We start from the raw sequence: 57671 nt of genomic DNA, 5'->3' as shown, positions 1-57671 counted from the left end.
TATCCCGAGCCCGCCTATGTGCTCGGCCAGACCTTCTCCGATTTCATCCAGGACAAGCAATTCAAAGGCCCCTGGGGCATTCCCGACCGTGTCGGCGGCACCACCGATGTGGAAAACGCAGCGCACGGTTTCGTCACCTTCAAAACCGGCCAGGTGCTCAGTCTCCAGGTTTCCTGGGCCGAAATGGTGAAGCGCGAGGAAGTCTCCGTGACCTTCCAGGGCACCAAGGCCGGCGGCAAAGTGGAGCGCCTCTTCGGCATCGACGGCCTCGACAACACCGCCATCGACACCTGCGAACTCTACGTCCAGGAAAACGGCAACAGCGTGAACCGCAGCATCGTCACCCCTGCCTGTGAAGACATGGGCCGCATCGGCTCAGCAGCGAATTTCATCGACGCCATCTCCGGCAAAGCCGCCCCGCTAAACACACCCGAGCAAGCCCTCCGCTTGATGCAGGTCATCGACGCCATCTACGCTTCCGCGAAGACTGGCAAGCCTGTGTCGATTTGAATCAGGTCTGATTAACAAAACGGGGAGAACGGGCAGGTGCCAGTTCTCCCCGTTAATTTTGAATCGTCCAGCAGCCTGTCGAACTTCGTCAGGGCACGAAGAGGATGTTAAAAGCAGCTCATGGCGGCGCATCATGCCGCCTGATTCATACCCAACAAAAACTACCCGGAGGCAAGTCTGACCACCACCATCGGAGCGAGGAATTCATTCCGCAGCGTGTCGCTTGCATGAGGTGGGTGATGATCGCCAAACCTAGCCCGCCAACAGTTGATGCTGGGCGGGCCTGGGATGTGACATCGGGGCGTGCGGTGCTGCGGAATAAATTCCGCGCTCCGTCATACCTTCTCAAACACCGGCTTCCCTCCCTTCATCACGGCGGTGATGTGGTCGCCGTCTTTGAAGCCGCCTTCGAGGACGGCGAGGGACAGCGGATCGAGGAGGTGCTTTTGGATGGCGCGTTTGAGGGGTCTCGCGCCGAAGACGGGGTCAAAGCCGGCGTCGGCGAGGTAGCGGGTGGTGTCGTCGGTGACGGTGAGGTGGATGTTTTGCTTGGCGAGGCGGTCGATGACGCGCTGGAGCTGGATCTTGACGATCTGGTCGAGCTGCGCGGCGTCGAGGCGGTCGAAGATGACGATTTCGTCGATGCGGTTGAGGAACTCGGGGCGGAAGAACTGCTTCAGGCTGTCGCGCACCAAGGCGTCGCGCTGCTCGGGATTGCTGACATCCTGAATGGCGCTACTGCCGATGTTGCTGGTCATGATGAGGACCGTGTTCTTGAAATCGACCGTGCGGCCCTGGCCGTCGGTGATGCGTCCGTCGTCGAGCACCTGGAGCAGCGTGTTGAAGACATCCGGGTGCGCTTTTTCGACCTCGTCGAACAGGACGACGCTGTAAGGCCGACGCCGCACGGCTTCGCTGAGCTGGCCGCCTTCTTCATAGCCGACGTAGCCGGGAGGCGCTCCGATGAGGCGGCTGACGCTGTGCTTCTCCATGTACTCGCTCATGTCGATGCGCGTCATGGCGCTGTCGTCGTCGAACAGAAACTCGGCGAGCGCTTTGCAAAGCTCCGTCTTGCCGACACCGGTGGGGCCGAGGAAGAGGAAGCTGCCAATGGGGCGATTTTCATCCTGAATGCCTGCACGCGCTCGACGCACGGCATTGCTGACGGCGGTGATGGCGTCCTTCTGGCCGATGACGCGTTTGCCGAGGCGTTCCTCCATCTTCACGAGCTTCGAGCGCTCGCCTTCTTGCAAGCGTGAGACAGGAATGCCGGTCCAGTTCGCCACGACACGGGCGATGTCTTCCTCGGTGACTTCTTCGCGCAACAAAGTGTGTGCGGCGCGAGGTTCTTTGTTCTCGGTGGACGACGCGGCGAGTTTCTTTTCGAGATCAGGGATGAGGCCGTATTGAATCTCACCCGCACGACCGAAATCACCACGGCGCTGCGCCTGCTCCTGCTCGGTGCGGAGGCGTTCGAGTTCCTCCTTCATCTTGCGACCAACCTGCACGGATTCCTTTTCCTTCATCCACTGGGCTTTCAGTGCCGAGGAGCTTTCTTTAAGATCGGCGATCTCTTTGTCGAGCTTTTCGATGCGGGCTTTGGAAGCGGCGTCCTTCTCTTTCTTCAAAGCCTGCCGCTCCATCTCGCCCATCATCACCTGGCGCTCGATCACGTCGATTTCGGTCGGCATGGAGTCGAGTTCGATTTTGATGCGGCTGGCGGCTTCATCGACGAGGTCGATGGCTTTGTCCGGCAGGAAGCGGTCGGTGATGTAGCGATTGCTCAGCGTGGCGGCGGCAATGATGGCGTTGTCTTGAATGCGCACGCCGTGGTGGACTTCGTAGCGTTCTTTGAGGCCACGCAAAATGGCGATGGTGTCCTCTACGCTCGGTTCACCGACCTTCACCGGCTGGAAGCGACGCTCCAGCGCGGGGTCTTTTTCGATATGCTTGCGATACTCATCCAGCGTGGTCGCGCCGATGCAGCGCAGCTCCCCGCGAGCGAGCTGCGGCTTCAAAAGATTGCCTGCATCCATCGCGCCCTCGCCTTTGCCAGCGCCGACGATGGTGTGCAGTTCGTCGATGAAGAGAATGATCTCGCCCTCGCTCGAAGTGACCTCTTTGAGGAAGGCTTTGAGGCGTTCTTCAAACTCACCACGGAACTTCGCCCCGGCCATCATGCCGCCGAGGTCCATGCTGATGAGCTTTTTGCCCTTCAGCGAATCCGGCACGTCGCCCGCGACGATGCGTCGTGCGAGACCTTCCGCGATGGCCGTCTTGCCCACGCCGGGTTCACCGATAAGCACGGGGTTGTTCTTCGTGCGACGGCTGAGCACCTGCATGACGCGGCGGATCTCCTCATCACGACCGATCACGGGGTCGATCTTGCCCTGCTTTGCGCGGGCAGTGAGATCGGTGCCGTATTTCTCCAGCGTCTGGTATTTGCCCTCCGGGTCCTGATCGACCACTCGCTGACTGCCACGCACCGCAGTGAGGCCTTTGGAAACGGTGTCATAGGTCAGACCGGCCTGCTTGAGCACATCGGAAAGCTCCGTCTTTGTTTTGAAGAGCGCCAGGATGATGTGTTCGACGCTCAGGAAGTCGTCCTTGAGCTTCTTCTGCTCGTCCTCGGCCTTCGTCATGAGTTCGCGCAACTCACTGGAGAGATGCAGGCCACTGGTGCCGCCGCTGACCTTGGGTTGACGCTCCAGCAAACTTGAAACTTGAGACTTCAAACTTGAAGCCGCTGCCGGATTAACGGCTGCCTTTTCAAACAACGGCACAGCGATAGCCCCTTCCTGCTCAAGCAGGGCGAGGAGAAGATGAGCAGGCTTCAATTCCTGATGCCCATGCCGCGTGGCGATGGATTGCGAGGCATTGAAGGCTTCCTGAAGCTTAACGGTGAATTTTTCGGGGGACATGATGGGTGGTGGTTGTTTGTCCAATCTCTACGCTTTCACTATGCCAGCACGGCATAGTGTCGCGCCACGCCTTACTTGGTAAGGGCTTGGCGCGCATTGCCACCGAGATCTTAAGTCATTCTCAAGGCGCATATTGGCACGAAAGAGGCGGTCAATTGTGCCTGATCGTCTCACGCTGGCGCATTCAGTCCAGAATGTCGCGACTCACTCGATAGGACTCCTTGTCCAAACCAGCCTTCATCGCCGCATAGTGGCTCGTCACTCGACTGCGGGTGAGATTGCCGAAGTAGCGCATCATCCGCGTTAGCTTGTCCACTTCGGCGGAGGTCATGGCGGCATCGGTGATCTTTGTTTGGGCAAAGCCGAGGGCGCAGGACCACACGAACAACTCCGAGCCGATGTCCACCAAGTGACCGAGCAAGACTTGCCGCTTTTCCAACGCGGGACCGTTCAGCGCCATCTCAAGGAAAAGAGTCCGCGCGAGCTTCCGGCTTTGATTGGCGATGGTGCTCAGGTCTTCGCGCAAAGCGGGGTGGAGTTTGTCAGTGGCATCGCCCGCGCCCACGGGTAGCCATTTCATCGGATACCATTTCGCATAAGCCATCCCAGCAGTCAGCACGGCCTTCGCGCGCTGTTTGAGTGGCAGTGTGCTGTTCACGACATCGGCACCGATCTTCAAATGTGGCTCCAGGGCCTCACGGGCAATGAAAAGGCGCATGATTTCGCTGCTGCCTTCAAAGATGGTGTTGATGCGGCAGTCGCGCATCAGGCGCTCCACGGGCTCGGGAGCTTCACCTCGGGCTTTGAGTGAGTCGGCAGTCTCGTAGCCGCGTCCGCCACGGATTTGCATGGTGTCGTTCACGATCTCCCAGGCTCGCTCACTGCCCCAGAGTTTGGCGATGGCGGCTTCGAGGCGCACGTCGGCGTGCTTGTCCTTGTCCACGAGCGACGAGACGTAACGAACCACGGCTTCCATGGCGAAAGCGTCCGCACTCATGCGGGTGAGCTTGTCAGCAATGGCTGCGTGTTTGCCGATGGGTTGCCCCCACTGCACTCGATGCGATGCCCAGCGCGTGGAGATGTCCACGCAACGTTTTGCGAGGCCCGTGCAAGCGGCAGGAAGAGTGATGCGGCCCGTGTTCAGCGTGGTCAACGCCACCTTGAGCCCCTTCCCTTCTCCACCGAGGATGTTCTCGCGCGGCACTCGCACGTTTTCAAAACGCACGACGCCATTGTAGAGCGCCCGCAGTCCCATGAAGCGGCAGCGGCAGATGATCTCCACGCCGGGTGATTTGGCCTCCACGATGAAGGCTGTGGTGGCGTGAGGTTTGTCCTTCGTTGGCGTGTGCGCCATGACGACGATGAGCCCGGCTTTGAGACTGTTCGTACACCAGACTTTCTCGCCATTGATGATGAAATGATCCTCACCATCCGGCACGGCGATGGTCGTCATCTTCGCGGGGTCGCTGCCGACATCGGACTCGGTGAGGGCAAACGCGCTGATCTCGCCTTTGGCACAGCGCGGTAGGAACTTCATCTTCTGCTCCTCGGTGCCAAAAAGGATCAGCGGCTGAGGCACGCCGATGGATTGATGCGCGGAAAGCAGCGCCGCGAGATTGCCGCATTCGCCGCCCAGAAGCATGGCTGCGCGGGAATAGTTTGTCTGCGAAAGACCGAGGCCGCCATACTTCACTGGGATCTTGATCCCAAAGGCTCCGATGTCTGCCAGTGCCTTCAAAAGCACGTCAGGGATTTCGCCTGTGCGGTCGATGGCATCTGGATCAGCGTGAGCATCCAGCACGGCACGCAGTCGAGCGAGGAAGGCATCACCTTGATCCTTGTCCACGTCTGACTGCTTGGGAAAAGGCACATGGCTGGCGAAGTCTGGCTCACCAAAAAAGAGCCCGGCGGCGAGTCCGCTGTTGTGGCGTTCATCACGAGCCGCCTCCGCCATTTCGAGAGCGGCTTTTTGACCGGCGGACATCTTCGACATGTCGATCATCGACACAGGTTTTTCAGGCAGTGTGGTCGTGTTCATGGTGGTGGGTGTGGATGGTTTAACTCAAGACGGGACTTAGCAGCGGGCGGAAAACTGGGAAGCCAGTGCCCAAGGTCATCGCCAGCTCGATGTCAGCATCACTACGGGCGATGCCTTCCTCCGAAACGCGGCGAGCTTCTTCAGCGAGCAGGCCACCGAGACGTTCGCGGACTCGCTCCATCAGATGATGATCGGCTTCGGTCCATGAGGTCGGGTTGTGTTTGGGTTGCGGATATGGATAAAAGCCTTCGCCCGACTTTTTGCCGAGCTTCCCAGCGTCGATGAGTTGTTGGATCATCTGCGTTCTGACAAAGCGTGCCGGGAAAGTCGCATCAAGTGTCTTGCCGACATGCGCGGCGACATCGAGCCCGATCTCATCGAGCAGACGCATGGGGCCCATGGGCATGCCGTAGTTGAGCATGGCTTCGTCGATGAGATCCGCAGGCACGCCGCTTTCATGCAGATGCACGGCCTCCATGAGGTAGGGGACTAGAATGCGGTTCACGATGAAGCCGGGGCTATCGTTCACGACGATGGGCACCTTCCCGAGCTTCTGCACAAAGCTCACTGTCGTGGCGATGACATCGTCGGTGGTGTGTTTGGTCGTGATGATTTCCACCAGCGGCATGCGATGCACGGGATTGAAGAAATGCAGGCCGATCACGCGCTCAGGATGCGGCACGGTGGCAGCGAGTTCGGTCACGGATAGGGCGGACGTATTCGTGGCGAGAATCGTGTCGGCACTGGAACGTGCAGCGAGGTCGGCAAAGATCTTTTTCTTCACCGCCATGTCCTCGGTGGCGGCTTCGATGACGAACTGCTGATGTGTCAACGGCACGCGAACCTGCTCAGCGGTGAGGCGATCCATGGTGTCACGCATCTCACGTTTGGTGACTGCACGGCGTTTAAGTCCTTCGCTCAGCAGATCACGGATGCGTCCGAGACCTCTCGCGAGAGATTCAGTGCTGATGTCCTGCATGAGTACCTTGTTTCCGCGCGAGGCGATCCAATGCGCGATGCCCGAGCCCATGACTCCTGCGCCGATGACTGTCACATCATGCACGGGCAGCGCGACGCCTGCGGACCAGGGCTTCTTCGAGGCTTCTTCTTTGCGGAATAAGAAGTCGATTAACCGCTCCGTCTCCGGTGTGACGGCGAGATCGAGGATGGCGTGCTTTTCGAGTTCCATCGCCTTTGCCATGGAGGTGAAAGGAGCCCGTGTGGCGACTTCAATGGCGCGGAGAGGTGCGGGATATAGGCCGCGTGTTTTGGCCTGAAGCGCTGCTTTGGCACGATGGGCGATGAAGGGTGCCATCAGCCGATCAAGCATTCGTGCCCGAGCAGGATTGGCGACTTCCATGTTGATGGCTCGCTCCAAGTGTTCACGCGGCATCACTGCCGAAACGAGGCCGACTCGTTTGGCTTCGGATGGTTTCAGCAGCTTGCCCGTGATGATGAGGTCGAGAGCTTTGGGAAGTCCGAGCAGCTTTGGCAGACGCGTCGAACCGCCCCAGGCGGGGATGAGGCCGATCTGAGTTTCGGGTAAGCCAAGGCGTGTGTGCTCGCTGTCACTGGCGATGCGGAGATCGCAGGCGAGGGCGAGTTCGAGTCCACCACCAACACAGGCTCCGTGAATGAGCGCGACCTTCGGCATCGGCAGAGCAGCGAGACGATTGAAAGTGGACTGGCCGAGGTCGATCAGGTGTTCGAGTTTCCTCGTCGAGCCACTGCGCAGGGATTTCAAATCAGCGCCCGCAATGAAGACGCGTTCCTTCGCACTGCGGATGATGAGCGCGCGAACTCCGGCATGATGCGCGACATGGTCGAGACAGCGGTTGAACTCGCGCAACGTGGTGTCATTCCAGACATTCGCCGAGCTGCCCGCCATGTCGAAGGTGATCCAGGCGCGGTGCTCGGCATCCACTTCGACACGGAAGTGTTTTAGCGGTGACTCATCGTGGGATGCGGGATGGATCACGAGTGTTTCGAGGAGATGTGTTTTCATGGTGGTAGGTATTCAAATCAGACACGTTCGAGAATGGCGGCACCGCCCTGGCCTCCGCCGATGCAGAGGCTGACGAGCGCGCGTTTGGCTTTGGTTTCGCGAAGCTGATCGAGGGCGGTGAGCACGAGTCGCGCACCGGTGGCACCGACGGGATGCCCTAGGGCGATGGACCCGCCGCGAGGATTGAGCTTGGCCTCAGGGAGGTCGCCAAGAGGCTGCTCCAATCCTGCACGACGGGCGCTGGCAGGGTTTTTCAGACACTGCCGCACGGCCAGCACTTGTGCGGCAAAGGCTTCGTTGATCTCGATGACGTCCAGGTCATCGAGCGTGTGTCCGGTGCAATGCAAAACGGCATCCATGGCACGCACGGGACCGAGTCCCATGCGGCGCGGATCGCAGCCGGTGTAAGCGTAGTCGGTCATCATGCCGAGCGGTTCCCAGCCATGACGTTTCACGGCCTCCTCACTCGCCACGAGCAGGGCCACGGCACCATCGGTGAGCTGGCTGGAGTTGCCTGCGGTGACGCTGCCATGCTCGCGGGCAAACATGGGTTTGAGCTTGGCTAGCTTTTCGAGACTTGAGTCCGGCCTCATGCCGTTGTCGGCTAGCTCTGGAGTGACTTCGCGGCCCATGACGTAGATGGGTGAGACTTCTTTTTGCAGCAAAGCGGAAGCAGCGACGGCTTTGCGATGGCTGTTATTGGCAAATTCATCCTGATCTTCGCGACTGATGCCGAACTCACGAGCAAGGAGCTCAGCCGTCTCGCCCATGTTCATTTCCACGACAGGATCGGTGAGACCGAGCTTGATGCCAATAAGCGGGGCGAAGTCGGCAGGACGGAAGGTGGCGACCGCGCCGAGCTTTTGCGTGAAGCCTTTAGCCTTGTTCATCATGGCAAATTTCTCCACAGCACCTCGATTGAAGTAGAGCGGCATGTTGCTCATGCTTTCCGTGCCGCCGACGATGAAGACCTCGCCCTGGCCCGCGCATATTTTGGCATGAGCGGTGGTGATGGCTTCGAGACCGGAGGCGCAGTTGCGATGCACGGTCATGGCAGGTCTTGACTCAGGCAAACCAGCACGCAGCGCGATGACGCGGGCGATGTTTTGAGCGTTCGCAGGCTGGCCGACACAGCCGAAGATGGTTTCATCGACCGCGTGCGGATCAATGCCGCTACGCGCGAGCAAGGCAGAGACTGCGGCTTTTCCGAGATCGACAGCATCGAGTGATGCGAGCGATGAACCGGCACGAGTGAAAGGTGTGCGGGTGGCGGCGATGATGAAGAGAGGTTTCATGGCGTGGTGTTCTCAGTTCGCGGTTCTCAGTTCTCTGCTTGATGAAGCCTTCGGACGTGAGTCGAGGACTTTGGCTTCTTTGAGCAATCTGCCGACTCCGAGGCGTTCGCGGAGGTCAGGCATGTCATGGAAGAGAATTTCGTTCGGGCGGATCTCGGTGACTTCGGCGAAGCGGCGTTCGAGCCGATGTTCGAGGTCTTCGGCATTCACGCCAGGCTCAGGTGAGACGTGAAGGAGGATCTCATCGAGATCGAGCGGGTCGTCGTCGTGCTTGCGCAGCTCGACTTGCCAGGCGGCGACGCCTTTCATGTCGTCGAGCAGGTGTTCGAGGATGTTGAAGTTCACCAGCGTGCCTTTGATTTTATCAAACTGCATCTCACGCACTTCGCTGACGCGGCTGATGGGGCCGAGAAGGCGTGGACATTGGCGTCCGCAATGCGGGCAACGTGTCCAGGTGAGGCCGCCTTCGGCAATGTCGCCCGTGCGGTAGCGCAGGACGACGGTGCCGCGAGCATCGAGCGGTGTGAAGACGATCTCACCCGAATGGCCTTCGGGCACGGGCTCGCCTGTGCGAGGATCGACGATCTCGATGAAGGCAAGTTCGGGGCTGAGGTGGAAGCCGCTGGCGCTGACGCCGAGATGCGTGGGGCACTCGGGAAAGGCCATCTTGGCTTCCGTGAAGCCGTAGGTGCTGATGATGCTGACATCATCGGCACCGAGATCGTGAGCCAGCATCGTGAGCCGTGCCCTCATACCTTCGGCGACTTTTTCGCCACCGAGCACGATGCGGTGGAGCTGTGGCCAGTGTTTGCCGTTCTCCACAGCCTCGCGCAGCATGTGATAGAGGAAGGTGGGCATGCCGATGACGACCTCGGGCCGCACTTTGTCGATGAGGGCGATGTTTCCCTCCGTGCCCATGACCTTGCCGCCACCGCTGCTGACCATGAAGGTGCCGAAGCCAAGGCCCGCGTGATGAGCCTGCCAGAAGGCTAGGTGCGGCGCATACGGGAAGGTGTTCACATGCCGCCACTCACGCTGCGAGGCTCCGACCTCCATCAGGCGGCGGCCCGTGCTGTCGAGATTCGCGAGGTCGTGCTTCGTGAAGGCGAAGGGCACGGGATCAGATGAGCGGCCCGTGGTGCTCGTCATCATCACGGGGCGAAATTCCTTCTCGATCGCTTCTTTGGCAAAGGCGCTGCCGTGGAAGACAGCGTTCCAAATCACGCCCCACTCGCGCTTGAGCACCGCTTCGTTCGGGATGAGCACGAAGTCGCGCTGCTGCTCGCGCGGCACGGTGAGGTTGCTCTTGCTCGTGAAGGGCACTTTGCTCCAGTCATCGAAGCTGTGGAGGTCTTCGGGATGGATGTCGTGCTCGGCAAAGAGCCGACGATAGTGTGCACTGAAGGGGATGACGCGCTCTTTGAGGTAGGTGTGGAGGCGGTGGAGTTGCCAGTCGTGCCAGACTTCAGGCGGCGAGGCATCCCACTTCGGAGGAGAGGTGAGCGATTTCATGGCTTGAGTTGGTTGGGGTGGGTGAAAGGAGTGAGCGGATGGCTGGCAAGGCCGCTTCGGCAGCGCGTCGGCCCGTTTCGATGTAGCGGGCGTGGTTCTCGAAGTCGGCCCACGAACTGCCGCAGTGGAAGGGATGGATGAGCACCTCGGCATCGCGTGCTTCTTTTTCCACAAGTCCGACCTGGGCGCACATGAGCGAGCGGCGGAAGGTGTCGAGCACATTGCCATCAGCCAGGAGGTTCACAGGGCGGAGCAGCCTGGACATGAAGCTGGATTTCTTGATCAGTGGGGTAAAGGTCGTGTTCTGGCAGCGGTCCAGATCATGGTAAGTTGGCAGCACATTCACCGCGATGATGGCGTCGAGATCGAATCGCTCACGTAGCAATGTGACGGGCAAAGGATCAACAGCACCACCATCCGTGTATCGCCTGCCATTGAGAAGAACCGGCGAGCAGATGCCAGGAATGGCCGCGCTGGCATGAACGGCTGGCGCGACGGGGCCGGAATCGAAGACGTGGGCCTGGAGTGCATCGAGGTCAGTCGCCACGACGATGAGCGGCCGCTTCATTTGCTCGAACGTTTGTTCGCCGAGGCTGCGCTCCAGATGTCGGCGGATCTTGTTTCCCCGGATAAGCCCTGCTGTGGGAGGGATGTTGAAATCGAGCAAGGCCTTCAGGGCTTTGCGGTTCGGGATCTCTCTCGCGAGCTGCTCCAAGTCCGTGCCATTCAGCCCGGTGGCATAGACCGCGCCGACATAGGCACCCATGCTCGTGCCCGCGATGGCAGTGATGGGGATGTGGTTTTCCTCCAGCACCTGAATGACGCCGACATGCGCCAGCCCGCGAGCACCACCTGCGGATAGAACGAGCCCGATCTTGGGAACCCGGGTAACTGCGCCAGTGCCGCCATACTCCTGACCGTCATTCGCGGCGCGCAGAATCCCTGTCCCTTGATTTGGAGTGGGATGGGTGTGTCTCATAGTGACCTCCTTGCGTGCTTGGATGCACACGCCGGGGGGCTTTGTTCAAAGACACTGTCGTTTCAGTTGCTTCGTTTTCGGCATTACTGCCGAACTACGAACTAACCCCCAAGCTTCGGGCGTTTGCCGAATTTGCCTAGTTTGTTGGGCTTGCCGCCCATGCCGGGGAACATGCCTTTGGGCATTTGGGGCATTTTTCCGCCGCCCATCATGCCGGCGAGGCCGCCCATGCCGCCTCCGCCCATCATGCCACCGGCGAGGGCGGACATCATGCCTTTGTTGCCCATGAGCTTCTTCATCATCTCGTACTGCTGCACGAGCTGGTTGATCTCCATGACGGGGCGTCCGCTGCCTCCGGCGATGCGTTTGCGACGGCTGCCGTTGAGGATGTCGGGCTTGGCGCGCTCCTTCGGGGTCATGGAGAGGATGATGGCCTCGGTGTGCTTGAGTTTTTTGTCGTCCACGCCGGGCATGTTTTTCAGCGCGCCCATGCCGGGAAGCATGCCGAGGATGCCTTCCAGCGGTCCGAGCTTCTTCATGAACTTGAGCTGCCCGAGGAAGTCGTTGAAGTCGAATTTGTTCTCCTCAAAGCGGCGCATCATGCCCATCGCTTCCTTTTCATCGATCTCCTGGGAGGCTTTCTCCACGAGGGAAACGACATCGCCCATGCCGAGGATGCGCTGGGCCATGCGGTCGGGGTGGAAGACTTCGAGGGCGTCCACCTTTTCACCGGTGCCGAGGAACTTCACGGGGCAGCCGGTGACTTGGCGCATGGAAAGCAGAGCACCACCGCGTGCGTCGCCGTCCAGCTTCGTCATGATGAGGCCGCTGATGGTGACGGTCTCGTGGAACTTCGTGGCGACACTGACGGCCTGCTGACCGGTGGCAGCATCGGCGACGAGGAGGGTCTCACTCGGCTTCACGAGATCGCGGACTTGGCGGAGTTCCTTGAGGAGATCTTCATCCACTTCCTGGCGACCGGCGGTGTCGAAGATGGCGACTCCGCCGCCTTGTTCTTCCAGCCATTTGAGCGCGGCCTTCGTAGCCTTGACGGGATCGGTTTCGCCGACGGGCGGCACGCAAACGGGCACGCCGAGCTGCTGGCCGAGCACTTGGAGTTGGGTGATGGCAGCGGGGCGGTAAAGGTCGAGCGCAATGAGCAGCGGGCGCTTGCCCTGCTTCTTCAGCCAGGAGGCGAGCTTGGCGGAGGTGGTGGTTTTACCGGCACCATTCAGGCCGACCATGAGGATGCGCTGCGGCGGGGAGAGATCGAGCTCGGTGGCATCGCTGCCGAGGATCTTGGCCAGCTCATCCTGAAAGATCTTCACGATCATCTGCCCCGGGCTCACAGTGCGGAGGACTTCCTCGCCCTTGGCGCGCTCGGTTACGGAGGCGATGAGATCTTTGGTGACGGTGAAATCCACATCGGCTTCCAGCAGGGCCATGCGAATGTCCTTCATCGCATCGGCGATGTTGGATTCGCTGATCTTGCCGAGTCCGCGCAGTTTGCGGAAGGCGTCTTCGATCTTGTCGGTGAGGAGGGAGAACATATCGGTAAAATCGTTGGGCGGTTAGTCGGCGAGCCCGCTTGAATCTGCAAGCGGTGGGCAGAAGTTCAGCAGCTCGATCTCGAAGGCGTGTTTCTTTTCTGGCTGGACCTCCACGACGCTGATGCTGCCATATTCAATGTTGAAATGTGCCATGTGCCGCAGCGGCTGGCCGAGCATGAGGGCAAGGATGACACGGATGATGCCGCCATGGCAGAAGATGGCGACGCTCTTGTGCGGGTTGTCGTGGAGGATCTTTAGAAGGGCGGGCTGCACGCGATGCTCCAGCTCGGCGGCGGATTCGCCATTGGGGATGCCTTTGCTCTCGATGATCTCCAGCCAGTCGAAGGCGCTGACGCCAAAGTGCTCCTGCACGCCTTCCCAACGGTAGCCGGTCCAGTCGCCGAAATCGACCTCGCGCAAGCTAGGGATGATGGTGGGCTTCAGACCGCGCTGCTCAGCCATGGGTGCCAGTGTCTGCTGCACACGCAGCATGGGGCTGGCATAAATGGCGTCGATCTTCGTGTCCTTCAGCCACTGCGCTACGGCCTGGCCGTGCTTATGACCGAGCGGGGAGAGCCCCATGTCGATGCGGCTGCCGCCGAAGACTTTGTGGTAGCGCTCCTCGACCTCGCCGTGGCGGATGAGGAAGAGCTGAGTGGGGTGATTGGGCAGGTGCGGTTTCAAAGCGTGCTCTGTCATGCCATGAAAGAGGGCTGCGGGCAAGGGGAGGGAGGGCAATGACGAAATCCGAATGGCGAATAACGAACCAGCTCACTCACTCGTCATTCCACTTCAATGCAGATCGCCGTGCAGTTGTCGCGACCGGACTCGGTGACGGCGTGCTCGACGACTTTGAAAGCACGGGGCTTGTCATCGGGCGGGGCTTTGAGGTGATCTTCGATGCGGTGATCCCAGAGGGCGTCGGTGATGCCGTCAGAGCAGATGAGGAAGCGATCTCCGCTCTGGTAGCGGACGGAGCCGATGTGAGGGATGACATTTTGCTGCCCGGCTCCGAGTGCCTGGGTCAGGCGGTTCTTGGCGGGGTGGGTGCGGGCTTCGCGTTCGTTGATTTTTCCCTGGCGACGCAGCCAGCCGACGTGGGTGTGATCTTCGGTGATCTGGGCGAGCTTTCCACCGGCGGGCAGGTAATAGATGCGACTGTCGCCGACATGGACGAAATGCATGAGCCCGGGCGTGAAGCAGGTGAGGCTGAGTGTGGCACCCATGCCGGCGCACTCGCTGTACATCTTGCCCATGGTGTTGAGCTCGGCGTGGACCTTGTGGCAGATCTCGTCGAGCACATCGCCATAGCCGGAGTCGAGACCCTGGGCGGCTTGCTTGTAGCTGCGCGGCATGAGGCGCATGACCTGCTGCACGACCATGCGGCTGGCAAATTCGCCCGATTTGGCTCCGCCCATGCCATCGCTCACGGCAAAGACGAAGTCGCCATCGGCCAGGGTGGAGTCACCGATCTTGCCGAGGTAGCGGACCTCGCGGGCATCGTAGGTTAGCGCGAGAAAGGAATCTTCGTTGTTTTGGCGGTAACGACCCACATGGGTCATGCCCGACCACACGAGACGCGGGGCGGGGAGATCAGATGAATCGGGAGAATTCGTCACGGTTGGGCTGACACTTTGCCAAAAGAAACGGCGGTGACGCAAGCGTGGGCTTGCATCACCGCCGAAATAAAGAGGAGCGTGGGACTAGGTCGTCTCCAGGCCGCGGGCCATGACGACTTTGCCGGTGCGGACGGTTTCGACGATGTCGAATTTGCTGAGCAGGCGGACAGCGGCGTCGAGTTTGTCAGTGTTCCCGGAGATCATGGCGATGAGGCTGTCTTCCTGGAGATCGACGGTCTTGCCGGCGTAGTGCTCGATGATCTGGAGGATCTCCGTGCGCTCGGCGGCGGTGGCGGCGACCTTGATGAGCACGAGCTCCTTGGCGACGGCGTCACGGTCGGTGTGCTCGATGCAATGCATGACGTCGATGAGCTTGTTCACCTGCATGATGATCTGATGCAGGCCTTCGGGATGGCCGCTGATGCCGATGGTCATGCGGCTGAAGCGCGGATCGCGCGTCTGGGAGACGACCAGAGATTCGATATTGAAGCCACGGCGGCTGAACACGGCGCAGATGCGGCCGAGGACGCCGGGTTGGTTGTTCACCATGACGCTGAGCGTGTGGATGTTGATGATGTCAGCCTGGGGGGATGGCTTTTTGTCGGTGGTGGCGGGGATGCGGTCGGACATGGCGGTTTATGATGTTGAATTTGGAAGTTACTTGGCGGCTTTGAGGCGGCTCTTGGCGATCTTGATGTAGTTGGAGTCCTTTTCGATGCCGAGCCACTTGCGGCCGAGGCGATGAGCGGCAGCGGCGGTAGTGCCGGAGCCGAGGAAGGGATCGAGGACAAGATCTCCCGCGTCGGTGGAGCAGGCGATGAGCTTTTCGATGAGATCGATGGGCTTTTGCGAGGGGTGGCCGCATTTTTCCTTCGAGTTCCCTTTTAAACTGGGCACGCGGAGGATGTTGGTGGCGAATTTGCCGGCGTCGAGATGGGCGCGGCGGGCGTCCATGTCTTTGTAGCGTTTGTCTTTGAGATAGACCTCGATGGTCTTGGCATCGTAGGGGATGCGCACAGCTTCTTTGTTGAACTTCACCTTCTCGCCTTTGCGCATGACGAGCACCATCTCGTACTGAGGCGTGAAGCTGTCCCGCCGCTCGTCATAGCCCACGGCACGGTCCCAGATGATGAGATCGTGAAACTGGTGCTGCTGGGTGAGGCGGGACATGAGGTGGAGGAAGGTGTGCTCGCGTTTGCCTAGCTGGCCGAAGATGAAAGCGAGGCCATCCTCGCGAAGGACACGCATGGACTCAGCGACCCACGCCTCGCACCAGGCGAGGTAGTCGGCGGCTGTTTTCCATTGGGTGTCCCAGGCTTCATCTTCGAGAACATTGAAATAGGGTGGGTCGGCGATGATGGCTTGAGCGACGGCGGTGGGGAGCTTTTGGAGTTCCTGGAGGGCGTCGCCTTGGATGACTTGGTTCGTTTTCATCGGCCATCATGACGCGCTCTCGCGAGCGCGCCGACACTGCTAGGTCGAACCGGTGGGTTTCTCCATTTTCGTTTTCGGCGCTTCGGTGAGCATGTCTTCGAGGGCGGCACCGGCTGGGATCATGGGGAAGACGTTTTCGAGCTTGATGCACTCGGCCTCGATGATGCAGGGGCCGTCGTTGTAATCGAGGGCCTGCTGGAGGATGCGCTCCACATCAGCGGGGCGGCGGATGTGCCAGCCTTTGATGCCGTAGGCTTCGCCGAGCTTCACGAAGTCGGGGTTGCCGATGAGATCGACGCCGCTTTCGCGGTTCTCGAAGAAGAGTTCCTGCCACTGGCGGACCATGCCGAGGTAGCTGTTGTTCAGGATGAGGATCTTGATGGGCAGCTTGTGAATCGCGGCAGTGGCGAGTTCAAAGAGGGTCATCTGGAAGCCGCCGTCGCCGGAGATGGAGACGACCGTCTTGTCCGGGCAGGCGAGCTGCGCACCGATGGCGGCCGGGAAGCCGAAGCCCATCGTGCCGGCACCGCCGGAGCTGAGCCAATGGTAGCTGGAGTCGTTCTTGTAGAACTGCGCCGCCCACATCTGGTGCTGGCCCACGTCGGTGGAGACGATGGCTTTGCCCTTGGTGAGATTGTACAGTTCATCAATGACCTGCTGCATGCGTAGGCCGCCCTGCTTCTTATAAGAGAGGGGGAACTTCTTCTTATAGCCGTCGAGATGGGCCAGCCAGTCTTCGGTCGGCAGTTTTTCGACGAGCGGCAGCAGATCGCTGAGCGCGGCCTTGGCATCACCTTTGATCGTCACGTCCACCTTGATCATCTTGTTGAACTCCGCCGCGTCGATGTCGATGTGGATGAGCTTGGCATTGCGGCCAAACATGTGCGGCTTGCCGATGATGCGATCGTCAAAGCGGGAGCCCACGTTGAAGATGAGGTCGGCTTCGCAGATGGCCTTGTTCGCATACGCGGTGCCGTGCATGCCCAGCATTCCGAGGGAAAGCGGGTGCGTTTCGGGGAAGACGCCTTTGCCGAGCAAGGTGGTGGTCACAGGGCAGCCGAGGGTCTCGGCCAGCATGAGCAGTTCCTTGTCCGCACGGGCGATCATCGCTCCCTGACCGGCGAGGATGATGGGGCGTTTGGCTTGGGAAATGAGGCGGGCGGCTTCTTTAATACCGGCCTGATCGATTTTGAAGTTCTCCTCTGGGTGATAACCGGGAAGGTCCATTGGCTCGTCAAAGGTGCCGGTGAAGGGGCCTTGGCTGATGTCCTTCGGAATGTCGATGAGCACCGGACCGGGGCGGCCTGTGGTGGCGATGTGATAGGCCTCCTTGGCGATGCGGGGCAGCGCGTTCGAGCTCTTCACCAGGAAGTTATGCTTCACGACCGGGGCCGTGATGTTGAAGATGTCCGCCTCCTGGAAGGCATCCTTCCCGAGCATCCACGTCACCTGTTGACCGCAAAGGACGATCATCGGCACGCTGTCCATCTGCGCGGTCATGAGGCCAGTGACGGTATTGCCAGCGCCGGGGCCAGAGGTCACGAGAACCACGGCGGGCTTGCCGGTGGCACGGGCGTAGCCGTCAGCCATGTGCACGGCTCCCTGCTCGTGGCGGACAAGGATGAACTTCATGTTCGTTTTGACCGTCTCCAGAGCATCGAAGATCGGGATCGCTGCGCCGCCGGAGTAACCGAAGATGTATTCGATGCCGAGATCGGCGAGGGTTTTGATGAGGGCCTGTGCGCCGTCCATTTTTTGCTGACTCATGAGGTGTTTAGGTGAAAATTGGCGTTTCGGTGGGCAAAGTGGGGTCAAAAGCGAAAATCACAATCAAAAGTTTGGGTTTTTGCCCCCAATTTCACAAAACAACCCCAGCATCAGGTCAAAAGTTAACCTATTTCCAGCGAATTAAGGTCCTGCGCTGAACACGCGAGGCTAAAAGATCACCCAAACACCCCCAAGTCCGTGAATGACGCCCCCGAAAATCACGAACGCCCTCCCATCGAGTTCCCCGACCATTCCGAGTTTTCGGAACGACCTTTCCAAGAGTTCCCCGGCACTTCCGATTTTCGGAGGTGCCTTCCAACGACTTCCCCAGCCTTCCGCATTTTCGGAGGTGCCTCCCAATGAGTTCCCCGTCCTTCCGCATTTTCGGAGGTGCCTCCCAACGATTTCCCCAGCCTTCCGTATTTTCGGAGGTGCCTCCCAATGATTTCCCCGGCCATCCGCATTTTCGGGGGTGCTTCCTGCCCTCTATTTCCTGACCGCCTGATAGCCGTCTTTGTTGTCTTTGATGATCCAGCCGAGGGCGTCGAGTTCCTTGCGGAAGGCATCGGCGGCGGGCCAGTCTTTGGATTGCTTGGCCTGCCAGCGCTTTTCGGCGAGTTCGGCGATGTCGGCGGGGACCTCGACGGTGGCTTCGTCAATGATGGGCGGGAGTTTCACGCCGATGGCTTCTAGGATGAAGTGCAAGCCCATCCAGATGGAGCGGGCTTCGTCGGCAGTCAGCCCGGCGGGTTTGGTTTTGTTCACCGCACCGAAAACGGCTCCGAGAGCGCCGGGCACATTGAGGTCGTGATTGAGGCACTTCCAGGCATCTGCAAAGAGCGCGCCGGGGCCGTGGGCGATGAGTTCGTCCCGTGTCACAGATGGCGTCGAGCCGAGGATGGCGGTGAGGGCTTTCTCAAACTTGGCCAGCTTCTGCGTGCCCTGCCGTGCGGACTCCAGGGAGTGGAAGGTGAAGTTCAGCGGCGTGAGGTAGTGGCCGCTGATGAGCACGTAGCGAACCTCGGCAGCATGGAAGCCGCGCTTTTGCAGATCTTCGAGCGTGTAGAGGTTGCCCAGGCTCTTGCTCATCTTGCCGCCATCGACCATCAGATGGGCGGCGTGGAACCAATGGTGGGCAAATTTGCCATGCGTGGAGCAGCAGCTCTGCGCGATCTCGTTTTCATGATGGGGGAAGATGAGGTCGATGCCACCGCTGTGGACATCGAAGTCTTCGCCAAGGTATTCGAGCGACATGGCGCTGCACTCCAGATGCCAGCCGGGCCGTCCGTCACCCCAGGGGCTGGGCCAGAAGTTCGGGCCATCCTCCGGCTTGCGCGCCTTCCAGAGGGCAAAGTCGGCCAGGGAGTCCTTGGTGTATTCGTCGTTGTCCATCGCTCCGGCGGCATCGGAGGCACCGAGCTTCAGTTCGCGGTCTTCGAGGTGAGAAAGGCGGCCGTAGTCTTGATAAGAGGAGACTTTGAAATAAACGCTGCCATCGGCGGCGGCGTAGGCGTGACCGCGCTGGATGAGCACCTCGATCATGCGGATCTGATGCGGGATGTGGGCGATGGCGCTGGGCTCGACGTGCGGGGAGAGGAGATTCAACGCGGAGCAGTCGGCGTGGAATTTCTCCGTCCAGAAGCGGGTGAAGTCGGTCAGGGATTGCCCGGCTTTTTGCGAGTCGCGGATCGTCTTGTCATCCACGTCAGTGAGATTGCGCACATGCAGCGTGGGGATGCCGCCCATCTCCACCACGCGGCGGAAGACATCCTGCGCCACGAAGGTGCGGAAGTTCCCGATGTGCGCCGGTCCATACACGGTGGGGCCGCAGCAGTAGAAGCGCAGCGTCTTGCCATCGAGTGGCGTCAGGGTGCGGGACTCGCGGGTCAGAGTGTCGTGGAGCTGGAGTGGCATGAGGGCGCGCATTCTGCCGGGGGATAATCCGGGGGCAAGTGGCAGGATGCGTCTTTCCCCTTGCCATCTCGGCGGCACCGTCGTTCATCGGGGCCGGCTGCTGATGCGCTTCCTCACTCCCCAACTCCTGCACTTGGCCTGGCTGGCTCTCATCCCGCTGGCGCTTTACCTGTTCAGGAAAAGAGCGCGCCGTGTGCCGGTTTCGACGCTGCTTTTCTTCCGCTCGCTGTCACGCGAGCACCAGGAATCGGCTTGGCTGCGGAAGCTGAAGAAGTGGCTCTCGCTTCTGCTCACGCTGCTCGTCATCATCGCCGCTGTCATCGCTCTGGCACGCCCGACGAGTGAAGTCGGTGCCGACTCGCCCGGCGCGGTGGTCGTGGTCGTGGATCGCTCCGCCTCCATGAGCGCCCGGGACGCGCAGGGCCGCACGCGGCTGGATGAAGCGAAGAAGCGCCTCAAGGACAAACTCAACACGCTGCCAGATCAGGTCGTCGTCTCGCTCATCGCCTACGATGCGAAACCGCGCGTGCTGCTTTCCCGCAGTCGTAACCGCCGCGAGTGCCTGCGCCTTCTTCAAGAAGTGCAGCCCACGCCAATCGAGGGTCATCCCGACGCTGCACTCACGGTGATCCGCCGGCTCGCCGAACTGGAAGCACGATCCCAAGTCTGGCACGCGGGCGATCTGGCCCTGCCGGGCACGGATGGCCTGCCGTATGCCTTCCTGGATGTCGCGCTCGCCAGCCCGATCAATGTTGGCATCACCGGCTTCCAAATCCGCCGGGCCTTGCTGGCACGGGATCGCTTCGAGGCCTTTGTCAAAGTCAGCGCCGCGAAGGCGAACCCAACCAAGATCACTGCGACGCTGGAGATCACACTCGCCGGAAGGCTGGCCCAGCTTCGGGAGATCGACCTCGAACCGGGAGCTTCGTCTTCCCTCATTGTGCCGCTGGAAGGCGTGCGCGGGCAGCGGATGGAGATGCATTTGAAGGCGGACGGCGACTGCCTCGGCTGGGATGACGCCGTCGCCGCGCCGTTGCCAGAGACGCGACCACTCATCGTCGCGATGGTGGCAGAGAAGCCTGATCCTTTCACCGAACTCGCGCTCGCCTCCATGATCGAGGCTGGCCGTCTGGAAGTTCTAAAAGGCAAACCCGATGCCTGGCCGATGAAGGACAAGCCGGACGTGTATGTCTTTGAGAACTGGCTGCCCGAGGCACTGCCCACCGACCGGCCGATCATCGCGCTGAACCCACCCAAAAGCAGTGGAGCCGTGCAGGTGCGCCGACTCCAGGAGCCCGGCCTGCCGCACGACAGCGTCCGCAGTGTCGCGCCGGATCATCCGCTGCTCTTCCGCATCGCCACAGCCAGGCTCGCCATCACTCAGATGGGCGTTTTGGACCTGAAGGGCTCGCTCGAACCGCTCTGGATGGCGGGAAATGAACCCGTGCTCGCCGCCGGTGACGTGAACGGGCAGCGGCTGGTCGTCACCACCTTCTCCCCAGCTCGCTCCGAGCAGCTCGCGCTGCTTCCGGCCTTCCCTCTGCTGCTCGGCAATGCCCTCTACTGGTGCGCCGAAAACAGCGACGCCGTGTCCGACCTGCGCGCGCTGCATCCCGGCGAGCTCATGACCGAGTCCGGCATCGTCGAATGGACCGAATGGGATGGCAGTCAGTTCCTCGAAAGCAGCGATCAGGCAGGTAATGGCCTGCTCTCCATCCATCGAGTCGGAGCGTGGAAAACGACTGAACGCAGCGGCACCAGCGTGCTCGCCTCGCTCGCTGAAACGGATCTCCCCGCGCTAACCAACGAAGCCAGCACGATCGCCCAGCCAAACCTTCCGAAGATCACCGCCAACGCCGGCGTCAGCGACTGGCCACGACTCCTCATCTGGTTCGCCCTGGCGATCCTGCTGCTGGAAAGCTTCCTGTTTCACCGCAAGGCGGTATTTTGAGCAGGGGGTGTGGACGGGCACACATTTCGCAAGTGCCAACGGCACGTTATCCACTCATCGGAATCAGAACTCTTGCGACATCCTAGGCTCTTGCGGTGTTTTGAAATGTTGGAGTAGAGTCACGATCAAGCTCACGAGCCTCCGCCACTTTCCATACGATGATTTTATCTATCGCCGACTACTTGATTCAAGGGGTCATTTTCTTGCTGACGTTTGTTCATCCTTGGTTTCTGCCTCTCGGACGTGGGGCACGAGCTTTTGGCTTACCTTTCGCTGTCATTTTTGTTTGGGGCATCTGGCGCGTGTTGTACTTTGACCCGACAACCCACAACGACGTTCCTGGGATGGGCTACATCGCATCTGCTTTCTTCTATGGGTTCATCTCGTTCCTGCTCTACCGTGTCCGTTGTGTTTTCCTGCGGCGACGAGCACGCAAATAGTCCACCTTCCCCCCAAAGTGGGCTTGGTGGTCGTAGGCTCGTAGGCGGAACCTGGAGCAACTGGCTCATGGTTCCTTCCCCACAGCAAGCAGAACGTTTCTCCGAACGCTGAGCAACGGTTTCCGCAGGAGATGCTACCTTGCCATCAAGCAGAAGGCGCTTCTGGAGCTTGAACTGCCGCTAGCGCGTCTTCCTTCTTCTTTTCCTTCCAGGTGCTCTGGACGTAAAGCTCGCGGAGCTGCTTGAAGTCCACATTCGTCGGGCTGTCGGTCATGAGATCGCAGGCCTTGTTGTTTTTCGGGAAGGCGATGACTTCGCGGATGCTGTGCTCACCGGCCACGAGCATGGCGATGCGGTCCAGTCCGAGGGCGAGACCCCCGTGCGGAGGGGCACCGAATTTGAAGGCTTCGAGGATGTGGCGGAATTTGATCTGCTGTTCCTCCGGCGTGACGCCGAGGACGCTGAACATCTTCGCCTGGAGGTCGCTTTCGTGGATTCGGATGGAACCTCCGCCGAGTTCGTAGCCGTTGAGGACCACGTCGTAGGCTTCAGCGCGGACCTTGCCGTATTCGCCCGCGTCCAGGAGCGGCACGTCTTCCGCTTTTGGACGGGTGAAGGGATGATGCACGGCCACCCAGCTCTGATCTTCAGGGCTGTAGGCGAGCAGCGGGAAGTCCACGACCCAGAGGAAGTTCAGCGCGGTGCTGTCCTTCACCAGGCCGGTCATGTCGGCGATCTCGGTGCGGACCTTGCCGAGGATGTTGCAGGCGTCATCCCAGCTTCCGGCGTAGAAGAAGACGATGTCGTTTTCTTCGACGTTGAGCTTGGCGATGAGGGCCTTTTGCTCGTCTTCGCCGAAGAATTTCCAAAGGGGGCTCTTGTATTCGAGCACGCCAGCCTCGTTGCGCTCCACTTTGATGAAGGCGAGCTGCTTCACCTTCATGCCGGCCTGGATGGCGAGTTCGTTCAGGCGGATCATCTGACCGGTGGTGATGCCGGCGAAACCTTTGGCGTTGATGGCGCGGACGACACCGCCGGTCTCCAGCGTGGTGCGGAAGATCTTGAAGCCGCTGTTGGCGAAGACATCCGCCATATCGACGATCTCGTTGCCGTAGCGTGTGTCAGGCTTGTCCACGCCGTAGCGGTCCATGGCCTCTTGATAAGTCATGCGCTGGAAGGGCAGCGGGATGTCCACGCCTTGTCCTGCTTTGAACATGCTGGCGAGCAAACCTTCCACCAGATTGATGATGTCATTCTGCTGGATGAAGCTGGCCTCGATATCGATCTGCGTGAACTCGGGCTGGCGGTCGGCGCGCAGGTCTTCATCGCGGAAGCAGCGGGCGATCTGGAAGTAGCGTTCCAGACCGGCGACCATGAGCAATTGCTTGTACTGCTGCGGAGCCTGCGGCAGGGCGAAGAACTTGCTCGGGCTGAGGCGGGCTGGCACGAGGAAGTCGCGCGCACCTTCGGGCGTCGGGTTGCTGAGGATCGGAGTCTCGACTTCGATGAAGCCGTTGCCATCGAGGTAATTGCGGGCCGCCGTGGTGATCTTGTGACGCTGACGGATGTTCTTGTTCATGCGCTCGCGGCGCAGGTCGAGGTAGCGGTACTTCATCCGCATGTCCTCGTTGGAAAGCTCGCGGTCCAGATGGAAGGGCAGCACGTCGGACTTGTTCAGCACCTTGAGAACGGTGCAGACGACTTCGACCTCGCCGGTGCCGAGCTTGGTGTTTTCGGTGCCAGCCAGACGCTTCTCCACACGGCCGGTGACCTGGATCACATCTTCATCGCGGAGCTCGTGGCTTTGCGCAGCGAGGTCGGCGTTTTCTTCCGGGCGGAAAACCACCTGCGTCAGGCCCTCGCGGTCGCGAAGGTCCACGAAGATGACGCCACCATGGTCACGGGCGGAATTGACCCAGCCGCTGAGCGTCACGTTTTGGCCGATGTGTTCGGCACGGATGGCGTTGCAGTGGAGAGAGCGGTAGTCGTTCGGGATCATGGCGGGTAGGCGGAAAGGGGCGCGGATATTCGGAGGGAATGGCCGGAGTGCAAGCTCGGAGAGGCGGAGGGAAAGGAGGTGTGCTTTTGACATCCCGGGCAGGCACGGCACGATGCGCCCATGCCCGACCTCAAATCCAAGCTCCTCGACTACACACGTGAGCTGGGTTTCGCCGACTGCCGGATTGCGGAGGCAAAACTGGCACCGCATCGTGAGCTGTATGAGCAATGGGTGGCGGAGGGCAAACACGGTGACATGGCCTGGATGGCGCGAAACATGGACCGCCGCACGGACCCGCGTGTGGTGCAGCCGGGGGCGCGGAGTGTGATCGTGCTGGCGCTGAATTATCACCAAGGCCACCTGCCGCCGGGCAGCGCGGGCGGGTATCGGATCGCCCGCTATGCGTGGAATGAGGATTATCACGACCTGATCACAGCGAAGCTGAAGGCGCTGGATGCCTGGCTGATCGAACAGGGCGGGCAGCAGCGGTATTATGTGGATACGGGGCCGGTGCTGGAGCGCGACTGGGCCAGCGAGGCAGGCCTCGGCTGGGGCGGGAAGAGCACGATGCAGATCCATCGGCAGCTCGGCACCTGGTTCTTCCTGGCGGAGCTGATCACGACGCTGGAGATCGAGCCGGACGCGCCTGCGAAGGATCTTTGTGGCAAATGCACCCGATGCATTGATGCCTGCCCGACCCAGGCGATCACGGCCCCGCGCCGCATGGATGCGCGCCGCTGCGTGAGCTACCTGACCATCGAGAGCAAGGGGCCGATCCCGGAGGAGTTTCGCCGCGCGATGGGGGACCGCATCTACGGCTGCGATGATTGCCTGACAGCCTGCCCTTGGAACAAATTTGCCCAGCTATCTCACGAGGCGGCTTTCCAGGCGCGAGAGTCAGTCTTCAGCCAAAGCCTGCGCGATTTCCTTTCGCTCACGGATGAGAGTTTCCGCGCGCTCTTTGCCAAAAGTCCGATCAAGCGCATCAAGCGCCCGGCCTTTCTCCGCAATGTCTGCGTGGCGCTGGGGAATGTGGGCACGAGCGATGATCTTTCAGCCCTGCTCCCGCTCGTGGAGGATGAGCACCCGCTCATCGCCGAACATGCGGCATGGGCGGTGGCGGAGATTCAGCAGCGCGGGGCCTGAAGAAGTTTTTCTCTAACTGAGTGCTGGGAATTCGTTTCACGCTCGGCAAGCTCAACGCTGGCTTCATTCCCCCCATGAAATCGCTCTTCTTCACCCTCCTCATTATCGGTGGCCTGTTCACCGCGTACGACTACTTCCTCGCTCCGAAATGGGATCGAGTCATCTTTGAAAAAGGCCCGCGTCCGGCGGCTGTGGTGACACGGATTCCCACTCATGTGGTGGAGGATGACGGGGCGGCACCTGTTGCCGCCGCACCCGTGGCAGCAAAGAAAGACGACAACTGGCAGCCATCGATCCCGAAAGTGCCGACAGGTGAGTTTGTGCCACCGACGATCCCGACGGTGGAGTCGGTGACGAAGAACTGGACGATGATCCCAAAGCAGGCTTTTCCCCGCCCGGTGATTTTGAAAAAGGATGTGCAAGTCCAGATGAGCGTGGGCAGCTCCACGCTGCGTGCTGGAGCCACGGCCCAGGCCATGGCAGCAGATCAGGGCATGCTCTCCGTGGCACCCACGGCCACATCGCCAGCGCGAGGAAGCATCGCGGTGACGGACACGGATTTCCCGGAGCAGATCCAGGTGAGCTACGAGAAGTGGAAGGCGGGCCGCATCGAGCAGGCACGTCAGGCCTGGGTGAATGCGAAGACGCGCGTGACGACGCCTGGCAAGGACAACAGCACGATGGCCAACGGCCTGGGCGTAAGCTTCGGTGCGGATGGCAAACCCACGCAGAATCCTGATGGCAGCTACAATCTGCTGCTGGCCGTGATCTCCACCGGACGTGTGACCGATGTGGACCCCAAGAAGGTCACGCACTGGAGCCTGCCACGGCAGGAGACGGTGGATGGCAAGCCGACCTGGGTGATCGATGTCACCTACCCGACGAACACGATCTTTGGCCCCCAGGAAGTCCCGAGCCATGCTTACATCCGTGACAATCAGCTTCTGCGCTGGGTGTATGATTCGGGTGAGCCGGTGCCGTGAGGGCGGAGTGAAGTTTAAGGAGTCAATTCCGAAACCCGGGGCACCACGCCTCGATCAGCCCCGAACTCCGCAGGAGTTCCCCCATTACCCGTTCGCGGGCATAGGTGCTGAATCTGCCGGGGGTGTATCCCGAGTCCTCCCGAATTTGATTCGGGGGAGAGGAGCCGGTGCTGTGGCCTGCGATACTCTTGAGAGATGCTGCGCCACCTTGCTGACATGAGCCCTTCGCTGGCTCCCCTCATTCTGGCGGCGCGGCTTGGGAGGAGTCGCCCCGGATTTCCCCTCCCAGGCCGGACAAAGCGCAGATTGGGGTTGCCTGAGCCCGGCCCGGCAGAGTAAACCCACCTCTATGAATGTCTCTGCCTCTGCTCAGACCTCCCCGCATTGGGGGATCAGGCTTTAGGCACACCTAGTGATCTGTTAACCCACTGAACTGTTAGTCCAACCAACACACCGCTCGTGAGTATCCAAGGAGCTAGCCCAGAAAAGTTTATCACTGACTATGGCTCATCAGAGTTTCCTCATCGGGATGACTTGCTGGCGGTTCTACAAGCAGGAAGCTATAGCGAGTTCTACGGTAGTGTAGAGTTGGCGGCGGGAGACGACCGCCCATCGCTTACTTGTCGCCATTACGCTGACATTTACCGATTCAGGACCAATATGGCATTGAAGCGACTCGAACCCTCACCAGAGGTTGACGAGCATATTCGAGACTTCCGGCAGCTCTATACGACGCTTGATCGCACTCCTGACGAGCCATGTCACCTCTACATTTGCCTGACCCAGTCGTTGCACTATGCCATCTTTTGCAGGCCCACGTTACAAGATGTAGCAGGATGCTTCAGGATTCGTCGATACCTAGGAGACATCACTCCAGCAATCCGCGGGCGATGATCCTGTCCACGGGATTAAAATCATCGGTGAACACAGGGCCGTTGGCGGGGAGTTGGTTGGCGGCGATGTAGCTGCGGCTGATGCGGTCCTGCCAGGTGCCGGTGGCGTGGAAGCGGTCGGTGAGCAGGGGCTTCCAGTCCTGGCGGGAGGCGAGGATGATGATGTTTTGCGCGAGATGGCGCGGGCCCTGGACGGCGAAGGTCTCGACATGGGGGAAGACGCTGCGGAGGGTGGCGAGCAGGCCGCCGAGCAGCTCGGCGCGGGGGCCCTGGACGGCGGAGATGGCGTTCATGACGAAGGTGCCCTCGGGCGTGAGGTGGTCGGCGACGAGCTGGAAGAACTCCTTGGTGACGAGATGGGCGGGGATGGAGCGGACGCCGGCGTAGGCATCGCCGAAGATGAGGTCCCACTTTTGGCCGGTCTGCTCATTGAGGAAGCGGCGGGCATCGCCGGCATGGGCGGTGACGCGGGGGTGGTCGGTGAGCTTGAAGAACTGCCTGCCGACCTCGATGACCTGGGGGTCGATCTCGGCGACATCGACCTTTGCCTGGGGGAATTCGCGTGAGAGGGCCTCGGGCATGCCAAAGGCGCCGGCACCGATGAAGAGGGCGCTTTCCATCCTGGGCTGGTCCTTCAGCAGGGGGAGTTTCCAGTAGTGCTGGTAGTCCATGACGAGGGAGCCATCGTCGGGGTTCATGGCGCCTTCGGGGGTGGAGTCGAGCTTGAGGAGGCGTTGTTTGTGCGGGCTGGTGCCCTGCTCGGAGACTTCGATGCGGTGATAGAAGGACTCCTGCACGAAGAGGACGTCTTTGCCCGGCTGCTCATGGGCCTGGGAGCCGATGAGGGCGGAAACAAGGGCGAGGGCGGCAAGCGCGCCCGCTTTCCTAGCACTGGCCCGGTCCAGGAGGAAGGCGATGAGCGCGAGGAGGACGAGCAGGACGCCGCAACCGATGAAGATGCTGCGCACGCCGAAGTGGGAGAGCAGTACGAACCCGGAGAGGAAAGTGCCGACGAAGCTACCGAGGGAGCCGAGCATGGAGATGGTGCCTGCGGCTGCGCCGACGTGGGTGTCCTTTTGAGTGAGGCTGTAAAGGCGCACTGCGGCAGGGGAGACCGCGCCGAGCAGGGCCCCAGGCACCGCGAAGAGGAAGAGGGAGAGCATGACCGATCCCCCAATCATGCCGCTGGAGGAGAAGCTCTCGCCGAAGCCGAGGTGCAGGGGTGGGATGAGGAAGGTGAGGATGGCGGAGCCGCCGAGGAGCCAGCCGAGCAGGCTGAGGTGGGCGAATTTATCCACCAGCCGCCCGCCGAGGAAGCCCCCGGCACTGAAGGCGATGAGGATGACGCCGATGAGGGCGGTCCAGGTATAGACGCTGTTTCCAAAGATGGGGGCGAGCAGGCGGAAGGCGCAGATCTCGATGACCATCATGGCCGCCCCGGCGAGGAAGCAGGCGGCGCCGAGGTAGAGGCGGGTCGGGAGCGGGGAAGGGGAGGCGGGCTTGGACATGCGGGGAAGGTTCTCAGTTCTCAGTTCTCAGTTCTCAGTTCTCAGTTCTCAGTTCTCAGTTCTCAGTTCTCAGTTCTCAGTTCTCAGTTTTTTGGGCCGAGGATCTCACGTTAATCGTTGTAGAAGACGAGGGCGGCGATCTTCCAGCCGTCGGGGGTCTTGAGGAGCGTGAAGTAGTCGGTGCCGGTGACGATCTCACGGCCTTTGGTGAGCTTCCAGCGGACCTCGGCCTGGGCGACGCGGGCATCGCCGGAGATCTTCATGCTGGTGGGGACCTCGGTCATGGGCACGGGGGAGCTTTCGTGGCCGAGCTTCTGCCCATGGAGGAAGTCGGTGAGGCCCTGGCTGCCTGCCTGGCCGCCGTTTTGCACGAAGGTGATGCGCGCGGTGGGGTGGAAGCATGAGCCGTAGCCGTCCATGTCCTTCGCGGACCAGGTGGAGAAGTAGCGGTTCAGGAAGGTCTGGATGGCGGGCTCATCCAGATGTGCTGCCTGCGAACAGGAAGTGATGAGGCAGACACAGACGATCCAGAGTCCACGAATGAGACGGCTGACTTCGGGTTTCGGGCTTCGGGCTTCCTTCGTCATTCGTGCTGCGGGTGTCGTCATTGCCTAGTCTTCCAGCTTCTCCTCAGGCACTCCCATGAGGGCGAGCAGGCGGTTCAGGTCATCGACGCCGTAGTAGTCGATCTCGATGCTGCCCTTCTTCTCACTGTGCTTGATGGCGACATTGGTGGAGAGGTGTTGCATGAGGCGCTGCTCGCAGCTTTCCACGGCCTGCTTCATGTCGGCGTCATCGACCTTCGGCTTTGGCACGGGTGGGTTGATGATGTTGTGGGCGAGCTTCTCGGTTGCACGCACGGTGAGGCCTTTCTTCAGAACCTCTTCCGCCGCCTTCACCTGGGCCTCGGAGGACTTCAGCATGAGCAGCACCTTGGCATGACCGGCGGTGATTTTGCCATGAGAGACGAGGTCCTGTACGGACTGGGCGAGATCCAGCAAGCGCATGGCATTGGCCACGGTGGCGCGGTTCTTGCCGACGCGCTTGGCGATGTCCTCCTGCTTCATCTGGAACTCCTCGGCGAGGCGGTTGTAGGCGCGGGCTTCTTCGATGGGATTGAGGTCTTCGCGCTGAAGGTTCTCGATGAGGGCCATCTCCAGCACATCGCGGTCGCTGGCATGGCGGACGATGATGGGCACTTCCTTCAATCCGAGTTCGCGGGAGGCACGGAAGCGGCGCTCACCGGCGATGAGCTCCATCTTGCCATTCACCGAACGGACGATGAGCGGCTGGATGATGCCGTGCTCGCGGATGGACTCCATGAGCTCCGTGAGCTGCTCGGAGACGAATTCCTTTCGAGGCTGGAGAGGGCTGGGGACGATCTGATCAAGCGGAACCCGCTGCACCACATCTCCAGGAGATGGCTGGCTGAGCGCCGGGATGCGCGTCATTGCACCTGAGTTCGCCTGGGGAGCGGAAATCAGGGCGCCAAGTCCTTTGCCGAGTGCGGATTTTGCCATAAGGCGGCGAGGGTAATGAGCCAGGGGCGGCGTGCAAGGCGCAATGCGATTTGTGCAGTGCTGCTTTGTTGTCTTGCGCCCTGCTCCGCGCGCCCCATTGTCCGCGCCCCATGAACAAACTGGACGAAATCATCGCCCATAAACGCACCGAGGTGGAGAAGCTGCTCCCGCGTGCGGAGAAACTGCGCGCCGCAGCCACCCTGCGGGATGACTTCCGCTCGCTGGCGGATGCCTTGCGCGCCGATCCCACCCGCCTCGGCATGATCGCCGAGGTGAAGCGCGCCTCGCCCTCGGCGGGCACGATCTCCCAGGACTTTGACCCTCTGACGATCGCCCGTGGTTATGAAAAGGCGGGTGCTACGGCGCTCTCGATCCTCACGGATGAAAAGTATTTCCAGGGCCATCTGAACTACCTCACGCTGATCCGCGAGCAGGTGGACATCCCTTGTTTGCGCAAAGACTTCATCATCCACGAGGCGCAGATCTTTGAGGCTGTGGTGGCCGGGGCGGATGCGATCCTGCTCATCGTCGCCGCTTTGGATCAGCCGACGCTCGTGCATCTGCTGGACGTGGCCCACACCTTCCAGCTCGATGTGCTCGTGGAGGTCCACAACATGGCCGAACTCGAGCGCGCTCTGGAAACCGACGCGCGCATCATCGGCGTGAACAATCGCAACCTGAAAGCCTTCACCGTCGATCTCTCCACCACCGAAGAGCTGGCCGAGGAAGTGCCCGATGACATCATCCTCGTGGCCGAAAGCGGCATCAAGACCGTGGCGGATGCGGAACGTCTGGCCGCCTGTGGTGCGGATGCCCTGCTCGTGGGAGAGACGCTCATGCGCAGCGCGAACATCATGCACGACCTGCCCGCGCTTCGCGTGTTGAAGCCCGAGCGCGAAATCCCCGACATCCTCGAATGAAAAACCTCCTCATCCGCTCCACGCTGACCGCCCTCGCGCGTCTCGGAGTGGCCGAGGTTTGTGTGGCGGCAGGCGCACGCAATGCACCGCTCATCACCGCGCTGATCGCCAGTGATGGCATCAAGCTCTGGAGCTTCTTTGAGGAACGCAGCGCCGCCTTCTTTGCCCTCGGGCGGATGATGGCGGACCGCATGCCTGTGGCCGTGCTCACCACGTCTGGCACAGCGGCGGCGGAACTGCTGCCCGCCGTGATCGAGGCCTATTACCAAGGCCTGCCACTCGTGCTCGTCACCGCAGACCGCCCGCGACGCTATCGTGGCAGCGGTGCTCCGCAGGCCATTGAGCAAAAGGATCTCTTCGGACCTTATGTCAGCGCCTGCATCGATGTGGAGCAGGGCGCGAGCATCTCCTGGCCGACCCGGCTGACAGACAAGCCGCTGCACATCAATGTCTGCCTCGACGAGCCTCTCGATGCCGAGCATCACGGCATCGACTTCCTCAAGCATCATCACCAAAAGCCACTGACTCCCGCAGCGGTGAACGACTTCATGTTATCTGGAGAGCCGACCGCAGTCATCGCCTGTGGACTGCACCCGCATGAGGCTCGTGAAGCGGCCCCTGTCCTCGCCAAGCTTGGCCTGCCCATCATTGCCGAAGCGACCTCGAATCTCTGGGGCCGTCCGAAACTAGCGCCAATGCTCCTGCCTTCCTCGGAGACTACCTTCCGGGCGCTCGACATCCGTCAGGTCATCCGCATCGGCGGCGTGCCATCGGCCCGCTGGTGGCGGGATTTGGAAAACCGGCCTGAGGTCTGGGTCACGAACATCTCCCGCCTGTCATTCCCCGGTCTCGCAAGAAAGGAGCATGTGCAAACTCTGCCCTGGCATGCGCTGGAGTTGCTCGCGGAGCGGAAGCTCGCCGCCGCTGCCTTCAATCACGACAAACGCGCCCTTCAGCCTTTGCTCGATGCGCATCCTTTGTCCGAGCCCGCCTGGATGTGCGAGATCACCCACCACTTCAGTGCAGGAGATCGCGTGTTCATCAGCAACAGCCTGCCCATCCGTGAGATGAATCTGGCGCTCAAGTCGCCGGAGGAAGGGGTGGAGTTCTTTGCCAATCGTGGGGCGAATGGCATTGATGGCATCGTCTCCACCTGGCTCGGCACAAGCGCCAGTTCACGAAACTCCTGGCTCATCATCGGCGACCTCAGCGCCATGTATGACCTCGCTGCACCTTGGATCATGCCGCAGCTCCCGCAGGGGAATCGCAAGCTCGTGGTGATCAACAACCGGGGCGGCAAGATTTTCTCCCGTGTGAAGAGCCTGCGTTCTTTGCCCAAAGAGGCGCGGCAAATCATCGAGAACCAGCACCGCGTCACCTTTGAGCCCTGGGCTGCCATGTGGGGCCTGGGCTACATCCGCGCCACAAAGCCATCACATCTCGATAAGATTCCCGATGGAGCCTATCTCATCGAAGTCATTCCTGACCCCGATGAGACAGAAGCGTTCTACTCAGCGATGGAGTGAGGACGATTACTTCGTTCCCACGCGCCAGAGATTGTTCTCAGTGCGGATCAGAAGATCGTCACCCACCACAGCGTAGGAGGCCAGCGAGCGTTCGGTGAGATCATTCTGCGCCAGCACGGTAAAGGTCTTGCCAGGCTTCACGATGACGCCGAGGCCTTTTTCGTCCTGGAGATAAAGTTTGCCATCGGCGTGAAGAATCGAGGCGCTGATGGGGCCGGTGCAGCGCTCCTGATAATGAGCGGTGCCGGTCTTCGCATCGAGACAGGAGAGGATGCCGTTGTCGGCCACGAGGTAGAGTTCATCTCCCACGACGACCATGCTCGGATTGTGCGGGGCGTATTTCTCCATCTTCCAGGCGACGTGCGTGTCCGTCACGTCACCCGTTCCATCCACCTTCACGGCGATGACCGTAGGTTTGTCATAACCCGTGGCGATGAAAACCATGCCGTGAGCATAAACTGGCCGTGGCACGACGGAATAGCCCTGGTCGTAACGAGCCTTCCAGATTTCCGTGCCTGTCACAGGATCGAGCGCATTCACCACGCCGCTGCCGGGCGTGATGAGCTGGCGCTTGCCATTCACATCGATCACGAGCGGTGTGCAGAAGGAGAACTTGCGTTTCGCATCGCTCACGCGGGCAAACTTCCAGCGCTGTTTGCCAGTCGTTTTATCGAGCGCGATCACCGCCGGATCTTTGGCTGCATCGGCATTGTAGATGAGCAAGTCACCTTCGATCACCGGGCTGCCGCCATTTCCATGCACGGGTTCATAGGCAAACTCGCGTGTGCTCCACACGATGCTGCCATCCGCTGCGTTCAGGCATGCTGTGCCCTGGTGCCCGAAGTGGACGTAAAGCTTGTCCGCTTCAAAGATCGCCGTGGGACTCGCGTGGCTGTTCTTCTTGTGGATGTTCGGGGCCGTGGCTGCGGTCTGGGGGAAGACTTCCTTGTCCCAGATGACCTTGCCATCTGTGGCTGAAACACAAAGCGCACGCAGGCTACGATCAACGACCGGCTTTTCCTCACCTCCGACGGGGACAGCACTCGTGACGTAGATACAATCTCCCACCACGACTGGGGATGACCAGCCCACACCCGGAAGCGCAGCCTTCCAGACGATGTTCTTGTTCAAGTTCGGATTCCACACCGTTGGCAGGCCAATCGTGGCGCTGTTGCCCTGCTTGTCCGGGCCGCGGAATTCGGGCCAGTCTTGGGCGAGGACGGCGGTGGCAGTGAGTAGGAGGATGGGATGGATGGGGCGCATGGGAGAAATAAGAGAAAGGATGATCAAGCGAGCTTCCAGCCTGCACGGGGCTCACGGCTGAGGAAACGATTCGCGGCTTCGTTGTTCGTGATCTTCATGGCTTTGGCATCCCAGAGGATTTTGCTGCCAGCTCGGAAGGCGACGTTACCGAGGTGGTTCGCCTCGCTGAGCGGGCCAGCATAGCTGAAGGGGCTGCCGGTGGGCGTGCCGTTCTTGATGGCGTTCAGCCATTCGATATGCTGTCCGGGGGAGTCAGCGATAAAGGGTTTGGGACGTTGGAAGTCTTTGAAGGAGGCCTCAGGAAGCAGGACGTGCTTGCCGTAATCAGAAAGCAGCATGCCTTTGTCGCCGATGAAAAGCACGCCGCTGTTCCATTGGCTGATGATGGGATCGTTCTTCCACACGTCGGGCTTCGTGGCTCCCTGATGCCAGTGGATTTTACAGGCGGGCATCTCGCCACGGACACCGTATTCATAAACGGCCGACATGGTGGCGGGTGCGATCTCGGGATGTGGCTCGGGGCCAAGGGCTTCGATGCTCAGCGGCGCGTCGAGCTTCAACGCCCAGAAGGGCAGGTCGTTCCAGTGGCTGCCGAGATCGGACATGGTGCCATTGCCGAAGTCCCACCAGCGATACCACTTCGGACCGGGGAAATAGACTTCATGGTAGGGGCGATACGGTGCCGGGCCGAGCCAGAGATCCCAGTCGAGGTAAGGCGGCGGTGTTTGTTCTTCCTTGGGACGCTCGGTGACAAACACGACGTCCTTGTTCTTCTCCGCGTCCTCCTTGCTCTGCAAACCCCAGGCGCGTGAAACACAGACGTGAGCTTCGCTGACTTTGCCAATGGCACCGCTCTGGATGAGTTCGACCACGCGGCGATAGTTCGGCATGCCATGAATCTGCGTGCCCATCTGCGTGGCGACTCCGGCTTCGGCGGCAGCCTGGGTGATCAGTCGCGCTTCAGCGACATCACGCGTGAGAGGCTTCTCGCAATACACAGGCTTCTTCATCTTCAGCGCGGGCATCGTGGCATACGCGTGCGTGTGCTCGGTGGTGCTGACGACGACGCCGTCGATCTCGGACTCCTTGATCGTGTCGTAGAGCTTGCGGAAATCGCGGAAAGCCTTCGCGCCTTTGAAGGCATCGGCAGCGCGGTCGAGGTTCTGACCATTCACATCGCAGATGGCGATGACGTTCTCACTCGGCTCGGGCAACGGAGCAGGTGCTTCACCAGCTTTGGCGTTCTTCGGGCGCATCAGCGGCACGCCGACGAGACCTTGGATATTGGCGGCTCCGCGTCCGCCGACACCGATGAAGACGAGGTTCAGTTTTGCGTTTGGCGAACGCGCGCTGGTGATGGCCGGAAAGCCAAGAGTGCTGGCGGCTGCGAGGCTGGTTTGAGCGAGGAATCGACGGCGGGAAGTGGTCTGGCTGGGCATGGGACTGGAACGAGTCGCCGAGCCTTCCTCTTGCTGACTAGACAACGATGAATCAAAGCGGCGCTGGCTTGGCACCCGTGGCGCTGAAGATGAGCACGCGATGCTCGGTGCAGAGATCGAGCCCGTAATCGAGACCGAGTTCAAAGATGATCTTCTTCAACTCGCGCAGCGTGGCGTAGGAGTCGGGATAGACGTAGAGCGTGAGGTAGCGTTTCTGGCCCACAAGGGCAGGCAGGAACTCGCGGAGGCGTTGTGCATCGCGCAGGGGCATCAGGCCTTGGCCAGACTGTGGCACGGCGGTGAAATTGCCGTCGGGCGTGCTGACATGATTGATGCCAGGCGCTGGCTTTCCGCTGGCGTCATAAAGCGGGAAAACCTGCCCGTGGCGCACGATGATGGGCGCAGGTGGCTTGTCGATCTGGCGTTCGCGGGGAAAGCGGAGCTTCTCGATCTTGAGCTTGTCCACGCTTTCGAGTTCGAGCTGGAGATCGGCGAGCTTCTTCTGAATCGCGGCATGGTTTTGTCGTGCGGCTTCAGTGTCCTTGTTCATGACGCCGAGCTTCTTTTCCAAAGCCTGCTCCTGCTCGCGAAGGCGGGCCATTTCTTGGCCAGCATCGCGGATGATTTGTTGGGCCTTGGCGGCTGCGAACTCATCCTGCTTGGCTCGTTCCTGTCGCTTTTGTTCGGCGGTTTTCTTCAGCGCCTGAAGCTCGGTGATGAGCGGGCGTGTGGAGGGATCATCTTCACTTTGAAGCTGGGCGCGGAGCTTCTGCAGGCCGTCGAGTTCGGCGCGCGCCTGCTCGATCTTCTTTTCCAAAAGGATGCCTGACTCGTGATCCACGACTTCGTTGGCGGGTTGCTTCTCAGGCTTCGGGCGACTCAGCATCGCGAGAAGACAGGCGATGAGGATGATGCCGCCGAAGACGTTGCACAGGGTGTCGAGCAGCAGTTCCAGGCTGTCCTGATTGTTGGAGTGAAGACGACGTTTCATGGCTTCACGGAGGCTTCGTTGCTGAACTCGACATCCATGTCCTCGGGGATCACGTCGTAGCCGATCTCGTAGCCTTCTTGGCGGGCGCGCTTGGTCAGCATCTCGAAGTGTGGCGAGCCGGAGGGCTTGAAGTAAAAGACGACGTAGTGAGTGGCTGGCGTGCTCTGGCGCAGGTAGTTGATGAGCTCATTCACGGAGCCGCTGCCTCCAGGGGTGCCATCGGCACGCTGGTAGCGGATGAGCGATGACTGCACGAGCACGAGGATGGGTTCTTTCTTGGTGCCTGAGCGCTCGGGGATGAGGCTGAGGACATTCTTCCGCTCGCGTTTGCGCTTTAGGGAGCTTTGGGCGTCGATGACTTTTTTTTCGAGGTCGAGGATGTCTTTGTTGATGCCTGAGGAGAGCTTTTCGGCTTCATGCGCCGAGGCATTCATCTTTTCCAGACGAGAGAGGAGCTTGTCTTTCTCGGCTCGGAGTTCGCGGTCTCGGCCCGTGGCATCGGCATCGCGATTCATGCCGGGCAGTGGCTTGGCATCGAGTTCGGCGATGGTGCTGGTGAGCTGCCCGATCATGCGACGCAGCGTGGCGGCATCGTCTGACGGACGCTGCTGGTAGTCGGCCACCTTGTTCTTTTCCGAGACGATCTGCGCGAGCATGGATCGCAGCTCTTCTTCACGTTTCGCATACGGCTCGGCACCGGTGCCTTCGGTGAGCTTCTCATCCAAATTCAGCGCCAGGAAAAGCGCGAGCACGATGAGAAACCCGGAGGTGCCGGTGATGATGTCCTGAAAGGCAAAGAAGCTGATGCCACCGGACTGTCTGCCGAAGCGTGAGCGCATGGTTTACTGGCCGTTGAGCCGCAGTTTGCCCGCCACGTTCTTGTGGCAGATGTCGTTGCAGGCATCGAGAAACTCAGACTCGCGAGATTGCAGCCAACTGACGAGCAGTTGCAGAATGAGCGCACAGACGAGAGCCACAAGCGTGGTTTCAAACGCAGTGGCAAGACCTCCTGTAACCATTTGAAGAGAGCCACGCAGAGCAGCCATGTCACCGCCCGCCGCGAGCGTGCCGGCGAAGGCTCCGATGGCCTGACTGAGTCCCTGCACGGTGCCGATGAAACCGAGCACGGGGATGGCCCAGAGGAAGCCCTGCGTGAGGGCGTAGCTGGAGGCGATCTGCGCTTCGTCGTTCTCAGCCTGGATCTTCAAAATGGCGGCCACGTCGGCGGTGTGGCCGATGTTGTGAAGGTTTGCGAGAGCGAGGTCGATGCGATTGAGCAGGATGAACTGATGCGGATCATCGACGATGGCGCTCATGCGCTCGCGCAGGGCACGGGCTGTGGAGGGCGTGAGTTCAAAGTCATGCTGCTGCGGCATGACGGGCAGTTTGAGTGCACGTGCCTGAAGTTCAAACTTTCGCCATTTCATCAGCAGCATGGCCAGCGCCCAGAAGAAGAGGAACATCGTGGGATACGGGCATGGGCCGCGCTTCGTGAACATGTCGTTGAACCAACCTGGGGCGAGGCCGAGATGGAGTGGGATGTAAAAAATCACGGTGAGCGCGAGTCCGATCAGGAAGGAGAGCCATTTGTTCGGCGAGGTGAATCGGCCAGCGGCAAAGCCGATGCGGCGCTCGGGGTCCATGCGCGACCAGCTCAGTAGGAGCATCGGGGAAGTGGTGAAGGGATTTGGGTCCATGGAGGATGTGAGATTTGAAGCTAGGCGTCGCCGATGGGGAAGACGCGGTAGAAGAGATCAGGGAAGAAGCAGGCGGTGATCACTGCAAAGCCAAGGGTGGTGTAGCTGATGATCAGCGCACCCAGCGCCAGACCACGGCCCTCGAGTGCGCTATGGCGCTCAAACTGCTGCAATGCCAAATGACCGAGCACGATGCCTGGCAGCCAGTTCACCAAATTAAGATAGGGAACGAAGCAGGCGCAACTCACCACGAAGGCTGCGACGGCGAGCCAGCAGGTGGGGGCAAGGTCGGCGGACGGATCGTCACCATTCTGTTGTGCATAGGAAGTGCGGAGTGAGTCGATGCCGCTCGTGCTTTTGACGAAGACTGGTGGCGGCTTGCCAAAGGGATTCGGTTTAGTCACTTGAGTGGCGAAGCCCAGAGTGTGTCTTTCCTGCGGCGCGGGCTTGTCTTGCTCTTTCGGGCGTGAGGCCGCGCCGAGTTGTGCAGCCCGGCGTTCGAGTTCCACGGCATCCACCTGCTCAAGATAATCCCGGAGCGTCAGCCATTCACCGCTGATGCAGATTCGGTAAAGGGAATGGATTTCACCGGAGTCGAGTCCCTCACGAATCTGCGCAAGCGCCCATGGACCGATGGTGCGGCCTCGCCATTGGAGCTGGTGCTGGGATTCACTCATGGCTTCAAGAAGGGTGATTCGCTCGTGGTGGGCTCGGCTTTATCTGAAGACACGCCAGAGATGCTGGTGCTGTAGGTTTCGAGAAGCTGCTGTCGATCCAAAGGCAAAAACAGCACGGGACTCAGTGGCAAAGCATCGGCGGGTGCAGTCTTGGCATCGGTGGCGATGAGCAACGGACCTGATTTGCCAAGAAGCCACAGCTCTTTCGCTGCACGGGCTGAGGTGTTGAGATGCAGGGCACGATCCGTTTCGACATAGCCGCCGAACTTCACGCCGGTGGTGGAGACGCGGGTGACGAGCAGCCGACGTGCCTGGGCTTCTTTTTCATAGAGGCGGCCTTGGCGAGTTTGGAAAAATTTCTCCAACATGCTGCCGAGTGAGGTGCTCACTTTCGGGATCATCCAGTCCTCACTGCGCAGGGGATGGTCGCCGACCAAACGATGCAGCTCTGCCAAGTCGGCACGCAGCGTTGGCACGAGGTGCATGCCCCAGGTGAAAGGCCGCTCGCGGGTAAGTCGCTCGAGTTCGAGCATGACGTAAGCTTTGGCGATGGCGGGTGTGCTGACATCGGCCATGAGACGATCCATGACGGAAAGCAGGCTGCGTTCGAAGCGCTCGCCGTTCGCATCGGTCATGCGGTCGAGCTGGAGGTTCTGGATGAGCGCACTGACGGCAGCGGGCTTGGATGAAGTAACGCTCTGCCCCTGTTCGCTGCCGCCGCCGATGACGAGACGTTTGTAATCCTGATTGATAAAGGCCGCGCCAGTGTCCTGCGGATGCGGATCGAAGGCCTTGCCACTCCAGCGGCGCTGGCTATCGCCGATGCGGCTCTCGCTCAGCGGTCCTTGGGACCAGACGCTGCGTTTGCCACGTCCAGTAGAGTGATCGACGACGATGTTTTCCCAGACGCCATTGAGGTGGCGATCATCGCGCAGAGCCAGCAGCACTTTCAAATCGCTGTCTTGCGGCGCTTCGGGGTGCATCATCTGACCGGAGGAATCTTCGACAGCGGCTTTCCAAAGTGTGAGATCGCCACCCGTCATGAGATTGGCGAGGAACTGCTCCTCTGTCGGCAGTGCGGTCACTGTGCTGGCGGCGGGAGCGGCTTCGGCAAAGCGGATGTCCTGCCACTTGGCCAAAGCTTTGCCGAAATCGGTGAGCGATGCAGCACTGACGGTGGACTCGCGCAGTTCATCGAAGCGGGTGAGTTCGGCTTTGAAGTCTTCAATGCGCTGGCGAGCGGATTTGATCTGCGCTTGGAGATCGGCGGGAAGTTGAAGCGTGGCAGCTTCGGGTTTCGCCCAGGTTTCGAGTTCGGCAAGCTGGGTGTCGAGCTTCTGCACGGCGGTGGCGACTTCGCTCGCGGGGTGCTCGTAGCTGAGGCCTGATTTGAGCAGTGCATTCACTTCTTCGAGACGGCGTCGGACATCGGTGCTGCGCGTTTCACCGAGGTTGGCGAGCATGAGTTCGGCCTTCGTTTTTAAAGATGTCACTCGCTGGCTGGCAGTGGCGGCGAGATCACCGGGGAGCTGGCCGATCTCAGCATGGGCGTCGTCGATGCGCTTCAGGACTTCTGTCGGTTTCATGCCGGTGAAGTTCTGGGCGGCGGCGCTTTCGAGTTGGGCCAACGATTGATCTGAGTGAGCGGCGAGATCCCGTGCCTGAGAGACCCAGGCTTCCGTCTCGTCGATCTTCGATTTCAGGTAAGGCCAACGAAGCAGGGATGGATGCTCCTGCTTGAGGCTGGAGGCGAGTTTCGCAGCGGGTTCGGCGAGCTGACGCGCGCGGTAGCTGGCGAGATCCAGCGCATAGGCGCGTGCCTGCCAGCCATGCCAGGTGAGTGCGCCGATGCCGAGCAAAAAGGCGATCAACGCGGCGGCGCTGAGCATGGCGCGAGTGCGGCGACCACGTTGAGCGCTTTCGAGTGCGGCACGGATGCTTTGACCCGTCTGGCGGAGCCTGGCGAGCACGTCATCAGCGACGGGCAGGCTGAAGTTTTCAAGCTCGCGCCAGCGGCGGATGAAGTTTTCGTCCAAGGCAGCAGCTTCATTCAGGCCGGGAGGTGAGCCCGTCATGAGTCGCGTGCCCGCTTCCTGGGCGAAGGCGGTGAAGCTGTTCAGCGTGCGGGCAAAGGCACGCTGACGTTCGGCGGCAGTGCGCTCGCGGCGGGCATAGCTGGCGGCGTCTTCGAGGGCAGACTTTTGGCTGGCAGTGAGATCAAGATCGTGAGTCTCGATGAGTTCCTGGATGATGTCGCAAGCCAACGCGGCGGACTGCCAGTCACCTGCGTCACGGTGCTGAGCAGCGTCATCGAGCAAGGCGGGGATTTTTTCACCCGCCTGACGGCGGCGCAGAGCACGGCGGATGCCTTCGGCCTGGGTGAGTTCAGGAGCTGCGGTGCGTTTGTCCGCAGGCACACTGCTGGTGATCTTTTCCGCGAGCGTGGCGATGCGCTCTTCGTCGTCGGTCTTCAGCGCGGCACGCAGTTGATCCAGCATGTCCTGCCACTGCTTGTTTTCCAGGCGCTGGAGTTCAGAGCGGGCGTTTTCGTCGCCAGGATTGACCTTGTGAATGGTGCGGATGATGCGCAGCGCCTTGTCATCTTCGCGAGACAGCACAGCAGCACGGAAGTCTTTGTATAAAGGATGGTTGGCCGTGACACCCTGCGCATAGAGGCGGTCGAGCGCCTGCACCGTTTTCGCATCCAACTTCGGAGCGATGGGAAGCTGATGCGCCTGGCAGAAGTCGAGCCAAGCCTTTTCGCTGCCAAAGCTGAGCGCTCCGATGAGATCGAGCAGCGGCGGTTCTTCTTCAGCCGCTTGGAGTGCTTGATAGTCGCTACCCTTTTCCAGCATGGCAGCGATGCGTTCCAGCCGCGTGCTGCATTCCTGGCAAAGACGGGCGTAGTTGCTCGCCGCCGTCTCCACCGCGCCGGAGACGACGCCAGTCTGCAAAGTGGAGCGCAGGAGATCGATGGTGTCAGTGGGGGCTTTCACGAGAAGTATGGGGAAAGATTCAATGGGAGCTACTTGCTGGACTCGATCTTGATCTCGCAAAGCCTGCGAGGTCCTGCGAAGAGGGAGTAGATGCCAGTCGGCAGGCCGACGAAGTTTGGCGATGTGGGAGTGAGAGCTTTGCGGTCTTCTTCGAGCTGGAGGAGGCGCTGCTGACGGACTGCCAACGAGTCTTCGAGGCGGCGGATGGCGTCTTCTTTTTGCTGCTTGGCGAGGTTGCCGCTGGCGAGGTCGCCACGGCGTTGTTCGTCGATGCGGATGCCTTGGCGCAGAGATTCGATTTCGACATCAAGGGCGTTGAGCTTGGACTTGTTGGTCTCGTTTTGGGTGGTGGCTTCGGTGTCGGCTTCGACGAGCACGTTGTTGCCTTCATTTTTCAGGCGGAAGCGGCGTGTGGGGTCATCGACATGTTGGAGGCGCAAAGGGATGCCGCCGGGGATGATGAGGGTCTGTAGCCAGCGCGAAGCGGCGGCATCCAAAAGCGTGCGGGCACCATCATGACGGTCACGGAAGGTGAAGGCGGGCGAAGACTGCCATGCATCTGCCAGCGGTGCGGCTTTGGGCAAAACGATGATCTCGAAGAGCACCCGGGCTCCATTGGCTTCACGAGCAAAGAGTCGTGTGGCGACACTGGGATCGGGCAGTTTGGCGAGCCGATGCTGACTGAATTCGAGGGTGAGCGGGTCGTTGAAGCTCTTTCGATAAACACCGGGTGCACCAAGTGCGCGGAGCCGGGTCATTTGGGATTCGTTTTGTCCAGCAGAGCCGAGGAAGACCTGCATGTCGGCCTCGGTCGGCAAGGTGGGCAGCGCGGCGATGAGTGTGTCTAGCTTCTGAAAGCTGGTCTCGATGACGATGTAGCGCGGATGGGCGGAGGTGGGGCCATCGGCGGCGACGAGTTGCTCCGGGCTCGCGGGTGGCAACGTCGCTGGCGTGGGCACGGCGGGTCGCGGTGGAGTTGGCGCTGGGACGAGTGTTTTGGCATCCAGGTGCTTCTGCGTGAGCTGACGGAACCACACAGGCGCGTCGGGCATCTTGGTGAGTTCTTCGAGCTTCGCGCGTTCGCTGGCAGTAGGGGCGACGGTGAGTGTGGAAACGAAACTCCAATGATGAATCCAGCCGACTTGGGGGCTGCTGCTCGTGCGGGTGAGTTCGAGGAGGTCGAGCCATTGGTTCGGCGTGCCGAGCTTTGGTGCAGTGCTGGCGGAGAGGTGCTTCAGGACCTGAGTGTAGATCTCGGTGGCGAGGTCATCGGGCATCTCGGGGACGCCACGGATGGCAAAGGCGACCTTGCTCCAGGCCTCTTTCATGCGGCTGAGGGCGACGAGCGCGGCGGCCTGCACCTCGTGCGGATCTTCGCCGGACCACTGCGGGTCTCGCACGCCTTGTTGCACGGCTTTTTGCCAGGAGCGGAAGTGGGTGATGAGGTCGGTGAAGTCGTTCTGCGTGCGTGGCGGTATCGCGATCTCCATCGGGCGCAGCGGCTCGCGGCTCGCGGCGAGGATCTGCTTCAGAGCTTCTTCGTGAGCCTCGACGAGCGATTCATCCGCTTCGGCTTTTAGCCAGCTTTTTGTCTCCGGCAGATTCAGGCGATGCTTGAGCCAAAGGTCATCGACGGTCTTGGCGATGCTGATGGCACTTTCCGCGCTGGATGGTCGCACAGAGGGCAGTTTTGGCAGGAAAACAAAGGCCCCGATGCCTGCGGCGGCGATGACGAGTGCGATGGCGATCATCGGCCAGGGGGAGCGCTGAGGCCGTTCTGTTGGTTCGGCGAAGATGGGCGGAAGCGGGCTGCTGGGGACGGCGGTGGTGGCCTGGTGCGGGCTGGGCGTGGTGCGGAGGACGTTTGTGCTTGGTGAGGCGATGGGTGCTGGTTTGAGTTCGGGCAGCTTCGGTGTGGGAAGTGACTCTGGAGCGGTAAGATCAAAGGTTGTGCGCACGGCTCCCTCGACTTGCTGGCGGAGTGGAGAGCTGTGGCTCAAAGCCAGCCAGCGCAGTTCGGCGAGGTCGTCGGTAGGCTCCAGATGCGTAGTGAAGCTGACGAGCCATGCGGCGGTGCCGCCGATGGTTTGCAGGGACTCTTGGAAGAGATCGAGCGCGCCGTCTTCACCCGGCAGAAGCATGAGGCAGCGCTGTGCTTGAGCGGGAAGCAGGGCGTTCGCTGCATTGCCGGTGACCCTTTGCCATGCCCCACTGCCTGGACTGGCGCGGAAGCTGGTGAGGGAGATCTCCTCGCTCGGCTCGAAGAAGCGCGGGGCTTCATTCCAAGTCGTCAGCCAGCGCATCTGCTTCAAGACATCGGCGGGCGTGATTCCGGCTTCAGCGGCAGCTCGGGCCTCGCGCGCATCTGCAATGAGGTGATGCGCGAGATGATTCGTGCGCCCAGTGTAGTCAGAGCCAGCATCGCGGATGCAACTCAGCACATGGTAGCTCGCGGCGCCTGCATGAATGATGCGATGACTCAACACGACGCGACGCGTGCTTAGACCTGACAAACGGGCGAACTGCGATGCACGCTCCACTGACGCCACCAGCAGCCCACTCACCGCACGATGCCGCGCCACCGTGCCGAAGCCGGTGCGACCCGCTTCGAGAAGGCGGGGGGCGGAGGTGTAGAGGAGCTGGGAGGCCATAGAGTTAGGAATGACGAATACCGAATGACGAATGACGAAGTTCAGAGGCCATGATGACGAAAAATGGGATTGGTTTTGGCATTCGACATTCGTGCTTCGTCATTTTGCGATCACTACTTCAGGAGCCAACTGCGAGAGCACCCAGAGTGACGGCACTTCGACCTGCTTCGGCTGGATGCTTTGCGGGTCGGGGCCGATGCGGACATGGCCTTCGCTGTCGGTGAATTGGACGGGGGAGCAGCCGAGGGGGCTGATAGGGAAGTAGGCGACGTTTGATGAGATGGCCTCGGCATTCGCGACGATGGCGGGGCAGAGTTCGAGGAGGAGTTCGCGGAGGCGGGCGGAGTTTTGGCGGACGTTTTCGAGCAGCAGCGCGCCTTTTTCCACGCAGGGCAGAAGCGGGGTATCGCCGAGCAGATGCTCCCAGGTATCGCTCTTGCCGACCATGACGGCGAAGGGCGTGTCGATGGTCTGGCGTGAGTCGAGGCCGAGCACGTTTTTGATGCGGACTTCGGTTTCGGCGAGGATGACGTCTTGCTGATCGAGTCGGCGGCTCTGGATCTGCGGATCGCGGATGCCGCGCAGGCGGGCGCGGAACTCGGTGTTGTGCAGCGGATCGAAAAGGAAAAAGATGCCGGAGGCCACAGCGATGTGCTGCGCACCGGGAGAGTCGGCGCTGTTGCGCGTGGGCTCGAAGTGCTCGCCTGCGTTATCGTAGAAGACGAGGGCAAAGTCGGTGTCGTGAGCACGGCTGCGGGTGAGTTTAAAAACGAAGGGCTTCGGCAAACGAACCTTTCTCCCCTGCCGTGGAAGAGTCTCGTAAAGCATGCCCTCCAGCTCCGTCTTTGCCAGGAAAGCATCCTCAGGCGTGGAGGCGGAGAAGAGCTGCGTGCGCATCTGCGTGAGGATCACGTTCTCCGATGGATCGGCATCGCGGAAGGTAACGCCGAAGTTTTGGTAAAGGCTGGTCTGGAGGGTGCGGGTGAGCACGCTGAGGTAGTAGCTTTTGCCCGACGAAGGTGCGCCCACGATGCTGAAGATGTGGTGCGGCGTGTCCATGAAGCCCGGCGGCAGCTTCCGGCGGCAGTGTGGGCAGGCGAGATCCGGCGCGGCGAGCCCCATGGCATCCAGCGCCTGACCACGATCATTAAATCGGGTGGCGTGGAAGCGCTGCATGGCGTCTTCACCAAGCAGCGGATCGCCTCGGAGCGTGGCGTGGACGGCGATGTTCATGGCATCGCCACGATCAAACTTGAACCAGCAGGTCGGGCAGGTGAACTCACCATACTCCACATTGACCGGCTCTGAATGCACGGCCTGAACGAGGTCCTCGGCAGGGCCGGAGTCCACGACGCGCTCGGGGAAGATGTGGCGGATGTCTTTGACGAAGAAGCCGACATCACGCAGCCCGGCGGGCATGGCGATGTTGTCTTCGGCCTCTTCGGCGGACTGGCGGCGGAGGTGGTCGCCCATCTCGGCGGGATCAAAGGGGCCATACCACTGGCGGGCGCGGGCATCGTAAAAGTGCCAGTGCATGTTGCCATCGAAGTCGCTCCACTCGGCAGCATCGGCCAGTGCTTTGAAGGCGAGCGCCTCGCCATTGGAGAGCAGAGTGTGCTCTTCGCCGAGATGCAGGGTGAACTGCGTGCCAGGAGCGCCATCGACGAGCGAGGCTCCGGCGCTATCGGCATGAAGCGTGACCTCAAAGAGATCGCCCCGCTGCTGGATCGTGCCGAGCACAGGCGGGCAGGTGGGCGAATGCGTGCGGAAGTCGGCCGCAGCGCTCGCGCCGATGATGAAAGGCGTGGCGGCGATGATCGCACGCTCGCCGGTGGCGCAGTTCAGAATGCCGACGCGGGGAGCGGACGAGCGTGGTCGAAGGCTGGTCATGACGTGGGGGGATATTTTCGGTGGCTTACCAAGACCTGTCTCAGATTCGCCGGGCAGTGACGAGTCTATTTTGGAGGAGGCTGAGGGGATTGTCTGGGGAGAATGTGTTAAGGGAGTGTAAAACCAGGGAAGGCAGAACCCTGTGATAGCTCCGGGATGGGCGCTGCGTTTGGGAGCGACCATGAATCGTGCCTTTGTCCTCTCGTTGTTGTCGTTGGTGTCTCTGCTACCCGTCTCGCATGCTGAGATCACGGGCAAGAAGCCGAATATCCTCTTCATTTTGACGGATGATCAGGGCTATGGAGATATCTCAGCGCATGGAAACCCGGTGCTCAAGACGCCGAATCTGGACAAGCTGCGCAGCGAGAGCGTGCGCTTCATCGACTTCATGGTCAGCCCGACCTGTGCACCGACGCGCAGCGCGATCCAGACTGGGCGGCATGAGTTCCGCAATGGCATCACGCACACGATTCTGGAGCGCGAGCGCATGGACCCAAAGGCGGTGACGGTGGCTCAGGTGCTGAAGTCGGCGGGCTACACGAACGGGATCTTTGGTAAATGGCACCTCGGTGATGAAAAGGCGTATCGCCCCACGAGCCGTGGCTTTGATGAGCAGTTCATCCATGGCGGCGGTGGCATCGGCCAGAGCTATCCGGGGAGCTGCGGCGATGCGCCGGGGAACCTGTATTTTAATCCGGCGATCCTGCACAATGAGCGCTTCGAGAAGACCGAGGGCTACTGCACAGATGTGTTCTTTGCCCAGGCGGCGAAGTGGATCGAGTCGGTGAAGGGAAAGACGCCTTTCTACTGCCACATCTCCACCAATGCGCCGCACGGGCCCTACATCGCGCGGCCTGAGGACCGGAAGCTCTACGAGGGAAAAGATCTCGGTGCAGACACGGAGAACTTCTTCGGCATGCTGCATAACATCGACGAAAACGTGGGCAAGCTGATGGCAAAGCTCGACGAATGGGGCATCGCCAAAGACACGCTGGTCGTCTTCATGAATGACAACGGTGGCACGGCGGGCGTGAAGGTTTTTAATGCAGGGATGCATGGAGCCAAAGGTACCCCATGGATCGGCGGCACGCGCGCCAGTTCCTTCTGGCGCTGGCCGGGCACGCTGACTCCGGCGGACTGTGGCGCGCTGACGGCTCACATCGATGTCTATCGCACCTGGGCCGGGCTTGCTGGGGCTAAACTCAGCGCCGAATCTGAAAAGCAGGCCGAAGGGCGCAGTCTGATCCCGCTCCTGGAGAATCCAAAGGCCGCGTGGGAAGATCGCTACCTCTTCAGCCACACCGGCCGCTGGCCGAAGGGCAGCGACTATCAGGCCGCGAAGACCCGGAATGCCGCCCTGCGCACAGCGCAGTATCATCTCGTGAGCGAGGCTCAGGCGCCCGCGAAAGCCAAGGCCAATGGAGGTGCGGCGAAGACCGGTTGGCAGCTCTTTGATGTCAAAGCAGACCCTGGTGAGACGAAAGACATCTCCGCCGAGAAACCCGAGGTCGTGAAGCAAATGCTCGCCACCTACGATGCTTGGTGGGACTCCCTGGCCGGACAGATCGACCTCAATGAAAAGGCCGTGGGCCCAAAGCTGAATCCCTTCGCCGAGGAATACTGGGCGCAGTTTGGCGGTGGTCCGAGTGAAGCAGATCTGAAGCGCATGGACCCGGAGAAGGCGTTCACTTTTGAAACGAAGCGGGCGAAGAGGCCGAAATGAAGTTTCACCGTGATTTCATTCAGTGTCAGTCCAGGCGGCCACCGTCTTCAAGTTTGATTGCTACACCGACAGAAAAGAGCAGCCACAAGCAACCCTGCGTTCACACCTGCGCTGGCTAACCAGCGCATATATACCTGCTGGTTGAGCCAATTTCTATAGCTCAACGAAGGAATGAAGGATGTCACTGGATTGAAGCTACGGCTGTGAGATTGGGCAAGGAGAGTAGATGTCGCCGGATTTCCCCCTGTATTTCCACAGCCTCCAGGGAGCTGTATTGGCTCTTTTTTGCAGAGTTTCCAACTCGCCGGGCTCACCTCACCCGCTTCATCTGGAAGGTTCCTTTGTCCTTCGCGCACTGGTAGCAGGCGCTAAATTCATCCCCCTTCACAGTGCCACAGTAGGTGTAGCGACCACCGGCCCAGTTTGGCATGTCATGCTGACCTGTGAAGGTGCTGCTGCCCTTGCCATCCTTCACTCGATGATCGGTCAGGTAGGAGCCGCTCAGGATGTTTCCCCAGGTGGCATGGTAGCGGAAGGCATGATCGCCCTCAGCATTCTTCACCGGCCCCACCACGGCACGGAGGCGGCCATGGTGACCGTTCACATCGCTTTTCCAGGTTCCCTGCCAGGCACCTTCGACGCCGGGCTTGGGCCCTTGTTTCACAGAGGCTCTCCATTCGCGATGGAAGGTCATCGAGCAGGAGGAAAGGAACAGGGCGGTGATAAAGAAGAGAAGAGAGCGTGTCATGACGCACGCTAAACGCTTCTGGCGGGCCTTTTGTTACCAGGGATGATGTCCATGTGCTCAGATGTGCCCGAGGCATATAAACCTTGCCACCGCTGGCGTACTTCCCTAGCCTCCGCGCTCTTTTATGAAATCACCCGCCGCCAAGAAACTGTTCGTCATGATGGTCCTCGAGTTCTTCATCTGGGGGGCCTGGCTGCCGCTCATCTGGGGTTACATGGGAGCGGATGGTTTGAAGTTCACGGACATGCAGATCACCTGGGTTGGCAGTGCCTTCGCCATCGCCTCCGTCGTCGGCATCTTCTTCAGCAATCAGTTCGCCGACCGTAACTTCGCGGCGGAGAAGTTCATGGCCTTCAGTCACCTCGTCGGCGGCCTTGCCATCCTCGGGATGTACTTCGTGAAGGACTTCAATACCTTCTTCGGCCTCATGCTGATCCACTCGTTGCTCTATGTGCCGACGATCTCCGTTTCGAACTCCATCGCCTTCACGCATTTGAAGGACGCGCAGAAGGAATTCGGCCTCGTGCGCATGGGCGGCACCATCGGCTGGATCCTCGCCGCCTGGCCTCTCTACTTCATCCTTCAGGGGAAGACAGGCGTCGATGCCGTGACCGCCAGCCGGAATATCTTCCTCATCTCCGGTATCGCTTCGCTCGTGCTTGCTGTTTTCAGCCTCAGCCTTCCTCACACGCCTGCCAAACCCGCCGCCGCTGGCGAAGGCGGATTCGCCTGGGTCAAAGCCGCGAAGTTCCTCAGCAAACCCTTCTTGCTCGTTCTCTTCCTCGTCACCTTCATCGACTCGACGATCCACAACGGCTACTTCCTCATGGCGGGTGGTTTCCTCGGCAGCAAGACAGTGGGCATCTCCCCTGAATGGATCATGCCTGTGATGAGCATCGGCCAGATCGCTGAGATCGCGACGATGGCCATCCTCGGCTGGTTCCTCTCCAAGATGGGCTGGAAGACCACCATGATCCTCGGCATCCTCGGTCATGCCGCGCGCTTCGCCGTCTTCGCCTTCATGCCGCAGAATCAGACAATGATCATCCTCGTGCAGGTGCTGCACGGCATCTGCTACGCCTTCTTCTTCGCCACACTCTACATCTTTATCGACGGCGCCTTCCCGAAAGATGTGCGCTCCAGCGCTCAGGGGCTGTTCAATCTCCTCGTGCTCGGCCTGGGCGATCTCGCTGCAAAGTGGTTCTTCATCCCGCTTCAGGGCAAGCTCACCGTCGATGGCGTGGTGAACTACAAGGAACTCTTCCTCTGGCCCACCGGCCTCTCCCTGGCCGCTGCCGTGCTGCTCCTCATCGCCTTCTATCCGCCAAAGGAGCTCAATGCCCCGGCTGAGGTCTCGCACTGACCCAACTCCTGAAGGCGCAGCGTCGTTGTTCTCCCCGGAACCGCAGACCATCCGCTAGCACCATGGACCTCACGTCTATGATCATGGTGTTGAGCGGCAGTGTCATGGTGCCTGAGCAAAAAAGCCCCCAGGAGCTTGAGGAAGCCAGAAAGATCACCCCAAACCCAAGGTGCCCAGAACCCGTAAAAGAAAGCCAAATCCACCCTTTTGACCCACTGCCTCAAAGCAGGTCGGTAAGGTCCGGCTGGAGTTGAACTCGAAAACACGCTGCGCCAATGTCGCCCGACTTCTCGACCGGGTTCGAGCATCCCAACGCATTCACGAGTCCTGAAAACGTCGGGAAAGATTGGCAGAGTGAGGTCTTGGAAGGTGGAGATGCGCTCTTCCCAACCTACATCACTTACTTCGCGCTCAGGGCCTCCAGCGCCATCACGGTGGCGGCGTTGCGGCCTTCGACGCCCATTTTCTGAAAGCAGGTGCCCAGATGCTGCTTGGCTGTTTTTTCGCTCATTTCAAGGATGGCTGCCACATCGCTGTTGCTCTTGCCCTGGGCCACCCAGAGGAGCACCTCGGCCTCGCGCGGGGTGAGTCCGTAGGCATGCTGGAGGAGGTCGGGACGTTCGAAGTTGGGGCTGAAGCCGCTGTTGTCAGCCAGGCGCTGTTTCAGCGCCTCAGCCCGTTCCAGGCGGATCTGCACAGCGGCGAGCAGGTCATCACGCACGACGGGTTTGGTGAGATAATCGTCCGCTCCGAAATTCATGCCGAGACGGATGTCCGCACGGTCGCTTTTGGCGGTGAGGAAGATGAAGGGCGTGTTGTCGAAGGCCTCGTCGTCGCGGAGGGTCTGGATGACGGCGTAACCATCCATCTCGGGCATCATGACATCACACAAGATGAGGTCCGGCCGCTCTTTGCGGGCGGTTTCGAGGCCGACGCGGCCGTTTTCGGCCATGAAGGTCTGGTAGCCTTCCATTTGCAGCATCAGGGCGAGATTCCGGCGCATGGGGGACTGGTCTTCAATGATGAGTATTTTGGCGGGCATGGCTGGATCATGGCGATTTCACCGGGAAACGCCATCCGACTAAAGTCGGATGTCCTGTCAGGCAGGTCTGCGGTTGGTTTGCGGCCGATGACATCCGACCAAGTCCAACTGATCCGCCAATCCTTCGCCGAGCTGGCCATTCACCAGGAGGTGGGTGCGCTGGTGTTTTACCGGAGGTTGTTTGAGATTGATCCATCACTGCGGCCGCTTTTCAAAGGCGACATCCGCGAACAGGCGCAGAAGCTCACCGACATGCTGGCGGCACTGATCGGCATGCTGGAAAGTCCCATCGGCCTGATGGCGGAGTTGAAAGCAATGGGCGCCCGTCATGCGGGCTACGGTGTGAAGGATGAGCACTACGCCACGGTGGGCACGGCGCTGCTGGACATGCTGGAGGTGACGCTGGACCGGAAGTTCACACCGGACGTGCGTGAGGCGTGGACGGCGCTCTATGGTGCTGTCGAGAGCACGATGAAGGCTGGAGCGAAGGAGGGATGATGATCTTTGCCAGAGGGAAGGGGGGACTTGCGCCCTTACGCGACAAACACAGGCAGCCGAACGGTGAAGGTGGTGCCTTTTCCGACTTCGCTTTGCAGATCGAGGCTGCCGCTGTGGAGATCGACGCAGCGTTTCACGATGACGAGGCCGAGGCCGGTGCCCTGAATCTCGCCGACGTTGCTGCAACGGTGGAAGGCTTCAAAAAGACGCTCGCGGTCTTTCTCCGGGATGCCGATGCCGCGTTCGGTGATGATGAGGGCGGCATTCGGCCCTTCGCGGCGGAGCTGGATGAGCACCTCGGCACCTGCGGGGGAGTATTTGACGGCGTTGGAGACAAGGTTGCCGAGGATGTGACGCAGCAGCGCTTCATCGACGCGTGCTCCGGTGAGATCGCCCTCGGTTTGCAGGGTGATGGGGCATTTGCGGGTGGTGATGGAGTGGGTCTCGTCGATGATGCGCTCGGCGAAGGAAATGAGATCCAGCGGCTGCGGCTTGCAGGTGAGTTTGCCGGCCTCGGCGCGGCCGAGGAGGAGGACTTGCTCCATGAGGCCGCCCATGTGCTTGGTGCTGGCCTGAATTTCGTGGAGCTGGAGCTTCTTTTCCTCTTCGGGCAGGCGGTCGGAGTAGTGCTGGAGCAGCTCGACAGCGCTCATGATGATGCCCAGCGGCGTGCGGAACTCATGGCTGACCATGGTGACGAAGCGTGACTTCAGCTCGCCGAGCTCGCGCTCCTGCTCGAGGGCGCGCTGGAGCTCGGTCTGCGCTTTTTGCAGCTCGCTGGTGCGCTCGGTGACGCGCTTTTCGAGCGTGGCATTGGCGGCGGTGGTGGCGCGGTTCGATTTCCGCAGGGCGACGATCCAGCCGCTGAATAGGGCGAGCACGGCGATGAAGCCCACTGCATACATCCAGAGCCTGCGAGTGAGCACGACAGAGGAGACACCGAGGATGTCAATGTCCTGCTCATCGACGGTCCAGAGCTGGCGTGGTGTTTTCGCGGTGACACGATCCACAAAGGCGCGGACGAGCACGTCGTGATCAACGTGCTGATTGCTGAAGCTGGCGATCTTTGTGCTCTGATGGACGAGGGGGATGCGTTCGCCGGTGTCCGCCTCGAGCAGGAGGGTGGTGCGCCATTCATTCCGCACCGACTGCTGCTGCACGGTGACGATGCGTCCGCGGGTCTCGACGAAGTCACTGGTATGAGCACCAGCGGCGATCTCCGCGATGGTGGCGGGTATGGGTGCGGGTGGATCTTTTTTACCGAGGACGCGGACGTGTGTCTGATACAGGTCAAAACCATCCGCATCCAGGCCGGCACGGGGCTGCATGGGAGAGCCCATGACCTCCACTTCATCTCCCGGCTGGAGCTTTGGCAGCGGACCGGCATCGGCGTAGTGCGTGCCAGTTCCTCTGGCCCAGGGATCCTGCAGGATGACGCAGATGGCGCTGTTTTGATCCCGCAGGTAGAGCACGGTGGCACCCGTGTGCCCGGTGACGATGCCACGCGTGCGCACGCGATCTCCAGAGGGTGCTTTTTGCTTCACGAGATCACGCATCTCCACCTGCGGCACGGCGAAGGGATCCGCGCTGCCGGGCTTGATGACTTCAATAAACGAGGTGCCTGCCAAGACGAGTGCCTCACCAGGATTGGCGACACGGCTGCGACTGATGCCGGTGAAGCGGAGGCGTGCGCCGTGAAGGTCTTTGGGAAAGCTCGCCCCCGTCACATCACGCACGTGCACGATGGCCCAGCCGTGCGTGTCCACGATGGAGTAGAGGCGGGTGGTGGCACCCTGCATCCAGCCGGTGACGGTGCCTTCGACGCTGCACCATTCATCGTGGTTCCTCCAGGAAAGCAGCGTCTCGATGTCCACCGCGCGTGGTGGTGGCACGGCCTGTGTGCCGAGCTTGCGCAACTGGCACCAGTTCAGCCCGTTGGCATTCAGGCTGCTGTTGGCGGTTTCAAAGGTGGAGCCAACGATCTCCACGAGGTCTCCAGCCTGAGGTGGAGGCCAGTTCCCCGCAGTTCCGTAGAGCGTGCCGGGCACGTCCTGATCACGGCGCACGAGGAGGTAGGCCATCATGTCTCCCTCTGGGGTCACGAGCATGATTTTGCGCTCCTCAGTGACGGCGGCCACTACGCCACGCACGCGGTAGCGGCGGCCGGAGTCCACCTTACGCTGCATCAGATCCGGCACGGTGGCGATGGGGGCTTCAAAAACATCATTGGTGCCTTCTTCGAGCACTTCCAACTGCACGGCGGATGGCACAAAAAGGGCGTTTTCCGTGCTGCGGTTGCCCGCATTGATGCCGGTGAGCCTGAGGCGTGCTCCATTGAGCTTTGCCGGTATGTCGGATGCCTCTGGCAGCCGCACGATGACCACAAAGTAACCGCCGTTGGCCACGATACGCATGCGCAACTCTCCATCGGCGTGCTGCCAGTCCATCACGAAGCCCTCTGTGCTCACCCATTGATCAAAGTGCGTGAATGAGACGAGTGCCGGCAGATCCACAGGGAGAGCCTGCGGCAGTGGCGCGGTGCCTTTGACATGGATGGAGGCCGCCCTCACGCGCGGATGCGCCGCGCCGGGAAAGGAAGCCGTCATCGTCTGACCGAGGATCTCGACCTCGTCTTCCTGCTTGAGTTGAAAAAACGGCTGCGTGAGGTCCACGCCGATGGATTTCACCCCGTCGTGGAGGGTGAAGTGCGTCTGGGCGGTGTTTACGCCGAGCACGACGCCTGAGAGCCGCACCGGGCGCGGCTTATTGCCGGCCTCGTAAGAGCTCACGACCAGCACCTGCTCCACGGAGCCTAGTTCAGCCTCTTGCGGCTGCTGGGCAGGCAAAACGGACGTTCCCGTGAAAAACAGGAGCGCGGCCCAGATCGAGGTTGGCAGTCTAATTGGCATTTATTGGCATTAACATGCCACAATCCGCCGCGCGACGGTATCCGACCAAAGTCGGATAAAAACACCCGCTGGAGCCGACGCGCATCCGACGGAGGTCCGATACCCGGTCTGCCGGAGTCATGGGATGGATGCCGCACGCACAAAGCGGAATCCACAATGAAACACCTCATGAAACATCCCATCACACTTCAGCACCTCAGCTTGCTCTTGGTCATGTCCATCAGTTCACTCCTGCACGGCGCAGGCTATGAATGGTCCAACTTCGTCGGCAAACCCGGCGGCGACGGCAATGCGGATGGCACTGGGCCGGCGGCACGGTTCGAAGCTCCCACTGGCGTGGCTGTGGATGCAACCGGCAATGTCTTTGTGACGGACAATAACAATAACACCATCCGCAAAATTACTCCAGCGGGCGTGGTCACGACCTTTGCTGGCAAGGCTGGAGTGTATGGCCATGCGGACGGCACGGGCAGCCAGGCACTGTTCTCGAACCCTTCAGGCATCGTCATCATCAATGGGACGATCTATGTGACGGACAGCAGCAATAGTGTGATCCGCAAGATCACCTCTGCTGGAGTGGTGACGACTCTCGCGGGTAAGGCGAATACCAACGGAACTGCCGATGGTACGGGGGAGGCTGCGCGGTTTTTTCGCCCGTCAGGCATCGCCAAGGCGGCGGACGGCTCCCTGCTGGTGATGGACACTTACAACCAGACGCTGAGGAAAGTGACGACCACTGGTGTGGTGACAACTCTGGCAGGCCAGGCAGGCGCGATCGGCAGTACGGATGGCAGTCTCACGCAGGCAAGATTTAGGTACCCAAGCGGAATCGCCGTGGGGGCGGACGGTGCGATCTTCATCTCGGACGCGAGCAATCACACGATCCGTAAAATCACCCCGGCAGGCGTGGTGAGCACGCTGGCAGGCAGTGCTGGTGCCTCGGGTGCTGTGGATGGCACCGGAAGTGCGGCTCGGTTTGACTACCCGAATGGCCTGCTGGTGCGTCCGAATGGTGACCTGTATGTGGTGGATAACAGTAACAGTGCCATCCGCCGCGTGACTCCGGCGGGCGAGGTCACGACCATTATCGGTACCATGCAGCAATATGGTACGGCGGATGGCATCGGAACGGCGGCACGGCTGGCATGGCCTGAGGGCATTGCGGTGGACAGTGCGGGCAGGCTTTACATCGCAGACACCAATTACGGAACAATCCGCCGGGTGGGCACAGATCTGGCCGTCACCACTTTTGCCGGGCAGGCTCCTTTTCAGGGAAATGCGGACGGCAATGGAGATGCGGCCAGGTTTAACAGGCCCGGAGGCATCTCCGTGGCGGCCAACGGTGAGGTCTTCATCGCCGACTTATACAACTACAAAGTGCGCAGGGCCACCACAGGTGGAGTGGTGACGACTTATGCAGGCACGGGGGAAGAGGGCAGTCTTGACGGTCCGGTGGCCACAGCCACACTGGGCTATGCCCATGACACCGCTGTTGATACCGCAGGCAATGTGTATGTGACAGATGGCAACTACAGGATCAGGAAGATCGACACGATGGGGCAGGTATCCACGCTGGCTGGCATGGCGGGAGTCTCCGGAACAGTGGATGGCACGGGTGCGGCGGCTCGGTTTTACAGCCCCAGTGGCATGGCTGTGGCAGCGGATGGCACGCTATATGTGGCTGATGAGTGGGTGAGCACGATCCGCAAGATCACTCCAGCGGGTGAGGTGACGACTCTGGCCGGTCAGGCGAATGCGAGAGGTTATGTGGACGCGACAGGAGCGGCGGCACGCTTTAACCAGCCGACAGATGTGGCCGTGGATGCGGACGGGTATGTCTATGTGGCGGACTCCTATAACAACCGCATCCGCAAAATCTCCCCGGCAGGTGAGGTGACCACCGTGGCTGGCAGCGGTGCCTTTGGATACGCCGACGGCATCGGAACATCTGCCAGCTTTCGTGAGCCGACGGGTATTTCTATCGATGCGTATGGAAACCTCATTGTGTGTGACAGACGCAATCACACCATCCGCCGGATCACCCCGACGGGAGTGGTCACCACCATTGGCGGCAGCCCACTGGCGGCGGATGGCAAAGATGGTGCGGATCTGGCCGCACGCTTCTCCAAGCCCATGAGAGCAGCCATTGACAGTGCCGGTGTCATCTATGTCATGGACTACAATAACAACCGCGTCGTCAAAGGCGTGCCGCACCCTGAGATCGCCGTGGAGGAGACGGTGGGCACCGAGTTGAAGGATGGCAGCACCACAATCGACTACGGCTCCGTCAGCATTCATGAAGATGTGGTGCGCACTTTCACCATCACCAACCGTGGCGGGCTACCACTCACCGGTCTGGCCGTGAACCTCACCGGCATTCATGCGGCGGATTTTTCGACGGATGGTGTGAAGCCTATTCTGGACCCCGGCCAGAGCGCGCCCTTCACCGTGACCTACCAGGGCAATACGACTGGTGTGCGCGCCGCAGCGCTCCAAATCACTAGCGATGATGCCGACGAAGCTACTTTTGACATCAGCCTGAAAGTCACTGCACAGGACATGCCCTTTGTCACGACCGCCCCAGCCTCCCAGGTGGCTCGTGAGGGAGATGCCGTCACTTTCACCGCCCAAGGTACACACCCGACCGCCACGGTGAACTACCAATGGCTGAAAAACGGAACCAAAATCACCGGAGCCACCAGCAGCAGCTATCAGAAGACCGGTCTCAAAGTAGCCGATGCCGGCACCTACACCGTGGAGATGAAGAGCAACGGCTTCTCCGTCCGCCGCAGTGCCACGCTCGTGGTGGCGAAGTATGTGGAGCAGACGCACATCGTCAAAGTCGGCGCGGCTTTGAAGCTCAGCGTCAGCACCAGCGGCCCGGCCACCTATGCCTGGACGAAGGACAACGGCTCCACCTTCCACACAGCAGCCACACTCACGGTGAACACATCACACTTTGTGCACTCAGGCATCTACCGCTGTCACGTCAGCGGCCCTGGGGGAGGTCCCGTGCTGGCGGGTGTGTTTGATGTGCGCCTGCTCGCTTACAAACCCACGGTAGCCCAATATCAAAACATGCCAGATGGCGCGGTGGGCAAGCCTTACAGCCACCAGATCGCACTGGGTAACGGCACAAACAACGCAGCACCCACCAGCTACTCCGCCACTGGCCTGCCTCCAGGTGTCACGCTGAATGCCAAGACGGGGCTGATCTCCGGCACACCCACGGTGGCCAAGACCTACGAAATCGTCGTCACAGCGACGAACATGCATGGCAAACACAGCAGCCTGAAGGACGGCATCACCATCACCCCGCTCTCCACGAAGCTCATTGGCACTTACACCGGACTG

Annotated in this window: 40 protein-coding genes (1 of these 40 running past the window's edge); 11 read left to right on the top strand and 29 right to left on the bottom strand. The window is 60.6% G+C overall.

Features of this window, described 5'->3' with window-relative positions:
* Positions 1-510, top strand: the 3' portion of a protein-coding gene (locus tag AC6FTP_RS00830; RefSeq protein WP_497205002.1) for a Gfo/Idh/MocA family protein. 573 nt of this gene lie to the left of the window's left edge; the window shows 510 of its 1083 coding nt (coding positions 574-1083); its start codon lies beyond the left edge, outside the window; it ends in the stop codon at positions 508-510.
* Positions 511-845: 335 nt separating this feature from the next.
* On the opposite strand, the gene clpB is transcribed toward AC6FTP_RS00830, so the two are convergent.
* From clpB to cysS, 13 genes are all read right to left on the bottom strand, one after another.
* Entirely contained in the window at positions 846-3431 is a 2586-nt protein-coding gene (clpB, locus tag AC6FTP_RS00825) for an ATP-dependent chaperone ClpB (RefSeq protein ID WP_497205001.1), read from the bottom strand.
* A 184-nt stretch (positions 3432-3615) separates the two neighbouring features.
* Complete coding sequence (locus AC6FTP_RS00820; RefSeq protein WP_497205000.1) at positions 3616-5469, bottom strand: acyl-CoA dehydrogenase family protein; 1854 nt, start codon at positions 5467-5469, stop codon at positions 3616-3618.
* Positions 5470-5488: 19 nt separating this feature from the next.
* Positions 5489-7474, bottom strand: a complete 1986-nt coding sequence (locus AC6FTP_RS00815; RefSeq protein WP_497204999.1) for a 3-hydroxyacyl-CoA dehydrogenase NAD-binding domain-containing protein — start codon at positions 7472-7474, stop codon at positions 5489-5491.
* 17 nt (positions 7475-7491) lie between these two features.
* Entirely contained in the window at positions 7492-8769 is a 1278-nt protein-coding gene (locus tag AC6FTP_RS00810) for a thiolase family protein (RefSeq protein ID WP_497204998.1), read from the bottom strand.
* 12 nt (positions 8770-8781) lie between these two features.
* Positions 8782-10281 carry a phenylacetate--CoA ligase family protein gene (locus tag AC6FTP_RS00805; RefSeq protein ID WP_497204997.1) on the bottom strand — a complete coding sequence of 500 codons (1500 nt, stop codon included), beginning with the start codon at positions 10279-10281 and terminating at the stop codon, positions 8782-8784.
* Entirely contained in the window at positions 10235-11260 is a 1026-nt protein-coding gene (locus tag AC6FTP_RS00800; RefSeq protein WP_497204996.1) for a patatin-like phospholipase family protein, read from the bottom strand. The genes AC6FTP_RS00805 and AC6FTP_RS00800 overlap by 47 nt, the downstream gene beginning before the upstream one ends.
* Before the next feature lie 101 nt (positions 11261-11361).
* Entirely contained in the window at positions 11362-12810 is a 1449-nt protein-coding gene (ffh, locus tag AC6FTP_RS00795; protein ID WP_497204995.1) for a signal recognition particle protein, read from the bottom strand.
* A 21-nt stretch (positions 12811-12831) separates the two neighbouring features.
* Complete coding sequence (locus AC6FTP_RS00790) at positions 12832-13533, bottom strand: histidine phosphatase family protein (protein ID WP_497204994.1); 702 nt, start codon at positions 13531-13533, stop codon at positions 12832-12834.
* Positions 13534-13592: 59 nt separating this feature from the next.
* Positions 13593-14429 (bottom strand): PP2C family protein-serine/threonine phosphatase, encoded by an 837-nt coding sequence (locus AC6FTP_RS00785; protein ID WP_497204993.1) that lies wholly within the window; start codon positions 14427-14429, stop codon positions 13593-13595.
* Positions 14430-14513: 84 nt separating this feature from the next.
* Positions 14514-15059 (bottom strand): acetolactate synthase small subunit, encoded by a 546-nt coding sequence (gene ilvN, locus AC6FTP_RS00780; protein WP_497204992.1) that lies wholly within the window; start codon positions 15057-15059, stop codon positions 14514-14516.
* 27 nt (positions 15060-15086) lie between these two features.
* Complete coding sequence (locus AC6FTP_RS00775) at positions 15087-15863, bottom strand: DNA-methyltransferase (protein WP_497204991.1); 777 nt, start codon at positions 15861-15863, stop codon at positions 15087-15089.
* A gap of 39 nt (positions 15864-15902) precedes the next feature.
* Positions 15903-17630 (bottom strand): biosynthetic-type acetolactate synthase large subunit, encoded by a 1728-nt coding sequence (ilvB, locus tag AC6FTP_RS00770; protein WP_497204990.1) that lies wholly within the window; start codon positions 17628-17630, stop codon positions 15903-15905.
* Positions 17631-18116: 486 nt separating this feature from the next.
* Positions 18117-19544, bottom strand: coding sequence for a cysteine--tRNA ligase (gene cysS / locus AC6FTP_RS00765; RefSeq protein WP_497204989.1), 1428 nt, complete (start codon positions 19542-19544; stop codon positions 18117-18119).
* 46 nt (positions 19545-19590) lie between these two features.
* On the opposite strand from cysS, the gene AC6FTP_RS00760 reads away from it, so the two are divergent.
* Together AC6FTP_RS00760 and AC6FTP_RS00755 are read left to right on the top strand one after the other, a co-directional pair.
* Positions 19591-21495, top strand: a complete 1905-nt coding sequence (locus AC6FTP_RS00760; RefSeq protein ID WP_497204988.1) for a VWA domain-containing protein — start codon at positions 19591-19593, stop codon at positions 21493-21495.
* 158 nt (positions 21496-21653) lie between these two features.
* Positions 21654-21935, top strand: coding sequence for a hypothetical protein (locus AC6FTP_RS00755; protein ID WP_497204987.1), 282 nt, complete (start codon positions 21654-21656; stop codon positions 21933-21935).
* Positions 21936-22080: 145 nt separating this feature from the next.
* Here AC6FTP_RS00755 and aspS read toward each other — a convergent pair whose 3' ends face one another.
* Entirely contained in the window at positions 22081-23934 is a 1854-nt protein-coding gene (gene aspS, locus AC6FTP_RS00750; protein ID WP_497204986.1) for an aspartate--tRNA ligase, read from the bottom strand.
* A gap of 120 nt (positions 23935-24054) precedes the next feature.
* On the opposite strand from aspS, the gene queG reads away from it, so the two are divergent.
* Positions 24055-25080, top strand: a complete 1026-nt coding sequence (queG, locus tag AC6FTP_RS00745) for a tRNA epoxyqueuosine(34) reductase QueG (RefSeq protein ID WP_497204985.1) — start codon at positions 24055-24057, stop codon at positions 25078-25080.
* A 74-nt stretch (positions 25081-25154) separates the two neighbouring features.
* A complete protein-coding gene (locus AC6FTP_RS00740; RefSeq protein WP_497204984.1) occupies positions 25155-26063 on the top strand; it encodes a hypothetical protein in 909 nt (302 codons plus the stop codon).
* An 868-nt stretch (positions 26064-26931) separates the two neighbouring features.
* Here AC6FTP_RS00740 and AC6FTP_RS00735 read toward each other — a convergent pair.
* From AC6FTP_RS00735 to AC6FTP_RS00725, 3 genes are all read right to left on the bottom strand, one after another.
* A complete protein-coding gene (locus tag AC6FTP_RS00735) occupies positions 26932-28464 on the bottom strand; it encodes a fused MFS/spermidine synthase (protein WP_497204983.1) in 1533 nt (510 codons plus the stop codon).
* A 110-nt stretch (positions 28465-28574) separates the two neighbouring features.
* A complete protein-coding gene (locus tag AC6FTP_RS00730) occupies positions 28575-29072 on the bottom strand; it encodes a nuclear transport factor 2 family protein (RefSeq protein ID WP_497204982.1) in 498 nt (165 codons plus the stop codon).
* Between the two features lie 3 nt (positions 29073-29075).
* On the bottom strand, positions 29076-29984 hold the full coding sequence (locus tag AC6FTP_RS00725; protein WP_497204981.1) for a ParB/RepB/Spo0J family partition protein: 909 nt from the start codon (positions 29982-29984) through the stop codon (positions 29076-29078).
* A 110-nt stretch (positions 29985-30094) separates the two neighbouring features.
* Between AC6FTP_RS00725 and trpC the strand changes: the two genes are divergently transcribed.
* Both trpC and menD read left to right on the top strand, forming a co-directional pair.
* Positions 30095-30904 carry an indole-3-glycerol phosphate synthase TrpC gene (gene trpC / locus AC6FTP_RS00720; protein WP_497204980.1) on the top strand — a complete coding sequence of 270 codons (810 nt, stop codon included), beginning with the start codon at positions 30095-30097 and terminating at the stop codon, positions 30902-30904.
* A complete protein-coding gene (gene menD, locus AC6FTP_RS00715) occupies positions 30901-32430 on the top strand; it encodes a 2-succinyl-5-enolpyruvyl-6-hydroxy-3-cyclohexene-1-carboxylic-acid synthase (RefSeq protein ID WP_497204979.1) in 1530 nt (509 codons plus the stop codon). Before trpC ends, menD begins: the two co-directional genes overlap by 4 nt.
* 6 nt (positions 32431-32436) lie before the next feature.
* Here the strand turns inward: menD and AC6FTP_RS00710 are convergent, their stop codons facing one another.
* The 9 genes from AC6FTP_RS00710 to AC6FTP_RS00670 form a co-directional block, all read right to left on the bottom strand.
* Complete coding sequence (locus tag AC6FTP_RS00710; protein ID WP_497204978.1) at positions 32437-33693, bottom strand: PQQ-like beta-propeller repeat protein; 1257 nt, start codon at positions 33691-33693, stop codon at positions 32437-32439.
* Between the two features lie 23 nt (positions 33694-33716).
* A complete protein-coding gene (locus AC6FTP_RS00705; RefSeq protein WP_497204977.1) occupies positions 33717-35132 on the bottom strand; it encodes a Gfo/Idh/MocA family protein in 1416 nt (471 codons plus the stop codon).
* A 52-nt stretch (positions 35133-35184) separates the two neighbouring features.
* Positions 35185-36123, bottom strand: coding sequence for a hypothetical protein (locus AC6FTP_RS00700; RefSeq protein WP_497204976.1), 939 nt, complete (start codon positions 36121-36123; stop codon positions 35185-35187).
* Complete coding sequence (locus AC6FTP_RS00695; RefSeq protein WP_497204975.1) at positions 36120-36962, bottom strand: hypothetical protein; 843 nt, start codon at positions 36960-36962, stop codon at positions 36120-36122. The genes AC6FTP_RS00700 and AC6FTP_RS00695 overlap by 4 nt, the downstream gene beginning before the upstream one ends.
* A gap of 3 nt (positions 36963-36965) precedes the next feature.
* Positions 36966-37820, bottom strand: coding sequence for a MotA/TolQ/ExbB proton channel family protein (locus AC6FTP_RS00690; protein WP_497202304.1), 855 nt, complete (start codon positions 37818-37820; stop codon positions 36966-36968).
* Between the two features lie 20 nt (positions 37821-37840).
* Positions 37841-38497, bottom strand: a complete 657-nt coding sequence (locus AC6FTP_RS00685) for a DUF4190 domain-containing protein (protein ID WP_497204974.1) — start codon at positions 38495-38497, stop codon at positions 37841-37843.
* Positions 38494-41493 (bottom strand): coiled-coil domain-containing protein, encoded by a 3000-nt coding sequence (locus AC6FTP_RS00680; protein WP_497204973.1) that lies wholly within the window; start codon positions 41491-41493, stop codon positions 38494-38496. Before AC6FTP_RS00680 ends, AC6FTP_RS00685 begins: the two co-directional genes overlap by 4 nt.
* A gap of 29 nt (positions 41494-41522) precedes the next feature.
* Entirely contained in the window at positions 41523-44144 is a 2622-nt protein-coding gene (locus AC6FTP_RS00675) for a GAP1-N2 domain-containing protein (RefSeq protein WP_497204972.1), read from the bottom strand.
* A gap of 99 nt (positions 44145-44243) precedes the next feature.
* Entirely contained in the window at positions 44244-46034 is a 1791-nt protein-coding gene (locus tag AC6FTP_RS00670) for a hypothetical protein (protein ID WP_497204971.1), read from the bottom strand.
* Between the two features lie 181 nt (positions 46035-46215).
* Between AC6FTP_RS00670 and AC6FTP_RS00665 the strand changes: the two genes are divergently transcribed.
* Positions 46216-47757 carry an arylsulfatase gene (locus tag AC6FTP_RS00665; protein WP_497204970.1) on the top strand — a complete coding sequence of 514 codons (1542 nt, stop codon included), beginning with the start codon at positions 46216-46218 and terminating at the stop codon, positions 47755-47757.
* Positions 47758-48067: 310 nt separating this feature from the next.
* Here the strand turns inward: AC6FTP_RS00665 and AC6FTP_RS00660 are convergent, their stop codons facing one another.
* Positions 48068-48505 carry a hypothetical protein gene (locus AC6FTP_RS00660; RefSeq protein WP_497204969.1) on the bottom strand — a complete coding sequence of 146 codons (438 nt, stop codon included), beginning with the start codon at positions 48503-48505 and terminating at the stop codon, positions 48068-48070.
* A 124-nt stretch (positions 48506-48629) separates the two neighbouring features.
* Between AC6FTP_RS00660 and AC6FTP_RS00655 the strand changes: the two genes are divergently transcribed.
* A complete protein-coding gene (locus tag AC6FTP_RS00655; protein ID WP_497204968.1) occupies positions 48630-49868 on the top strand; it encodes a nucleoside permease in 1239 nt (412 codons plus the stop codon).
* A gap of 400 nt (positions 49869-50268) precedes the next feature.
* On the opposite strand, the gene AC6FTP_RS00650 is transcribed toward AC6FTP_RS00655, so the two are convergent.
* Positions 50269-50910 carry a response regulator gene (locus AC6FTP_RS00650; RefSeq protein ID WP_497204967.1) on the bottom strand — a complete coding sequence of 214 codons (642 nt, stop codon included), beginning with the start codon at positions 50908-50910 and terminating at the stop codon, positions 50269-50271.
* An 87-nt stretch (positions 50911-50997) separates the two neighbouring features.
* On the opposite strand from AC6FTP_RS00650, the gene AC6FTP_RS00645 reads away from it, so the two are divergent.
* Positions 50998-51408: a globin domain-containing protein gene (locus AC6FTP_RS00645; RefSeq protein WP_497204966.1), complete on the top strand. Its 411-nt coding sequence runs from the start codon at positions 50998-51000 to the stop codon at positions 51406-51408.
* 35 nt (positions 51409-51443) lie between these two features.
* Here AC6FTP_RS00645 and AC6FTP_RS00640 read toward each other — a convergent pair whose 3' ends face one another.
* Entirely contained in the window at positions 51444-54317 is a 2874-nt protein-coding gene (locus tag AC6FTP_RS00640; protein ID WP_497204965.1) for a sensor histidine kinase, read from the bottom strand.
* A gap of 168 nt (positions 54318-54485) precedes the next feature.
* Here AC6FTP_RS00640 and AC6FTP_RS00635 point away from each other — a divergent pair.
* On the top strand, positions 54486-57671 hold a 3186-nt coding region (locus tag AC6FTP_RS00635), incomplete at its 3' end, for a choice-of-anchor D domain-containing protein (protein WP_497204964.1).

The organism is Prosthecobacter sp. (genome assembly GCF_044378005.1).
Lineage (GTDB): Bacteria > Verrucomicrobiota > Verrucomicrobiia > Verrucomicrobiales > Verrucomicrobiaceae > Prosthecobacter.
The sequence above is the reverse complement of the archived record's forward strand: the minus strand, read 5'-3'. Positions and strand labels throughout refer to the sequence as shown.

Coding starts and splice junctions, on each gene's coding strand:
- clpB (WP_497205001.1), bottom strand. CDS start 3,431: ATGTCCCCCGAAAAATTCACCGTTAAGCTTCAGGAAGCCTTCAATGCC.
- AC6FTP_RS00820 (WP_497205000.1), bottom strand. CDS start 5,469: ATGAACACGACCACACTGCCTGAAAAACCTGTGTCGATGATCGACATG.
- AC6FTP_RS00815 (WP_497204999.1), bottom strand. CDS start 7,474: ATGAAAACACATCTCCTCGAAACACTCGTGATCCATCCCGCATCCCAC.
- AC6FTP_RS00810 (WP_497204998.1), bottom strand. CDS start 8,769: ATGAAACCTCTCTTCATCATCGCCGCCACCCGCACACCTTTCACTCGT.
- AC6FTP_RS00805 (WP_497204997.1), bottom strand. CDS start 10,281: ATGAAATCGCTCACCTCTCCTCCGAAGTGGGATGCCTCGCCGCCTGAA.
- AC6FTP_RS00800 (WP_497204996.1), bottom strand. CDS start 11,260: ATGAGACACACCCATCCCACTCCAAATCAAGGGACAGGGATTCTGCGC.
- ffh (WP_497204995.1), bottom strand. CDS start 12,810: ATGTTCTCCCTCCTCACCGACAAGATCGAAGACGCCTTCCGCAAACTG.
- ilvN (WP_497204992.1), bottom strand. CDS start 15,059: ATGTCCGACCGCATCCCCGCCACCACCGACAAAAAGCCATCCCCCCAG.
- AC6FTP_RS00775 (WP_497204991.1), bottom strand. CDS start 15,863: ATGAAAACGAACCAAGTCATCCAAGGCGACGCCCTCCAGGAACTCCAA.
- ilvB (WP_497204990.1), bottom strand. CDS start 17,630: ATGAGTCAGCAAAAAATGGACGGCGCACAGGCCCTCATCAAAACCCTC.
- cysS (WP_497204989.1), bottom strand. CDS start 19,544: ATGCCACTCCAGCTCCACGACACTCTGACCCGCGAGTCCCGCACCCTG.
- AC6FTP_RS00760 (WP_497204988.1), top strand. CDS start 19,591: ATGCGTCTTTCCCCTTGCCATCTCGGCGGCACCGTCGTTCATCGGGGC.
- AC6FTP_RS00755 (WP_497204987.1), top strand. CDS start 21,654: ATGATTTTATCTATCGCCGACTACTTGATTCAAGGGGTCATTTTCTTG.
- aspS (WP_497204986.1), bottom strand. CDS start 23,934: ATGATCCCGAACGACTACCGCTCTCTCCACTGCAACGCCATCCGTGCC.
- queG (WP_497204985.1), top strand. CDS start 24,055: ATGCCCGACCTCAAATCCAAGCTCCTCGACTACACACGTGAGCTGGGT.
- AC6FTP_RS00740 (WP_497204984.1), top strand. CDS start 25,155: ATGAAATCGCTCTTCTTCACCCTCCTCATTATCGGTGGCCTGTTCACC.
- AC6FTP_RS00735 (WP_497204983.1), bottom strand. CDS start 28,464: ATGTCCAAGCCCGCCTCCCCTTCCCCGCTCCCGACCCGCCTCTACCTC.
- AC6FTP_RS00730 (WP_497204982.1), bottom strand. CDS start 29,072: ATGACGACACCCGCAGCACGAATGACGAAGGAAGCCCGAAGCCCGAAA.
- AC6FTP_RS00725 (WP_497204981.1), bottom strand. CDS start 29,984: ATGGCAAAATCCGCACTCGGCAAAGGACTTGGCGCCCTGATTTCCGCT.
- trpC (WP_497204980.1), top strand. CDS start 30,095: ATGAACAAACTGGACGAAATCATCGCCCATAAACGCACCGAGGTGGAG.
- menD (WP_497204979.1), top strand. CDS start 30,901: ATGAAAAACCTCCTCATCCGCTCCACGCTGACCGCCCTCGCGCGTCTC.
- AC6FTP_RS00710 (WP_497204978.1), bottom strand. CDS start 33,693: ATGCGCCCCATCCATCCCATCCTCCTACTCACTGCCACCGCCGTCCTC.
- AC6FTP_RS00705 (WP_497204977.1), bottom strand. CDS start 35,132: ATGCCCAGCCAGACCACTTCCCGCCGTCGATTCCTCGCTCAAACCAGC.
- AC6FTP_RS00700 (WP_497204976.1), bottom strand. CDS start 36,123: ATGAAACGTCGTCTTCACTCCAACAATCAGGACAGCCTGGAACTGCTG.
- AC6FTP_RS00695 (WP_497204975.1), bottom strand. CDS start 36,962: ATGCGCTCACGCTTCGGCAGACAGTCCGGTGGCATCAGCTTCTTTGCC.
- AC6FTP_RS00690 (WP_497202304.1), bottom strand. CDS start 37,820: ATGGACCCAAATCCCTTCACCACTTCCCCGATGCTCCTACTGAGCTGG.
- AC6FTP_RS00685 (WP_497204974.1), bottom strand. CDS start 38,497: ATGAGTGAATCCCAGCACCAGCTCCAATGGCGAGGCCGCACCATCGGT.
- AC6FTP_RS00675 (WP_497204972.1), bottom strand. CDS start 44,144: ATGGCCTCCCAGCTCCTCTACACCTCCGCCCCCCGCCTTCTCGAAGCG.
- AC6FTP_RS00670 (WP_497204971.1), bottom strand. CDS start 46,034: ATGACCAGCCTTCGACCACGCTCGTCCGCTCCCCGCGTCGGCATTCTG.
- AC6FTP_RS00665 (WP_497204970.1), top strand. CDS start 46,216: ATGAATCGTGCCTTTGTCCTCTCGTTGTTGTCGTTGGTGTCTCTGCTA.
- AC6FTP_RS00660 (WP_497204969.1), bottom strand. CDS start 48,505: ATGACACGCTCTCTTCTCTTCTTTATCACCGCCCTGTTCCTTTCCTCC.
- AC6FTP_RS00655 (WP_497204968.1), top strand. CDS start 48,630: ATGAAATCACCCGCCGCCAAGAAACTGTTCGTCATGATGGTCCTCGAG.
- AC6FTP_RS00650 (WP_497204967.1), bottom strand. CDS start 50,910: ATGCCCGCCAAAATACTCATCATTGAAGACCAGTCCCCCATGCGCCGG.
- AC6FTP_RS00645 (WP_497204966.1), top strand. CDS start 50,998: ATGACATCCGACCAAGTCCAACTGATCCGCCAATCCTTCGCCGAGCTG.
- AC6FTP_RS00640 (WP_497204965.1), bottom strand. CDS start 54,317: ATGCCAATTAGACTGCCAACCTCGATCTGGGCCGCGCTCCTGTTTTTC.